This is a genomic window from Sporomusa intestinalis (genome assembly GCF_055383785.1).
In genome coordinates, this window is record NZ_AP042390.1 from 1 (window position 1) to 56,301 (window position 56,301).

The 56,301-nt window shown below is 46.8% G+C and carries 62 protein-coding genes, 2 tRNA genes and 1 riboswitch (1 of these 65 only partly in view); of the genes, 25 read left to right on the forward strand and 39 right to left on the reverse strand.

Annotated features, from left to right (window positions below; all coding sequences use genetic code 11):
* Window positions 1-30: 30 nt before the first annotated feature.
* From ACZ481_RS00005 to ACZ481_RS00020, 4 genes are all read right to left on the reverse strand, one after another.
* Window positions 31-435 carry an ACT domain-containing protein gene (locus ACZ481_RS00005; RefSeq protein ID WP_464768173.1) on the reverse strand — a complete coding sequence of 135 codons (405 nt, stop codon included), beginning with the start codon at window positions 433-435 and terminating at the stop codon, window positions 31-33.
* Window positions 436-530: 95 nt separating this feature from the next.
* Window positions 531-2,273 carry an ABC transporter ATP-binding protein/permease gene (locus ACZ481_RS00010; RefSeq protein WP_464768174.1) on the reverse strand — a complete coding sequence of 581 codons (1,743 nt, stop codon included), beginning with the start codon at window positions 2,271-2,273 and terminating at the stop codon, window positions 531-533.
* A 426-nt stretch (window positions 2,274-2,699) separates the two neighbouring features.
* Complete coding sequence (locus tag ACZ481_RS00015; protein ID WP_464768175.1) at window positions 2,700-3,998, reverse strand: PepSY-associated TM helix domain-containing protein; 1,299 nt, start codon at window positions 3,996-3,998, stop codon at window positions 2,700-2,702.
* 582 nt (window positions 3,999-4,580) lie between these two features.
* Window positions 4,581-5,552 (reverse strand): helix-turn-helix domain-containing protein, encoded by a 972-nt coding sequence (locus ACZ481_RS00020; protein ID WP_464768176.1) that lies wholly within the window; start codon window positions 5,550-5,552, stop codon window positions 4,581-4,583.
* A 421-nt stretch (window positions 5,553-5,973) separates the two neighbouring features.
* Here ACZ481_RS00020 and ACZ481_RS00025 point away from each other — a divergent pair, with 421 nt between their 5' ends.
* Entirely contained in the window at window positions 5,974-8,175 is a 2,202-nt protein-coding gene (locus tag ACZ481_RS00025) for a TonB-dependent siderophore receptor (RefSeq protein WP_464768177.1), read from the forward strand.
* Between the two features lie 216 nt (window positions 8,176-8,391).
* On the opposite strand, the gene ACZ481_RS00030 is transcribed toward ACZ481_RS00025, so the two are convergent.
* Window positions 8,392-8,835, reverse strand: coding sequence for a TonB family protein (locus ACZ481_RS00030; RefSeq protein ID WP_464768178.1), 444 nt, complete (start codon window positions 8,833-8,835; stop codon window positions 8,392-8,394).
* 374 nt (window positions 8,836-9,209) lie between these two features.
* Between ACZ481_RS00030 and ACZ481_RS00035 the strand changes: the two genes are divergently transcribed.
* From ACZ481_RS00035 to ACZ481_RS00050, 4 genes are all read left to right on the forward strand, one after another.
* A complete protein-coding gene (locus tag ACZ481_RS00035) occupies window positions 9,210-10,532 on the forward strand; it encodes a TolC family protein (RefSeq protein WP_464768179.1) in 1,323 nt (440 codons plus the stop codon).
* Window positions 10,533-10,785: 253 nt separating this feature from the next.
* Window positions 10,786-11,436: a MotA/TolQ/ExbB proton channel family protein gene (locus ACZ481_RS00040; RefSeq protein ID WP_464768180.1), complete on the forward strand. Its 651-nt coding sequence runs from the start codon at window positions 10,786-10,788 to the stop codon at window positions 11,434-11,436.
* Complete coding sequence (locus ACZ481_RS00045; protein WP_464768181.1) at window positions 11,423-11,830, forward strand: ExbD/TolR family protein; 408 nt, start codon at window positions 11,423-11,425, stop codon at window positions 11,828-11,830. Before ACZ481_RS00040 ends, ACZ481_RS00045 begins: the two co-directional genes overlap by 14 nt.
* Window positions 11,831-11,834: 4 nt before the next feature.
* Window positions 11,835-12,536: an energy transducer TonB gene (locus tag ACZ481_RS00050; RefSeq protein ID WP_464768182.1), complete on the forward strand. Its 702-nt coding sequence runs from the start codon at window positions 11,835-11,837 to the stop codon at window positions 12,534-12,536.
* A gap of 124 nt (window positions 12,537-12,660) precedes the next feature.
* Here ACZ481_RS00050 and ACZ481_RS00055 read toward each other — a convergent pair whose 3' ends face one another.
* Entirely contained in the window at window positions 12,661-13,338 is a 678-nt protein-coding gene (locus tag ACZ481_RS00055) for an ABC transporter ATP-binding protein (RefSeq protein ID WP_464768183.1), read from the reverse strand.
* An 11-nt stretch (window positions 13,339-13,349) separates the two neighbouring features.
* Here ACZ481_RS00055 and ACZ481_RS00060 point away from each other — a divergent pair, with 11 nt between their 5' ends.
* Window positions 13,350-13,541 (forward strand): hypothetical protein, encoded by a 192-nt coding sequence (locus ACZ481_RS00060; RefSeq protein WP_464768184.1) that lies wholly within the window; start codon window positions 13,350-13,352, stop codon window positions 13,539-13,541.
* A gap of 105 nt (window positions 13,542-13,646) precedes the next feature.
* On the opposite strand, the gene ACZ481_RS00065 is transcribed toward ACZ481_RS00060, so the two are convergent.
* Together ACZ481_RS00065 and ACZ481_RS00070 are read right to left on the reverse strand one after the other, a co-directional pair.
* Window positions 13,647-14,474 (reverse strand): helix-turn-helix domain-containing protein, encoded by an 828-nt coding sequence (locus ACZ481_RS00065; RefSeq protein ID WP_464768185.1) that lies wholly within the window; start codon window positions 14,472-14,474, stop codon window positions 13,647-13,649.
* Between the two features lie 300 nt (window positions 14,475-14,774).
* Complete coding sequence (locus ACZ481_RS00070) at window positions 14,775-15,512, reverse strand: cadmium resistance transporter (protein WP_464768186.1); 738 nt, start codon at window positions 15,510-15,512, stop codon at window positions 14,775-14,777.
* Between the two features lie 412 nt (window positions 15,513-15,924).
* Between ACZ481_RS00070 and ACZ481_RS00075 the strand changes: the two genes are divergently transcribed.
* Window positions 15,925-16,095, forward strand: a complete 171-nt coding sequence (locus tag ACZ481_RS00075; protein WP_464768187.1) for a hypothetical protein — start codon at window positions 15,925-15,927, stop codon at window positions 16,093-16,095.
* On the opposite strand, the gene ACZ481_RS00080 is transcribed toward ACZ481_RS00075, so the two are convergent.
* From ACZ481_RS00080 to ACZ481_RS00090, 3 genes are all read right to left on the reverse strand, one after another.
* Entirely contained in the window at window positions 16,092-16,259 is a 168-nt protein-coding gene (locus ACZ481_RS00080) for a hypothetical protein (protein ID WP_464768188.1), read from the reverse strand. The two genes, ACZ481_RS00075 and ACZ481_RS00080, sit on opposite strands and share 4 nt — an antisense overlap.
* Before the next feature lie 219 nt (window positions 16,260-16,478).
* Window positions 16,479-16,760 (reverse strand): hypothetical protein, encoded by a 282-nt coding sequence (locus tag ACZ481_RS00085; protein ID WP_464768189.1) that lies wholly within the window; start codon window positions 16,758-16,760, stop codon window positions 16,479-16,481.
* 751 nt (window positions 16,761-17,511) lie between these two features.
* Complete coding sequence (locus tag ACZ481_RS00090) at window positions 17,512-18,108, reverse strand: TetR/AcrR family transcriptional regulator (RefSeq protein ID WP_464768190.1); 597 nt, start codon at window positions 18,106-18,108, stop codon at window positions 17,512-17,514.
* A 246-nt stretch (window positions 18,109-18,354) separates the two neighbouring features.
* Here ACZ481_RS00090 and ACZ481_RS00095 point away from each other — a divergent pair, with 246 nt between their 5' ends.
* The gene (locus tag ACZ481_RS00095) at window positions 18,355-19,017 is read left to right on the forward strand and encodes an SDR family NAD(P)-dependent oxidoreductase (protein WP_464768191.1); all 663 of its coding nucleotides are present in this window, start codon (window positions 18,355-18,357) and stop codon (window positions 19,015-19,017) included.
* Between the two features lie 166 nt (window positions 19,018-19,183).
* Here ACZ481_RS00095 and ACZ481_RS00100 read toward each other — a convergent pair whose 3' ends face one another.
* The 5 genes from ACZ481_RS00100 to ACZ481_RS00120 form a co-directional block, all read right to left on the reverse strand.
* Complete coding sequence (locus ACZ481_RS00100) at window positions 19,184-19,399, reverse strand: hypothetical protein (RefSeq protein WP_464768192.1); 216 nt, start codon at window positions 19,397-19,399, stop codon at window positions 19,184-19,186.
* Window positions 19,400-19,522: 123 nt separating this feature from the next.
* Window positions 19,523-19,599: transfer RNA gene (locus ACZ481_RS00105), tRNA-Arg, on the reverse strand.
* Window positions 19,600-19,860: 261 nt separating this feature from the next.
* Window positions 19,861-20,151 carry a hypothetical protein gene (locus ACZ481_RS00110; protein WP_464768193.1) on the reverse strand — a complete coding sequence of 97 codons (291 nt, stop codon included), beginning with the start codon at window positions 20,149-20,151 and terminating at the stop codon, window positions 19,861-19,863.
* An 89-nt stretch (window positions 20,152-20,240) separates the two neighbouring features.
* Complete coding sequence (locus ACZ481_RS00115; RefSeq protein ID WP_464768194.1) at window positions 20,241-22,367, reverse strand: RNA degradosome polyphosphate kinase; 2,127 nt, start codon at window positions 22,365-22,367, stop codon at window positions 20,241-20,243.
* Window positions 22,367-23,914, reverse strand: a complete 1,548-nt coding sequence (locus ACZ481_RS00120) for a Ppx/GppA phosphatase family protein (RefSeq protein ID WP_464768195.1) — start codon at window positions 23,912-23,914, stop codon at window positions 22,367-22,369. Before ACZ481_RS00120 ends, ACZ481_RS00115 begins: the two co-directional genes overlap by 1 nt.
* 244 nt (window positions 23,915-24,158) lie before the next feature.
* Here ACZ481_RS00120 and ACZ481_RS00125 point away from each other — a divergent pair, with 244 nt between their 5' ends.
* Entirely contained in the window at window positions 24,159-25,673 is a 1,515-nt protein-coding gene (locus ACZ481_RS00125; RefSeq protein ID WP_464768196.1) for a Ppx/GppA phosphatase family protein, read from the forward strand.
* A 109-nt stretch (window positions 25,674-25,782) separates the two neighbouring features.
* Complete coding sequence (locus tag ACZ481_RS00130) at window positions 25,783-26,853, forward strand: tetraprenyl-beta-curcumene synthase family protein (RefSeq protein ID WP_464768197.1); 1,071 nt, start codon at window positions 25,783-25,785, stop codon at window positions 26,851-26,853.
* A 130-nt stretch (window positions 26,854-26,983) separates the two neighbouring features.
* On the opposite strand, the gene ACZ481_RS00135 is transcribed toward ACZ481_RS00130, so the two are convergent.
* Window positions 26,984-28,111, reverse strand: a complete 1,128-nt coding sequence (locus tag ACZ481_RS00135; protein ID WP_464768198.1) for a M20/M25/M40 family metallo-hydrolase — start codon at window positions 28,109-28,111, stop codon at window positions 26,984-26,986.
* Window positions 28,112-28,185: 74 nt separating this feature from the next.
* Between ACZ481_RS00135 and ACZ481_RS00140 the strand changes: the two genes are divergently transcribed.
* Window positions 28,186-28,500, forward strand: a complete 315-nt coding sequence (locus ACZ481_RS00140; protein WP_464768199.1) for a hypothetical protein — start codon at window positions 28,186-28,188, stop codon at window positions 28,498-28,500.
* Between the two features lie 38 nt (window positions 28,501-28,538).
* On the opposite strand, the gene dinB is transcribed toward ACZ481_RS00140, so the two are convergent.
* Complete coding sequence (dinB, locus tag ACZ481_RS00145; RefSeq protein WP_464768200.1) at window positions 28,539-29,699, reverse strand: DNA polymerase IV; 1,161 nt, start codon at window positions 29,697-29,699, stop codon at window positions 28,539-28,541.
* A 148-nt stretch (window positions 29,700-29,847) separates the two neighbouring features.
* On the opposite strand from dinB, the gene ACZ481_RS00150 reads away from it, so the two are divergent.
* Window positions 29,848-30,183, forward strand: coding sequence for a hypothetical protein (locus ACZ481_RS00150; RefSeq protein ID WP_464768201.1), 336 nt, complete (start codon window positions 29,848-29,850; stop codon window positions 30,181-30,183).
* A 129-nt stretch (window positions 30,184-30,312) separates the two neighbouring features.
* Here the strand turns inward: ACZ481_RS00150 and ACZ481_RS00155 are convergent, their stop codons facing one another.
* Both ACZ481_RS00155 and ACZ481_RS00160 read right to left on the reverse strand, forming a co-directional pair.
* The gene (locus ACZ481_RS00155; RefSeq protein WP_464768202.1) at window positions 30,313-31,071 is read right to left on the reverse strand and encodes a hypothetical protein; all 759 of its coding nucleotides are present in this window, start codon (window positions 31,069-31,071) and stop codon (window positions 30,313-30,315) included.
* Window positions 31,072-31,145: 74 nt separating this feature from the next.
* Window positions 31,146-32,117, reverse strand: a complete 972-nt coding sequence (locus ACZ481_RS00160) for a 3'-5' exoribonuclease YhaM family protein (RefSeq protein WP_464768203.1) — start codon at window positions 32,115-32,117, stop codon at window positions 31,146-31,148.
* A gap of 1,100 nt (window positions 32,118-33,217) precedes the next feature.
* Here ACZ481_RS00160 and ACZ481_RS00165 point away from each other — a divergent pair.
* Together ACZ481_RS00165 and ACZ481_RS00170 are read left to right on the forward strand one after the other, a co-directional pair.
* Complete coding sequence (locus ACZ481_RS00165; protein ID WP_464768204.1) at window positions 33,218-33,445, forward strand: hypothetical protein; 228 nt, start codon at window positions 33,218-33,220, stop codon at window positions 33,443-33,445.
* Between the two features lie 667 nt (window positions 33,446-34,112).
* Window positions 34,113-34,307 (forward strand): hypothetical protein, encoded by a 195-nt coding sequence (locus tag ACZ481_RS00170; protein ID WP_464768205.1) that lies wholly within the window; start codon window positions 34,113-34,115, stop codon window positions 34,305-34,307.
* Between the two features lie 389 nt (window positions 34,308-34,696).
* On the opposite strand, the gene ACZ481_RS00175 is transcribed toward ACZ481_RS00170, so the two are convergent.
* The 7 genes from ACZ481_RS00175 to ACZ481_RS00205 form a co-directional block, all read right to left on the reverse strand.
* Complete coding sequence (locus ACZ481_RS00175) at window positions 34,697-35,362, reverse strand: YkgJ family cysteine cluster protein (RefSeq protein ID WP_464768206.1); 666 nt, start codon at window positions 35,360-35,362, stop codon at window positions 34,697-34,699.
* Window positions 35,363-35,968: 606 nt separating this feature from the next.
* Entirely contained in the window at window positions 35,969-36,121 is a 153-nt protein-coding gene (locus ACZ481_RS00180) for a hypothetical protein (protein WP_464768207.1), read from the reverse strand.
* Window positions 36,122-36,153: 32 nt separating this feature from the next.
* Window positions 36,154-36,241: riboswitch (cyclic di-GMP riboswitch) on the reverse strand.
* Window positions 36,242-36,494: 253 nt separating this feature from the next.
* Window positions 36,495-37,094, reverse strand: coding sequence for a manganese catalase family protein (locus ACZ481_RS00185; RefSeq protein ID WP_464768208.1), 600 nt, complete (start codon window positions 37,092-37,094; stop codon window positions 36,495-36,497).
* Window positions 37,095-37,118: 24 nt separating this feature from the next.
* On the reverse strand, window positions 37,119-37,376 hold the full coding sequence (locus ACZ481_RS00190; RefSeq protein ID WP_464768209.1) for a spore coat protein CotJB: 258 nt from the start codon (window positions 37,374-37,376) through the stop codon (window positions 37,119-37,121).
* A gap of 24 nt (window positions 37,377-37,400) precedes the next feature.
* Window positions 37,401-37,721 (reverse strand): spore coat associated protein CotJA, encoded by a 321-nt coding sequence (locus ACZ481_RS00195; RefSeq protein WP_464768210.1) that lies wholly within the window; start codon window positions 37,719-37,721, stop codon window positions 37,401-37,403.
* A 454-nt stretch (window positions 37,722-38,175) separates the two neighbouring features.
* Complete coding sequence (locus ACZ481_RS00200; RefSeq protein WP_464768211.1) at window positions 38,176-38,451, reverse strand: PspC domain-containing protein; 276 nt, start codon at window positions 38,449-38,451, stop codon at window positions 38,176-38,178.
* A 156-nt stretch (window positions 38,452-38,607) separates the two neighbouring features.
* Window positions 38,608-39,813: an FtsW/RodA/SpoVE family cell cycle protein gene (locus tag ACZ481_RS00205; RefSeq protein ID WP_464768212.1), complete on the reverse strand. Its 1,206-nt coding sequence runs from the start codon at window positions 39,811-39,813 to the stop codon at window positions 38,608-38,610.
* Window positions 39,814-40,029: 216 nt separating this feature from the next.
* On the opposite strand from ACZ481_RS00205, the gene ACZ481_RS00210 reads away from it, so the two are divergent.
* Window positions 40,030-40,920 (forward strand): YncE family protein, encoded by an 891-nt coding sequence (locus tag ACZ481_RS00210; RefSeq protein WP_464768213.1) that lies wholly within the window; start codon window positions 40,030-40,032, stop codon window positions 40,918-40,920.
* A 60-nt stretch (window positions 40,921-40,980) separates the two neighbouring features.
* Here the strand turns inward: ACZ481_RS00210 and ACZ481_RS00215 are convergent, their stop codons facing one another.
* The 4 genes from ACZ481_RS00215 to ACZ481_RS00230 all read right to left on the reverse strand — a co-directional run bounded on the left by ACZ481_RS00215 (window position 40,981) and on the right by ACZ481_RS00230 (window position 46,890).
* Window positions 40,981-42,213 (reverse strand): DUF2935 domain-containing protein, encoded by a 1,233-nt coding sequence (locus tag ACZ481_RS00215; protein ID WP_464768214.1) that lies wholly within the window; start codon window positions 42,211-42,213, stop codon window positions 40,981-40,983.
* 79 nt (window positions 42,214-42,292) lie between these two features.
* Window positions 42,293-42,940, reverse strand: a complete 648-nt coding sequence (gene trmB, locus ACZ481_RS00220; RefSeq protein WP_464768215.1) for a tRNA (guanosine(46)-N7)-methyltransferase TrmB — start codon at window positions 42,938-42,940, stop codon at window positions 42,293-42,295.
* Between the two features lie 12 nt (window positions 42,941-42,952).
* Complete coding sequence (locus ACZ481_RS00225) at window positions 42,953-44,866, reverse strand: sigma-54-dependent Fis family transcriptional regulator (protein ID WP_464768216.1); 1,914 nt, start codon at window positions 44,864-44,866, stop codon at window positions 42,953-42,955.
* A gap of 227 nt (window positions 44,867-45,093) precedes the next feature.
* Window positions 45,094-46,890, reverse strand: coding sequence for a heme NO-binding domain-containing protein (locus tag ACZ481_RS00230; RefSeq protein ID WP_464768217.1), 1,797 nt, complete (start codon window positions 46,888-46,890; stop codon window positions 45,094-45,096).
* Between the two features lie 387 nt (window positions 46,891-47,277).
* On the opposite strand from ACZ481_RS00230, the gene ACZ481_RS00235 reads away from it, so the two are divergent.
* A complete protein-coding gene (locus ACZ481_RS00235; protein ID WP_464768218.1) occupies window positions 47,278-47,433 on the forward strand; it encodes a hypothetical protein in 156 nt (51 codons plus the stop codon).
* A 48-nt stretch (window positions 47,434-47,481) separates the two neighbouring features.
* On the opposite strand, the gene ACZ481_RS00240 is transcribed toward ACZ481_RS00235, so the two are convergent.
* Both ACZ481_RS00240 and ACZ481_RS00245 read right to left on the reverse strand, forming a co-directional pair.
* A complete protein-coding gene (locus ACZ481_RS00240; RefSeq protein WP_464768219.1) occupies window positions 47,482-47,709 on the reverse strand; it encodes a hypothetical protein in 228 nt (75 codons plus the stop codon).
* Window positions 47,710-47,902: 193 nt separating this feature from the next.
* The gene (locus ACZ481_RS00245) at window positions 47,903-48,100 is read right to left on the reverse strand and encodes a hypothetical protein (protein ID WP_464768220.1); all 198 of its coding nucleotides are present in this window, start codon (window positions 48,098-48,100) and stop codon (window positions 47,903-47,905) included.
* Between the two features lie 160 nt (window positions 48,101-48,260).
* Between ACZ481_RS00245 and ACZ481_RS00250 the strand changes: the two genes are divergently transcribed.
* The 4 genes from ACZ481_RS00250 (at window position 48,261) to ACZ481_RS00265 (ending at window position 49,213) form a co-directional block, all read left to right on the forward strand.
* Window positions 48,261-48,407, forward strand: coding sequence for a hypothetical protein (locus ACZ481_RS00250; RefSeq protein ID WP_464768221.1), 147 nt, complete (start codon window positions 48,261-48,263; stop codon window positions 48,405-48,407).
* Between the two features lie 39 nt (window positions 48,408-48,446).
* Window positions 48,447-48,569 carry a hypothetical protein gene (locus tag ACZ481_RS00255; RefSeq protein ID WP_464768222.1) on the forward strand — a complete coding sequence of 41 codons (123 nt, stop codon included), beginning with the start codon at window positions 48,447-48,449 and terminating at the stop codon, window positions 48,567-48,569.
* Between the two features lie 108 nt (window positions 48,570-48,677).
* Window positions 48,678-48,821: a hypothetical protein gene (locus ACZ481_RS00260; protein WP_464768223.1), complete on the forward strand. Its 144-nt coding sequence runs from the start codon at window positions 48,678-48,680 to the stop codon at window positions 48,819-48,821.
* Between the two features lie 155 nt (window positions 48,822-48,976).
* Entirely contained in the window at window positions 48,977-49,213 is a 237-nt protein-coding gene (locus tag ACZ481_RS00265; RefSeq protein WP_464768224.1) for a hypothetical protein, read from the forward strand.
* A 31-nt stretch (window positions 49,214-49,244) separates the two neighbouring features.
* On the opposite strand, the gene ACZ481_RS00270 is transcribed toward ACZ481_RS00265, so the two are convergent.
* Window positions 49,245-49,451: a hypothetical protein gene (locus tag ACZ481_RS00270; protein ID WP_464768225.1), complete on the reverse strand. Its 207-nt coding sequence runs from the start codon at window positions 49,449-49,451 to the stop codon at window positions 49,245-49,247.
* A gap of 45 nt (window positions 49,452-49,496) precedes the next feature.
* Window positions 49,497-51,233, reverse strand: coding sequence for a SulP family inorganic anion transporter (locus ACZ481_RS00275; RefSeq protein ID WP_464768226.1), 1,737 nt, complete (start codon window positions 51,231-51,233; stop codon window positions 49,497-49,499).
* Between the two features lie 294 nt (window positions 51,234-51,527).
* Here ACZ481_RS00275 and ACZ481_RS00280 point away from each other — a divergent pair, with 294 nt between their 5' ends.
* The 4 genes from ACZ481_RS00280 (at window position 51,528) to ACZ481_RS00295 (ending at window position 52,825) form a co-directional block, all read left to right on the forward strand.
* Window positions 51,528-51,878 carry an ASCH domain-containing protein gene (locus ACZ481_RS00280; RefSeq protein WP_464768227.1) on the forward strand — a complete coding sequence of 117 codons (351 nt, stop codon included), beginning with the start codon at window positions 51,528-51,530 and terminating at the stop codon, window positions 51,876-51,878.
* Between the two features lie 60 nt (window positions 51,879-51,938).
* Entirely contained in the window at window positions 51,939-52,073 is a 135-nt protein-coding gene (locus ACZ481_RS00285) for a hypothetical protein (protein ID WP_464768228.1), read from the forward strand.
* 154 nt (window positions 52,074-52,227) lie between these two features.
* On the forward strand, window positions 52,228-52,554 hold the full coding sequence (locus ACZ481_RS00290) for a hypothetical protein (RefSeq protein ID WP_464768229.1): 327 nt from the start codon (window positions 52,228-52,230) through the stop codon (window positions 52,552-52,554).
* A complete protein-coding gene (locus tag ACZ481_RS00295; RefSeq protein WP_144352351.1) occupies window positions 52,547-52,825 on the forward strand; it encodes a hypothetical protein in 279 nt (92 codons plus the stop codon). Before ACZ481_RS00290 ends, ACZ481_RS00295 begins: the two co-directional genes overlap by 8 nt.
* A gap of 888 nt (window positions 52,826-53,713) precedes the next feature.
* On the opposite strand, the gene ACZ481_RS00300 is transcribed toward ACZ481_RS00295, so the two are convergent.
* Window positions 53,714-53,917 (reverse strand): hypothetical protein, encoded by a 204-nt coding sequence (locus ACZ481_RS00300; protein ID WP_464768230.1) that lies wholly within the window; start codon window positions 53,915-53,917, stop codon window positions 53,714-53,716.
* Window positions 53,918-54,157: 240 nt separating this feature from the next.
* Here ACZ481_RS00300 and ACZ481_RS00305 point away from each other — a divergent pair, with 240 nt between their 5' ends.
* Window positions 54,158-54,493, forward strand: a complete 336-nt coding sequence (locus tag ACZ481_RS00305) for a YddF family protein (protein ID WP_464768231.1) — start codon at window positions 54,158-54,160, stop codon at window positions 54,491-54,493.
* Between the two features lie 46 nt (window positions 54,494-54,539).
* Here the strand turns inward: ACZ481_RS00305 and ACZ481_RS00310 are convergent, their stop codons facing one another.
* The 3 genes from ACZ481_RS00310 to ACZ481_RS00320 all read right to left on the reverse strand — a co-directional run.
* On the reverse strand, window positions 54,540-55,106 hold the full coding sequence (locus tag ACZ481_RS00310) for a GH25 family lysozyme (protein WP_464768232.1): 567 nt from the start codon (window positions 55,104-55,106) through the stop codon (window positions 54,540-54,542).
* Window positions 55,107-55,427: 321 nt separating this feature from the next.
* Window positions 55,428-55,503 (reverse strand) — tRNA-Thr (locus ACZ481_RS00315).
* Between the two features lie 64 nt (window positions 55,504-55,567).
* A protein-coding gene (locus ACZ481_RS00320; RefSeq protein WP_464768233.1) for an HD domain-containing phosphohydrolase crosses the window boundary here: on the reverse strand, window positions 55,568-56,301 show its 3' portion. The gene runs 520 nt beyond the window's last position; the window shows 734 of its 1,254 coding nt (coding positions 521-1,254); its start codon lies beyond the right edge, outside the window; the stop codon is at window positions 55,568-55,570.

Sequence of the window (56,301 nt, forward strand, 5' to 3'; positions counted from 1 at the left end):
CAATCCGCCTGCAGGCGAGCAGCAGGTACATTAAGCCTCGCGTTCAAATTCTACTTCATGCCCGTCATTGCCAAGTGTTTGTAATGCCGCCTCAAGCTCTCTCGCTTTTATCAGAATATAATCTGTGTTGTAGGTGGAAACAGCAAAAATGCTGATACCTGCCTGGGCAAGGGCGGTGGAGATTGCCGACAGTATGCCAACTAAGCTGAAGTCCAGTATCCCGGTTATTTTCAGCGCCCGCCAGCCGCGCTCACACAAAACGTCTTCTGCAGGTATTGCCTTCTCCGGACAAATAATTGATATTTCCTCAGATGTCTTGGTAATTGAAAAGAACTCTCCCTGTTGAGCCCACGGGGGAATAGGCTGGCCGGGCTTTAACCGGCATATCCCCAGTAAAACCGGCACAACTGCAAATGTAAGCTTTTTTCCGTTCATTGTTCCTCCAACGCTAAATTGGTATAGCTAAGTTGATTGATAACCGTAAAAATATGTACTGAATATATTTTACAAGATATCCGGCAGTCATGCTACTAACGCCCAGCGGCCTTTCTCTTTAATGGCCAGTATCTTATCATGATAGGGAAAAAGGCTGCTGCGATGGCGACACTGACAATCCCGGTTGTCTTAAGCTCATTGCGGAGCATTTTATACAATCTTTTTTCGGTTGCCTCATCCAGTCCGGAAGTGGCCTCATCCAAAAACAGCCACTGCGGTTGCTGCAAAATAGCGCGGGCAAAAGCAATCCGCTGCTGTTCGCCCGTAGAAAGGATATGGGACCAATTTTCCCGGTCGTCCAGGCGTCCCACCAGTCCATTTAAACTACATTTCTTCAGAACGGCTACGATTTCTTCGTCCGGACGCAGGCCTGCCTGCGGATAAAGCAGGACCTCCCGTAAAGTTCCTTCCGGCAGATATGGCTTTTGCGGCAAAAACAAGCACTGCTGGTTATGTGGTATCCGGGTACAACCCTCACCAAAAGGCCAGATACCGGCTATCGCTTTGATCAGCATACTTTTACCGCAGCCTGATGGTCCGGTAATCAGCAAAGAATCCCCGGCTTGCAGCTGCATGGCAAAATCGTGTATCAACAACTGGCCATTTGGCAGCCGGACATTTAGACTCTCGACCGATAAAGCCATCTCCGGCGAAGCAATAACCCGGATTGCCGAATTTTCCCCAACCAGCCGCATCTGTTCCATCATATCCATAAAATTTGCCAGCCTTTTGACGATTGCTTCCAACTTTGCCAGCTCTTTATACCAACCGACAAAAAATGTCAGCGACTTTTGCACCCTGTCAAAGGCCGCAGCGATCTGCATCAGTCCGCCGAGTTGAATCTGCCCGCTGAAAAACCGCGGCACTGTTATGACATAAGGCAGCGGTTCAGCTCCCCGGTATAAACAAAAAATTAAACAATCCAGCACTTTTTGCCTGTTTATATATTTATATAGATTATCATAGACCTTTTTAAAAGAGCCTTTCAGCAAATATCGCTCCTGCTGCTCGCCTGTATATAAGGCAATGGCCTCCGCATATTCCCGCAAACGTATTAATCCAAAGCGAAAATTAGCCTCAAAACACTGCTGTTGAAAATTAAGGTGCACCAAGGGCTGTCCAATTTTGGCCACAATTACATTGACCATAATCGCATAGCCAAGCGCAATCCAAACCATATCACCGGGGATAATAATAGTCCATTCTTGCCAGGACAAAGAAAAAGACCCGGACAATTGCCAAAGAATGATCATAAAACTGCATAAAATACCCAATGTGTATAAAAACCATATAAAAATTTTTAAAAGCGATTCAATGAACAGTTTTACATCTTCACTCATGCGCTGGTCAGGATTATCGATACTGTTGTCCCTTATATGCATATAATAGTATCTGTTAGAATACAGATATTCCTGTATAAACCGGTCTGTCAGCCAGGTGCGCCATTTAAGCTCCAGGATTTGATGCAAATAACGCTGATAAACAGTCACCGCTAAAGCGGATACAGTTAGAATAAGCCAAAGAATAATAGAATCAAAAAATGCCGCTAAATCCCGGTCCTGCAGGGTATTGAAAAAAATATTGCGCCACTTGTTGAGCCATACCTGCAAATAAACATCAACAGCGGTCAGACTAATAATTGCCAGCAATAATAACCCGGCATACTTTTTTTCTTTTGATCGCCAGTAGCCATTGCCAACTTTCCAAAGCCCCCGCAGCAAAGAGAATTTTTTTACTTCCGCCAACTGATTTTCTGTCAGCTTATTTTCTACCAACATAAAATTGTCAACCCACGCTCCCTTATTAATGCCAGATTGTGAGAAATACTGTCATTTTTCTATTCGAAATCGGATACTTTTATAAAATGGAAATTAACCGACATATAGTAGATCATAGCTACCCGGTTTATTAATTTTTTTATAGTTGAATTAAAAATAATTATATATGATAATGAAAATCAATGTCAATTAAGCAAATAATTTACCGGTTTCTGTCTCGGACAGTTAGGATACGTCTGATGCCAGGCGGTTCCTGGTAGTTAAAAATAAAAGAACCATTACCGTCTTAATTGTAAGACGGTAATGATTCTTTTATTTTTATTCAATGTTATGTTCACCAGCATCCGGGATGGGGGCGCAATCAATACAGGATTAAGGCTCCCGGCCAAGTGATCTCACGGGAAACTGCAGTAGACTATATACGGACTACCTGCGCCACCAGTAATATACTGTCAGTATAAGCGGGATCGCCAGGGCCAGCGCGGATACATTATTCCATTCCGAGCCTGCCAGTGGTGCGATCAGGCCAAATAAGGTAAGCAGGATGATAGCGGCCGGTAACCGCCAGATTTGCCATAATGACTGCCGTACCGGCCGGATTGGCCTAATAACCGGCTGTCGATTGGCCGCTGCCTTGCTTGTATTGGGGCTGAATTTAACAACCCAGGCATAAATGCCGGTAATAATCATAATGCAGGTCAAGAAATCGGTAACAAACCATAACATTTTCAGCGGCAAGGTGTCATGATTACTGAAATGAACCGGACTGGCCATTGAAAATGCCTGCAGGTACCAGGGCTGCTCAGGAATGGCGGTAATCTCACCGGTCGCTGCATCGACCCAGACAGACTGATTCAAATAGGCGCCAAAACCATCTCCCTGGGTCCGGACTGTATAATGCCAGGGCATCTTTCCGCCTGCCTGCGGCAGTTCCAGGCCTGTTATCCGCCGGTCAGGCAAGGCTGTTTTGGCAACTGCCAGCGCAGAATCAAGGGAAATGCGCTGTGCAGGAGAAGGTTTACCCTCATATGCCTGCAGAAACTCCCTGCGGCTATGTTCATTCCAGGCATTGTGAGCCGGACCGGCAAAAACAAATATAAAACCGCTTATACTTAATAATACCGTCCAGGAAAGCGTGACAATGCCCAGCAGTTTATGCCAGTCCACCCAGTAACCCCGCCGGCTGGTGGCCCGCAGGGAGCCAAATGATACTGTTTTCATAAACGGGGCATACAGCCACAGGCCCGAAATCAGGGCAACCACACTTAACCCGCACATAAAGCCGAGCAACTGCCTGCCGAACGATCCAAGATACATATCCACATGCATCCTGTACATAAAATTAATAAATTGTTGAATAAACTCATACTTAACTTGTTGATTGGCGCGCTCAACAAATTGGCCTGTATTCAGGTCCAGGCGAGTATACTGATAGCCTTTGCCGGCCCCCTGCAGGGAAAAGCCGATGGTCTGGTTAACATGATCCAGGTAAATGGCCCGCAGATCGTAACCGGGATAACGGGCCACAGCCGTTTCCGCCAGCCTGCTTACAGACAGGTCGGCTGCGGCCGCCGTGGCCACAACTGAATTTGCCGGATTACTGACCTGGTTAAAGGCGGCGATCTCCCGGCCAAAAATCAACGGCAAAGCGCTGAAGCACATAATGAAAAGAAAAATAGCGCAGATCAGACTTGTCCATTTGTGAATTTTATACCAGTATTTCATAGTTGTAAAAGCTCCCCCCTGCCCGGTAGTAACGGGCAGCTATCCGGTAGTCCCGGGTATTAAGCTGACAATACTGCCTGACTTTGCCGCTTGTTTAAATAAAAATAATAATCATTATCACATAGATGCTTAAAAATTTTTCCTGCCGCTTAATTTCCAGTCCTGGGGGCGTTCAGAGCCCAATTGACTTTTACTAGTATAACAATCCCGAATTTTATCCGTCAAGAACCTGAGCTACCGTAAACGATTTGTTGCCTGCACCGGCACATCGCTGAGAATGTCAGGCCTGTCAGCAGGTAAACGGTGCTAAAATAGGCCTGTCGCGTGATAGAAAGGAGCAGAAATATATCATTTGGGATTATACGGCCGTCTTTCATCCTTTAGGGGCAGCCTGTGCAAAAACAACATCGCAGCCGGCGGCTGGGGCTACCGGCATGGGAAGAAAAGATCAATGCCAGGGAAAAAAAAGCGTCTGCCATGCTTTGGCCTGCAGACGCTTTTTTCAACGAGTGAAGTCCTGTCAATTTGCATTTACCCGTCCAGGCAAGGAATGGAAATCTTTTTGCTAAGTCGGTATTAGAATTAAAAGCCAAAGGACCTGCGGATATGCTGGGGGGAAAAACCATGCACCTTCTTAAATGCGGCGGCAAACTTACTGGCATTCCGGTAGCCTAGTGCATTGGCGATATTTTTGATGTTCTTGGCATCATCCCATAAGAGGCGCAGGGCATAATTCATTTTCTGCCGGCGAATATAATCGGCAATGGTCATGCCTGTCCAGGCTTTAAAGCAACGGTTGAGTTTAGAAACGCTCATGCCGGCAAACTGCGCCAGTTGGCTGGTCTTGGGCGAGCGGAGTATATCTTTGTCAATTTCGGCTTGCACTTGTTGAATGAATTTGCGGTTTTGGTAAGTGAGGTGGCTTTTGCGGCTGCTCTTCAAGTACCTTTGCCAGTGCCCCGGATACGTAACGTTGCGCTGGATGAGGGTTATTATCTCAAGCACTTTACTTTGGTAATAGACTAAATCCAGACCGCCATTTATAATAGAGTGCTTTAGCTGGTCAAAGACCAGTGCAAGCAGGGGGGTATTATACTGCTCGCTGTGCAACGCCAGGGCATTGGCTATAGTAAAAGGCCGGCTCTTTAAAGCCCCGGCGAGAAAAGCCCCGGCGACCGTAATGCTGGTATAAACAATCCGGTCAGGAGCGGAAAAAGTCATTTTGACAGGCTGCCCGTGCTGGACAAGCAGATGAATGCCGGGCTGCAACAGCCGGCCTTTTTTTCCCTTTTCAAGTATTGACAGTTTCCCGGAGTCAAAGGAGCAAAGCCAGAGGCAGCTGCAGGGGGGCGCATATATTTTGGTAAAAGATTCATGAGGCTTGAAATAGGCCCTGGTGACAAACAGCCCCGGAGCCGGGCAGACTTCCTTAAGCCAGCTGTTCTCTTTGTCAGCCGGCCGCAGGTATTTCACGCCTTCCTTATCCAGAGTGCTTTGATAGCCCAGTTGCAATGCCAGACTTGCAGCGCTTAACAGGTCAGGCTCTGTATGCATACGCGTCAACCTTTCTTATATGATGACTGCTTGTTTATATGATAACAGTTATCACCAGCAATGACAATTTCCCGGGCATAAATCAGCAAATCCAACCGGGGATAAAAAGGCTCCTGAATTTCATCCTCCCGGCCTTTACAGCAGCGCGCAAAGACCGTACAGACTCGCCGCGAGCCCGCTCAGCCCAGGGAAGGCAGGTTCAGGCAGCGTCAAGCGGACAATCATTGACAGGCAAAAAATGGCCTTGTTATAATGGGCTCCAAGGTACCTAAATTGATATAAGGAGGCGGTTGTGGCAACCAGAAACAAGGAGCCATAAATTTTTTATAATTAACATCGATAATGATTTTCAATATCATTTTGTCTTTTTAGCTTGACAAAAGAATACGGGAACATGGTGTGAGGGGTTGATTGCTGATTTATGAAACATATCATAGCGCGTATGAAATACAGCCTGTTGTATGCGATGGTAGGCGGAAGCCTGTTCTGGCCGCTGCCGGCAACAGGTTATGCCGCTGAGCAGATCGCCGGCGACCAGACGGTGGAAGAACAGGCTTCTAGCCAGGCTGAGGGGACAGCAAGCCCGGAGGTATTCAGTCTGGCAGGGGTGGAGGTAACCGCCGGCAGGCTAAGTGAGGACCGGGGCTATGTTGCCAAACGCAGCCGCGCCGGCACGAAAACGGACACGCCGCTGGCGGAAAGCGCCCGCTCCATCAGCGTCGTTACCCAGGAGCAGTTGCAGGCCCGGGGCGCCAACAGCCTGGTTGACGCGCTGGCCTACACCGCCGGCGTAGCCAACCTGGAAAACAAGTATTATTTACGGGCTCACATCCGGGGGTTCAGCGTTGGCGCGGGTCTTACCTATACCGATGGGCTGCGCGGCTATACCGGGGGCTGGTCCTTTCCCAATACCGATCTCTACAGCTTTGATCGGATTGAGGTGCTGCGGGGACCGGCGGGCATTCTTTACGGCGCCGGCAGCCCAGGCGGCCTGATCAATCAGGTGAGCAAGCGGCCGACGGCGGAACCGTTCCACGAAATCGAGCTGCAAACAGGCAGCAACCGTGAACGCAGCGCCGCACTGGATGTAGGCGGCCCGGCGACGGCTGACGGCAAGTTGCTATTCCGGCTGACCGCCCGCAATTATAACAAGGATTTATATCATGACTACAGCAGTGAATCCCGGCATTTTATTGCGCCTGCCCTTACGTGGCAGCCTGATGATCATACCAGCCTGACGATATTGACCCATTTCCAGAAAGAAAACAGTGACGGTGACGCCCACGGTCCTGTCCGTTATTTTCCGGGTCACAACTTTTATGGCTACTCTGACCGCTTATTGGCCGGCGAACCGGGCTATGACGGTTTTGACCGGGAGAATACCCAGATCGGTTATGTGCTGGAGCACCAAATTAACGCTACCTGGGCGGTCAGGCAAAGCTACCGGCATTCAGACCTCGGGGTCAATTACCGCTATATGACCTACGACGCTCCCGTCAACGGCATTATCAGCCGGCTTGCGCGCTATATCCTCAGTGACCTGACCGGAGATGCCCTTGACACGCATCTCCAGGCGATCTGGTCCGGGGGGGCGGTTGCGCATACCGTGCTGCTGGGGGTTGACTATCAGCGAAGCACCTTGAAATATTCCGAAAAATACGGCGGTCAGGCCTCGCCGCTGGATCTGAATAACCCGAACTACGGGCAAACTGTTGACGTTGCCGGTCTGCCTTATACTTATATTGCCGACACCACAACCAGACAGACCGGCTTTTATGCGCAGGACCAGATGAAATTCGGCCAGCGGTGGACGGCGATTGTTGGCGGACGGTATGACCGTTATGACAGTGATACCCTGAACCGTCTGTCCGAAGCCCGTACCGTCATTGACCAGAATGCATTTACCGGGCGGCTGGGTGTGATCTATGACGCGGGGCGCGGCCTGATGCCTTATTTCAGCTATGATGAGTCCTTTGAAGGCCAGTCCGGTGTCGACCGTTACGGCAACCGCTTCGACCCGACGACCGGCCGCCAGGTTGAGCTGGGCGTCCAGTACCGGCCTAAGGATGCCAATGCCCGTTTTAGCGCCGCCGTGTTTGATTTGCGCAAACAAAATGTATTGACAAGCGATCCCCTAAATCAGACTTTGGGCGGGAATTACAGCGTGCAGACCGGCGAAGAACAGGCCCGGGGCCTGGAACTGGAAGCGAATATGCAGATGGCCCAAGGCCTTAATCTGACCGCTGCCTATACCTTGCTGGACAAAAAAGTCACTAAGGACAATAATCCGGTCCGGATCGGGCTGCGTGAGGCCGGCGTTCCCCGCCACAGCGCCTCGCTGTGGCTGGATAACACCAGGCCGGATAAGCAGGCGGGCGGCTGGAGTTTCGGCGGCGGCGTACGCTATATCGGCTCCCGTTATGACAGCTCCAACGCATATAAGCAGCCGGATGTGCTTGTGGCCGACGCCATGGTGCGCTATGATGCGGACAAATGGCGTTATCAACTCAATGTACAGAATCTGTTTGACAAGCAGTATGTCGTAAGCTCCTATCGGAGCTACTACTACGATAATCTTCATCCCGGCCGGACAGTGCGGCTTACCGCCTCCTGCCGCTGGTAGGCGCGGCCAAAGACCACAACCGGCAACCGGTTGACGCCGTAATTGCGCTAGGCTGCCGCTGTTATATAAGTTGTATTATCAATCCGGAGCTTCAGTATGCGGTAGCTATAAAATACTTAAATTAAAATAAGCTGCCAAAAAACACAGGATATATAATCTGTGCTTTTTGGCAGCTATTAATCATCGGCCTGAAATTCCCTGCCTGGCTAGGATTTTTTATTGATTGGGGGCCTGTTCATTGCCGGGCTGGTTGACAGCCTCTTCTTCCGGCAGATATTTCTCCACTTTGACATTGAGCGGCAGCACAATGGAGCTGGCTATCGCCTGCTGATCGCTCGTGTAAGCCGGTGTAAACACCGATTGCTGAATGGAATCAATAACTGCCTGATCGAAGGCCGCATCGCCGGAGCTTGTTATGACCTGGATATTATTGTCCAGCGTTCCGGTCTCGGTGATTGTTGCCTTAATTCTTACCAGAATGGTTTGCTCCGAGTATTTCTCCCGCAATTCCGGCGTGAGGCCAACAGGCGCTAATGTGATAATTTTGGGAGGTGTCACAGGCTCTTTCGCCTGAGCCATAGCCGGACCGGCCACCCCCAGACCCATGATCGCAAACAACAGGACTGCAATAAACCATTGTACTTTTTGAATATATTTCATGCAACCACCCTCTCTTGACTTTTATTTATTGGTTTCGGCAAAAGGATGCAAATTCCTGCACATGAGAACTATTCTTATTTATATAAAGCAAATTATGGCAGTTCTGCCGCCGGCCAACAGCAGCACACCTTCAAGACAGCGAGTTAATTTGTTTTGGCTACTATCAAGTTTAGCGAGCTTATTGCCATGGCTAATACTCCAAAGCAACATAAGTTTGCTCCTGTTTAACAGGCACTATTGCCATTTGCCTTTTGACAAGTCAACCATATTGCCCGCTGGGGCATAGGCTACCCGCTTTGCCACCTGCGTCAGGCCGGCGCGGTGAGAGTTGACCGCCCTAGCGCCAATTGTTATAATAATCAGGTGTATTGATAATGATTACATTTATCAGCAGAATTTCTGTAAAATTCCACCACCGGTCCTATTATCAGGCTAATGGACCAGCACAGGGGGCGAGGACGATTAATATAAGGCAGACAATCCTCCGGACCGGCTTTGTTCTGCTTTGCTGCAGCCTACCGCTTCAGAGCTATGCCACGCCGGTTATACTCACACTGCCGGACAGCATCCGGTTGGCGATAACAAGCAGCCACGACATCAGGATTGCCGAGTTGGAGACAAGCAAAGCGGATTTGGAGCTAAAAAAGAATAAGGCCCGTTACCTGCCTACCATAAGTATGACACATACCCAAACCCAGGTAGCCGAAAAACCTAAACCGGAATACGGCAATTACATAACCCTCAGGCTTCCCTTATACGACGGCGGCCAGACCAGGGACCGCGTGACCCAGTCCCAAACCGCACTTTTCAGTTCAACCGACTACCTGGATTACGCCAAGCAGCAAGTGGCAATAAACGTATTTCTCGATTATTATGATGCCCTGGCAGCGCAAGAACGCAAAATTCTGACTGAGCAGGCGGTCCACCAGCTTACATATTATCTTGACGAGGCCCGGCGTCGGTCTGGCGCCGGCGCAACAGTCCAAACCGAAACTGACCTGGCCCATTTCCGGCAATATGACACACTGCTGCGCCAACAAGAAGAGCGACAGGCTTTTGACAAGCTCAGCCAATTACTGCACCTGCCGCCTGATCAGAAGCTGATCCTGACCGAAACACCGGCGCAACCGGTGCCGGCTACGCTGCATGAGGCAATCGACCAGGCCCTGAAGCATCGCCAGGACCTGGCCCAGGCCCGACGCAGTCTTCAGGTTGCCACCTTAGGGACGAAGATAGCCGCCAAAGAAGCCCGGCCTACTGTTTATCTCTATTTCGTCATGTACGACCTGGGGCTGCCGGAGCAATACTGGTACTCCAGTCTGTATGTAACCGGTGATTTGTTTGACGGTGGCCAAACAAGATTGAAAGCCCGCCAGTCTGATCTAAATGCCGCTATTGCGGCCGAACGAATTCAGCAAAAAATGGAAGTTATAAAGCTGGAAACAGCAAAAGCTTTTGAAAGCTGGCAACAGTCAGGCCAGTTACTGGCGGCCGCAGAACAGCCGGTAAACAGAGCGGAGGCAGCCTATGCCGCAGCTGCTGAGGGCTACCGGACCGGACAAGCCGATATGGCAACAGTCCTGGGCGCGCATGCGGACTTAATAACAGCCAAAACCAATCACCTCAACGCCCGTTATGACTATTATAAAAACCAAGTCCGCTTACTGCACGCCACCGGTACACTGCCGCTATTCTGACAATGGTCCAGCCCATCCAGTTGCTAATAAACAGCCGGCATAGGCTGAAGTTATTTGCCGGCTTTGTTGGCAATGTAGGACTGCTGTCTATTTTTGAAAAATAATTGCGTTCTTATATTGAAAATGATTATCAATTTCTGCTATTATAAAAAGGGGGCAACTCTTTAACTCAGATATGCTGACTGGTGCCATCCAGTATATCCAGGCAAGAGTAAAGATGGTTATTAAATGATTACATATAAAGGAGAGAATTATGGAACTTATAACACAAACTATTGATTTATTTCACAAAGGCGGGCCAGTCATGTATGTATTGCTTGTCTGCTCGTTGTTTACCGTTACCATTTTTGTCGAACGTTTTCTCTATTACCGCAGCCGGTCCGCCCAGTCGCAGGATTTCCAGCAGCAGCTGCTGCCATTGCTGGAAAAGCAAAAATTTAACGAGGCTGTCCAGGTCTGTGAACAATCAAGCCCCAATTTTCTGGCCGCTGTCGCCTTGGCCGGTCTCCAGGCCTGCCAGCGGGGCAGTCAGATTGAAAATGCCCTGGAAAGCGCGGCTGCGCTGGGTGCAGCCCGCCTCCGCGAGCGCCTTGATGACCTGAGCATGATCGTTACGATCGCGCCTTTACTCGGGTTATTAGGCACTGTTATCGGCATGATCAATTCGTTTAGTATATTCAATGTGCAGTCTGGTCAACCAATGGCCATTACCGGCGGTGTTGGCGAGGCGCTCATTGCCACAGCGACCGGCCTTAGCGTCGCCATACTGGCATTACTCCTGCACACCTACCTCTCCCGCCGGGTCAACCTTATGATAACCGACATTGAGCAAATGGCAGCCTTGATTGTCAGTTATGTACTGATCAAAAAAACAAGCAGGAGAGAATCCCATGAAATTGCGTAGTCTCCGGGTAGAAAACCAGCCGCAGCTTATGATCATCCCGCTAATTGACATTATTTTTTTCCTGCTGGTCTTCTTCATGATGAGTACGCTATACATGGTCGAGCAGCATACCATCCCGATTAACCTGCCGCAGGCAGCGGCCGTTCAGCAGGATAAGCCCAGCAGTATCAATGTCACAGTAATGGAAAATGGCAGCATTATGTTTAACCAAGAAGAAATTCCCCTGGAATTGCTGAGCAAACGTGTAAACCTGGAGATTGGCAAAAAATCTGATACTGTGTTTATTTTGCGTGGCGATAAGCAGGTAGCCTACGGACAGATTGTAACCGTTCTCGATGCACTGAAACAAGCGGGAGCCCACCGGGTATCGGTAGCGGTTGAGAAAGCGAGGTAACTATATGACCTATGCTTTTTATTGGCGTAAAGCCATCACGATATCCGTCTGCTTACATATTTTTCTGATAGTCGCAGCCGGTTACATGGTAGCCAGCCTGACAACCTTGGCAGCTATACCTGAAGAAATTGTCATGGAAATGGATCTGGTAACTGATCCCGGTGACCGGGCAAATATCGACCCGGGACCGCCGGCCCCGACAGAAACACCGCCTCCCCCCCAGCCGGTGCCACCTGAACCAGTGCCGGCCGAGCCAGTGCCAGTTAAAGCGGAAGCAAAACCGGTTGTTACTACCAACGAATTATCCGTGCCTGAGGTAGAGCGCCCGGCAGTGCCAGCCGCAGGACAGCCGCAAGCCGCTGCGAATACCGGCTCAAGTCCAGGCACGGGATCCGGCAGCGCGGGTACACAGGGATCACCTGGCGGCATTGCCGCCCCGGGTATCCTGAGCAAAGTCGACCCTTATTATCCGCCAGCCGCCAGGAAGGCCGGGCAAGAAGGCACGGTGCTCTTACGAATTCATATTCTGGCTAATGGCCGGCCCGGCGAAATTAGCATTGCCCGTTCTACCGGTTATACAACATTAGACGAAGCAGCGGCCGAGGCCGTGCGGAAATGGCGGTTTATCCCGGCCAAAGACCGCAGCAGCGGCCGGACAGTAGCCTGCACTACAACGCTGCCCGTATCCTTTCGCCTCCATAACTAAAAACGCGGGGACAAACAAAGAGCCAGGGGAAATAAAGTTCCCCTGGCTCTTTGTTTGTCCCCGCGCGAGGTGAGTATAAACGGAAAAGCGGCGCGTAGCATCAAACCTCCTTTGCAGCGGCTATCTACGACAACGGCTTGATTAAATCATAAGCAATGCAGACAGGACGGCCGGTCCGGGCCTCATTGATAACCTGGGCGTCAATCTGGAAAACATCCCGCAATACCGCGGGCACCATGACTTCTGCCGGTGCCCCGTGACAAAGCACGGCTCCGTCCCTTATAGCAATCATATAATCAGCAAAACGGGCCGCAAGATTAAGATCATGCAAAACCATCACAATTGTGCAGCCCTGGCTTTTGTTCAGTTCGGCCAGCAGCTCCAGTATTTCCAGTTGATGGGACAAGTCAAGGTATGTCGTAGGTTCATCCAGCAGGATAAGCGCCGTTTGTTGCGCCAGCGCCATGGCGATCCAAACCCGCTGACGCTGCCCGCCGGAAAGAGTATCCACAAATCGCTCCGCTAAAGCCTCCAAGCCTGTCACAGCCAGCGACCAGGCAATGGTCCGGCGATCCTCACTGGACTGGGTGCCAAAACCCCGTTGGTGAGGAAAACGCCCATAAGCCACCAGCTCTCTTACAGTCAGCCCGCCGGGCGCCAGCGGGCACTGGGGCAAAATTGCCATTTTACGGGCCACTGCCTTGGTTGAAAGGAATCTAATATCCTGACCGTTCAAGTAAACCGAACCGCTCTGCGGACGCAGAATGCGGCCTAAAGCTTTGAGGACAGTAGACAAAAACATCGATCTACCAGATGAAAAAACATAATAGCAATCCGCTCCGGCTGTTTTTCAATAAAAACCTCGTGCCCTTTGGCATCTATATAGATACGTGGGAAAGACGCCTCGTTCCCCAGTTGCTCCATATTGCCGGCCGGCTTAGCGCCAAACTCCTTATTCGTCTGCTTGCCACCCCCTGCCAATATTCCCGCAATAATTACAGGTAACAAAATAAGAAGCCATACTCGACTCACAACTTCACCTCAAGCTTCGCCACATTCCCTTTCATTGCTTGCAAAAAAAAAATCAGGAATAACTAATCTATTCCCAATTCATCCAGTATTTTTTTGCAGACACCTTTGTAATGTACTAGGGCAAACACCGGTGCGCTTTTTAAAAATCTTACTGAAGTAATAGGGATCAGCGTAACCTACATAAGCAGAAACTTTTGCCACTGAACAGCCTGTGCTGGACAGTAATTGCCGCGCGCGGCTGATCCGCTGTTCAATCAGATACTCATTCGGGCTTATGCCGGCATGTTTCTGAAACAGATAGGCGAGCTGTTTACTGTTCAAGCCATACTGCGCAGCCAGGCCGGGCATTGTCAGCGGCTCCATAAAATGGGCGTCCATATACTCCATCGCCTGCTCCACCAGCTCCCGGTTGCTTTCATTCCGCCGGTTGCCGTAACAAGTCAGCACCTCATCAATAATCGTAAAAAATAATGTTTTTGCCCGCAGGGCCTGTAAACTTCCCGGCACCATACTGCTGCGGTGAAATTTTTGCAATAAATCGCTCACGCGGGGATTATACCCCGGTTCCAGTTCATAGTGAGCGGATGAGTAAGGAAACAGGTCCCTGTCGCTGTCAGCAATTCTATAGTGCACTAGAATGAATTCCCATTCCCCGTCCCCCACGACCTCTTTATCCAGTGCCATACTGGGACCTGCATGAAAAACCTTGCCAGGCTCCATCTCATAGGTTACACCATCAAAAGCCATCCTCGCCCTGCCGCGCAGAGGAAAAACAAGCCCACAGGCCTGTGCGGTATATGTACCCATCAGCTTTCTCCCTGGTTCGATTACACTTCTATGGGCATCATGGATTTCAAGCGGTATCTGGGAAAAATATTCGGCTATTTCATCTATATCAGCTTTCAATCTGCATTCCTCCTTTTAACAGCAGCAGCAGCCGGCCTAATCATACTCAGGCTGACCTAATAATAACCACAAAAATCGGGTCACATTTACACTAACGGAGCAATGCGTTAAGCATTTCAATTTTATCTCACAGATGAAATTGATTATCATTTACATTATAATGTTTTTAGTTTATGCTTGTCAATAATAGGACCCGCAGATTGCTTTATTAGTTCGCCCGCGATTTATAATCTGGAGTGATGCGAAGCCAGCAGCAACGCCAGACTTATCGCCCTGTTCTCCGGTTTGCTACCAGGGCAGCTATTCCCATGGAGTCGCCGTTAAAAACATAAATACATCACTTTCAATTAGAATAAATATACCTATCCCAATAAAGACAACAGGCACAATTATATTTTTGTATTTTTGAATGGCGCCTTTTATTCCAGGAAAACTTGTTATTTGCTCCCCGATAAAACACCATACAGCAATTAACACTAAGAAGACAATAATGGTTACCATAAGTTCAAGTATATTTAGTCTTGTAAATAGTGGAACATAAATACCTATATTATCGGCGCCATTGGCAATCGTAACTAAAGCAACATGTAGGATCGCCGGATTAATTACCCGGCTTAATACAGCCTTTATTTTGGATTGTTCGGGCGCTGGCGCTTCAGGTCCGGTATTGGCGCCATGTACATGTAGGAGGCTATCCTTATAGGTTTCTCTTGTTTCTGCTTCTGTTTCCGCCATAATCGCCCTTGCTGACCCAGCATCAGCTTTTTTCTCTTGCCTAAATTCCAGCCATACTTTAATTCCCAGCATTATGGGCACTATTCCCAGCAATCCTGTATACTGCTGAGGGACTAAGTTCAAGCCCATTGAACCTAAAACGCTTATAAGCAGAAGTATGATTATGCCAAGATATTGACCGATAATAATATGATGTTTTTTCATTTGAGCGCCTACTTGTGAGAAAAACACCATCAGCACAAAAATATCATCAATGTTCGTACTTACAAAGGAAATAAAAGCCGTCACGATTGCGCTTATCATTTTCTTCCTCCCGGCTATTGCTAAATCTATTATAAATAGAAAAAGCCTATGCACACTGATAGTGTGTATAGGCTTACTAATCCAGTTTTAACCATGTTATCTATGGCTGACTTCAATACTTAATAAAAAGTATAAACTGCCCCCGCCCTATACGGTGATTATAATTATACCACACTGCGCACTAACGGGATCAAGCCTTTTAGCAAAATTTATTTTATTACATTCGTAAAGTATAACCCCTTCCAAATCCTTATAATTGAACAAGCTTACACCGCCGCTCTACAGCGTCTTCTGATTGAGGAAGGGCAAGCCGGAGGACAGCCCCCGGCTGCGCCGGGCCGCGTCAGTCAGTTGTATCCTGCAAATCTGTCCTCCTGCAGCAAACATCAACCTGGTCTGTCACACCCTCACAATGCTGTGGGGGCTTTTTTATTGTCGCCAGGCTGCGGCCGCAAAAAAGCTGCCGGCATCACCGGCAGCCTCCCTGCAAAAACTGGATGACCGTTCCACAACCAGCGGCGGGGCGGGTTTAACGCCGGCTGCCTGCAGGCAAAACCCTGCCGCGCCAACGGCGAAACCCTAATCCCGAATGAAGCCGTAACAGGTCACCCGTGCCTGGTAGTATTTCAAGGCAGCCCGCGTCAGCTCTACCCGTATCCATTCCGAACCGTCCCGGCTGGTCACCAGCCGGCCGCATAGCACCCTGCTGCTTTGCAGCTTCTTCCAGACCTGCTCAACCGTCAGCATCGTTACCGCCTACCGTTCCCCGGCGGGCATGGCTCCGGCAAGGGGCGGGCCTTGCTGAACAGGCTGCCCTCGTTTTCTTGCACTTCGATTGTAGCGCCGGGTAAAAAGCCAAGCTCCTACAACCATCTGCCCTGCAAGCGGATTAAGGGCCAGGTTGCGCCGTTTTGCCGGGTATAGTAGACGGTAAGAATGCGGGTACTCTTTTGCACTGTAGACATGCTATATTCCCCCTGTGCCAGCCAGCGCCGGACCGGGCCCCCGGCCAACAGGGGCCCGAGTGCCGGCAACATGGCGGTGATGGGGGAAATTAAAAAGCGCATGCAAGGGTTTTTTATCCCTACACATGCGCTTGGCTTCGTCGTGTGCTCCATTCCCGTACTCGGCAGCCGTCGCCAACCGGCTGCACCAGAGAGGCGTTCCCATCGTATGTAAGACGCCTGCCTCTCCGTTGACAGTAAGAGTAGAGGAATAGGCTCCATCGTCTGCTGCGTCAAGTCGCACACAAGCAGCACCCGCCCTGCCGGCAGCTCCTGTCATACGCTGGGCCGCGCTTGTATTCAAGCGGCGGGCATTGTATAATAGAACTGTCGCCGTGGACAGCTTGCTGTTACGTGTAGGTGTCTTCGGCACCTTGCGCGTGCCTGAAAGTGTTCCTGCACTTTCGGGCCGCGGCGGCTTTTTAATTTCCACCTAGTTCCATTATAGCGCATCTGCACCGAATTGCAAGTAAACTGGACCGGCCAACGGGGATTTTTTCCCGAATGCTTGCATATTTTTGTACCGCTGGGTATAATATAAGAAAAGGACTGACGTGCTCGACACACGCCAGCCCCCACAGGCTGTCTAACCGGAAAACGGTTAGCCCTAGTTGACGTTATTTAAGAAATAGTCGCCATCTGAGCAGGGGCGGCTATTTCTTTTTGGTTGTGACTAATACCACAAGCGTGGCAAATGCAATCGCAAATGTCAATGCTTCGTAAGTCGTCATCATACCACCCCCTTCCTGAAAAGGAAGGGGCTAACCGTCCCCCGAGCAGCCTGTACCGTCAGTATAGCATATTTTGCCAAAACTGAGAAAGAAAATTTTCCCGGCTATGCGTGCCGCCGTCACTGGATGAGGGCGGCTTTTTTTGTTTTCCCTGCCGCGGCCAGCCGCCGTCCCTGCCAGTCCGGGCGCGGGTGTTAAGGCGATATTGAAGTTATTTCGTATTAACCGTATCGTCCATGCCGACTAATCAACGCGCTCGCTACGCTAAAATCCTTCTTCTCCCATCGTTGTTCGCATACCAGCCATAATAAATGGCAAAATAGCTTCCGCCAGCTTATCGGCTGTAGTCGGCCGCCCTTCCGTAATCCAGCGATACACGGCACCGTAAATCGCCCAACTGGTCATAGTAACCGCTAATCCTTCCTGCCTGGACCTGTCAGGCAATACGCCCTGTCTGGCCAAACAGTCCGTAATGATTTGCTGCAATTGCAGTTTTATCTTGTCTTCGACTACCGGAACATTGAACTGGTAGCCGCGCTTACATTGCGCGCAGAGGCTTTCATGCAAATCACAGACAGACAAAATCAACTGCCGCAGTGTTTCCCGTGTCAACTCCGCCGGAAAGGAAAGCCGCTGGGAAACTAAAGTCCTAAAAGTGTCTGTGAGCACGGCCTCCACCAAAGCGTATTTGTCATCAAAATGGGCATAAAGTGTGGCCCGGTTCACCGTGGCTCTTGCCGCAATGTCGTGAACCGTAATCGCCGTAAAATCTTTTTCCCTCAGTAAGGAAGCCAAAGCGTCCTGTAAAAGTTTCCGCGTACGAATGACCCGTGGGTCGTTATCGTTGGGCCGTAATGCCATAAATTGCGCTCCCCTCTTTTTCACCGGCTTTGGCTTAACGAAAAACTTTCGCAACAGATTTACCGCCTGTGTTGCTTAACCAACAGACAGGACTTATTGTTGGTTGCATAAATGCCTAGGTATTGCTTATTATAATAGACAACTGTTGCTTTAACAATACCCGTTGCCTTGCAGTGTCCGAAATTTTACCCGCCTTACCAACGAAATGCAGTGCGTTGGGATTAAACACTTAAGGAGGAACGACTTATGAAAACATTGGCACTGATTGGAGCTGGTCCGGGCTTGGGCTTTTCCATTGCTAAAAAATTTGGCCAAAACGGATTTCGCATCGCCCTGATCGCCCGCAACCAACAAAGGCTTGATACCATGGCCACTCAATTGAAAACGGAATTTCACATTGAGGCCAAAGGATTTGCCGCCGATGTGATGGACCGGGACAGTTTGGTAAGCGCGTTCACCGCCATTAAGAAAGCCTATGGTTTTATTGACATTTTGGAATTCAGCCCCGCCATTCCCATGGACCGGTATCAAACTACGCTGGAAGTGACGCCGGCAAGCGCCCTGCACGAATTCGAATTTGAGGTCCTTGCCGGACTGACCGCTATTCAGCAGGTGTTACCCGCTATGCTGGAAAAGAAAACGGGCGCTTTGCTGTTTACAACGGGAATTTCATCGGTTCAGCCCTTACCCAGGCTGGCCAACGTAGGAATTGCCATATCAGGATTAAGAAATTACTTGACCAACCTTCATCATGAAGTAGCACCTAAAGGTATTTATGTGGGGCATCTCGCCATTGGCGTAATGATCCAGCCAGGCCAGGAAGGCGACCCGGATACCATTGCCGATGTCTGGTATAACATGTACGACAAGCAAGACCAGTTCGAAACTATTTTCCCCAGAAAACTATAATTCTAAGGCCAATTACAACCTGGCAATCAGTTTTCGTAACGAAAGACAGCGTGCCGCTTGACACGCTGTCTTTGCTAATATTACCTCTTAAAATCCGCACACTAAGGCCAATTTCGGGCGGCCTAGTCTCTCCGGCTGCTCCTTATTCATAGCATCGGGCAAAACTTCAAGCACGATATTCAGTATGGTGAGTAATGCCGCCCAATGCAACGCCCTTCCGCCGCTTTTTCTCCGGTAATGCCGTTGTCTCTTCCGTCTGTTCTTCCCGAATGCAGCTCTCCCAGTCCAGATTAAAAGCCTCAATCCGTTCCGCATCCGCCGGCGGCGGGCCGTACACAATTTTCAGCATCATTTTTTCGTGACCGCCATCCTTTCGACGCAACTGCACATCTTTGACCGTTTAGAAAATGCAGTTGCCGCCGCGTTGTTATACGGTTGTTGTAAAACTGCTCTGAAAACGAAAAAAAGGCTTTACGAAAATGCCCGTAAACCCCTGAAATATCTATGGCGACCCCGGCAGGATTCGAACCTGCGACCTTTTGATTCGTAGTCAAACGCTCTATCCAGCTGAGCTACGGAGTCATGTTATATTGACCAAAAGCATTTTACCATACTCGCTTAGTTAAAGTCAAGCTTGTACAAAAAAGTCCCCTGTGTATTATCCACATACCTATTATCCTACTTATCCACAATCCCAATCCTTATAGCGTCACTATTTATCTCCTGCTCCACAGATTTTTCCCACAGTCAATCACATGGTTATCCACATTTCCACGTGTTTTGGGGATAAATTTGTGGATAAGTTCGTTATTTGCCGGATAAAACGAAATAGCGTGATTTTCATCACGCTACCGGCCGGCTCCAATCAACATGAACACCGGTTTTTTCCCAGATTCGGGTAAGGGCTGTTTTAAGGTGCTCGGCACTCTCGGCAGGACGAATCGTGACATCCTTAAAATCCATAAGGCCTTCGCCAGCTACCCGGATTATATGTTCTGCCGCCAGATAGGTTTCAATGATCTGTCTGGTGGCAGCATCGTCAAATACCACTTTGACAGACTTACTCCCCTCGTCATATTCAATATATCCGCACTTATTATTATGCTGGACAGCCACTTTAAAATTCTTTTGCATAACTATCGCCTCTTTTCCAGTAAACACATACTTTGATAATATTATATTACACTGGCAGGAGATAAACTCCTGCCTTGACTTATTATTGATTACTCAGCCCGCTTATATAATGGTTTAAGGCGCTGCTCGATTGTAATGTTTTGCACCTGTACAGCCGCTTGGGCCTCAGCATAAAACTCCAGCTGGCTATTTACCATTTTTCCTCGCTTGTCAACCCGTCGGTAGGTACCATCTTTTTTCATAATGTACGCCTTTTGGTTATCGGCGAGGGAAATTTCCAGAATAGCTTTGATTCTTTCAATGTGGTTCAGGTCCTCGATCGGGAAAAACAGCTCTACCCGCTCGTTAAGATTCCGTGGCATCCAGTCGGCGCTCGATAAAAACATTCGCTCATCCCCGCCATTGCCAAAATAAAAGATGCGATGATGCTCCAGATAACGCCCGACAATACTACGAACCGTTATATGCTCACTTACGCCAGGCACACCAGGCCTAAGAACACAAATTCCCCGTATAATCAGGTCAATCTTGACTCCCTGGCAAGAGGCCTCGTACAGTTTGAGGACAATATCTTTATCCACAAGCGAGTTCATTTTGGCAATAATCCGCCCACCCCTGCCACTTTTAGCAAATTCAATCTCCCGGTCGACCAGTTCCTTAATTTTTTCCCGCAGGCCCAGGGGGGCCACAACTATCTTATTCCATACCGGCGGGTCAGAGTAGCCTGACAATACGTTAAAAAACGCAGAAGCATCAGCCCCAAATTGATCATTAGCGGTAAACAAACCCATGTCAGTGTAGAGTTTGGCAGTAGCGTCATTATAGTTGCCTGTCCCCATATGAACATAACGTTTAATTCCGTCTTGCTCCTGCCTGACCACCAATATCATTTTGGCATGGGTTTTCAGCCCTACCAGGCCATAAATGACATGACAGCCCGCTTCCTCCAGACGTTTAGCCCAGAGAATATTGTTTTCTTCATCAAACCGGGCCTTTAACTCGACAAGCACGGTAACCTGCTTGCCATTTTCCGCCGCCTGAGCCAATGATTTTACGATGGGCGAGTTGCCGCCTACCCGATATAAGGTCTGTTTAATCGCCAAAACCTTAGGGTCCCAGGCCGACTGGCGGACAAATTCCACTACCGGTTCAAAAGATTCATAGGGATGGTGCAACAGAATATCCCGTTCGCGGAGAGCTTCAAATAAATTATTGCAGCCAATCAAATCCTGCGCCAGCTGGGGAACCATCGGGCTGTAGCGAAGGTGCTCAAGTCCCGGGGTCTCACAAAACCTGAAAAAACAGGTAACATCAAGTGGCCCTGAAATTTCATAGACATCCTGCTCTTCAATATTGAGTGTATGCACTAGTAATTCTTTTAGTTGTTTATTATTGGTCTTGCCCACCTCCAGCCTCACTGCCTGGCCCCGTTTGCGCTGCCGCAGCGATTTTTCAACCTCGGCCAGAAGATCTTCCGCGTCTTCCTCATCAATGGAGAGGTCGGCATTCCTGGTTATCCGGAATGGGACGATATCTCTAATAGTGTAACCATGGAAGAGGTGTGCACAATTATGCTTAATAATCTCTTCCAAAAATACAAACTGCCGTCTACTGCCTTCGGAAGGGACTTCAATGATACGGGGCAGCACGCCGGGAACCTGAATGACGGCAGCATGGGTCTCGCCCCGTTCACGGCCCAAAAATACAGCCAGGTTAAGGCTGCGGTTGGCCAAAAAAGGAAAGGGATGGCCAGCGTCCACGGCCATAGGGGTTATGACTGGGAAAATAGTATTGTCAAAGTAATTTTCAACCCATTCAAGTCCCCGGTCATCAAGGCTGTTGATATCGGCAAAATGAATGTCAGCGGCTTCCAGTTCCTGTAGGATATTTTTTAAATACCTGTATTTTAACTTAACTAATTCATGGGTATCTTCAGCGATGCCTGCCAGTTGCTGCCTGACCGTCAGGCCGGCGGCATCGGTCTTATTGACACCACCCTCAAATTGATGTTTAAGTCCCGCCACCCGAATCATAAAGAACTCATCTAAATTTGAACTGGTAATGGCAATAAACTTAAGGCGCTCCAGCAGTGGCTTATGTTTGACATCGGCCTCGCCCAGCACACGCCGGTTAAACTTAATCCAACTTAATTCCCGGTTAAAGAAGAATTCGGGATTGTCATGGCTATCACAGTCTTTGGCATTTGACATAATCATTACCCCGCCCTTCTAATTAGTATTGCTTTTATGCCAAAAACATCTTCAAAAAAATCAGCCTTCTCGGCAAAAGTCCACCTTTCCAGCGACATATCCTCACTGCTGACTACGGTTATAGTCATTTCATCGCCACGCAGCACAACCTCAGCTTTGCTGACTTTTTGCCGATGGCTGCGATCAATGGCATCAGCAAGCCGTATAATGGCTGAAAGCTTGGAAACAGTAACTTTTTGTCCTGGTGTTAAACTGGCAAAGTTAGTATCAGAATCTGAGGGAGTGCCTTTGGAATGATAAAATGCTATATTGGCCATTATATGTCTCTCAGCCTCTGAAAAACCCATAATATCTGAAGAAATAATCAAACGGTACGAATAGAAGTAATGACGTCTTAAATTAACGTGTTTCCCAATATCGTGAAGAATAGCGGCTACTTTTAAGAGACGCCTGTGGCGTTCGCCTAGGCCATGCACACGGGCCAGTTTATCAAACAGGAGTAACGACCACTTTTCGACAGCGGCGGCATGATTAGGATCATAATAATATTTTTTGCCGATTTCCCAGCATAAACTGATCAGTTGGTCTTCAATCAGCTGCTTATGTTTATGGTCGGTCTTTTCAGCAATATGTTTAATAATAACGCCATCAATAAACTGATCGCTCGGAATTGCGATTTCTTCCGGGTTAGTGAGTGAGATAATCTTTCGGTAAAGGACAATTGTTGGCAACACAATCTCGGCTTTATTTTCGGAAAGGCCAAAATTCTTAATAATTTGCGGCAGGTTAAGTGAGCTAACCTGCTTATAGAGATCGTTAAATTCGGACAGACTGACAAAGGTAACCCGCCCTTGCTCTTTTCCCAGCATTTTTAACAACAGCCTGGTCTCAGGGCCTGATAATATCAGCCGTTTAATATTATGCTGGCTCATTTCCTTCTCTACCGGCTCAATCGTACTGCTTATATACTGGGACAAGGCTGCGTGGAAATGCACTGAATCACGCTGGCTTTTATCAAAGCTTTCTTTAATCCTCAGCGCGCCGATATGAATATTCTGCTGATAGGTAAGGCGGCCTTCTTTATATAGTGTAAAACCAAGCCCACCAGAAGAAATGTCGACAAACAGCATACCATCCTCTTGATTCAGCAAGCCTCTTTCGTTTACAGTCTTAACAAGGGAAACATATTTATAAAAAATTTCCTGCGGCATGTCAACAACTTCCACAGTAAAGCCACTCTTAACCTTTATCTGGTCAATAATGTAGGGTTGGTTTTGCGCTTCACGAATAGCAGTGGTAGCCACCAAACGATAATCACGCACCCCATATTCATTAAGTAATCGACGATAGCCCTTTAACAGTTCACAAATCTCACTGACGGAGCCAAAGCTCACACGCCCGGTTTTAAAGGTTTCCTCGCTTAACATTACCTGGCGATAGCTCTGTTCAACGATGCGAACATCATCAAGTGTGGTATATTCGACTATCTGAACACCGATCTGCTCTGAGCCAACATGAATGGCAGCGAATCGATCCGGAGCATGTCTGGCCATTGCCTGCCCCCCTATATAGTTCTTGATTTTATATAATATGCTCTAATTCGACATTAACAACCAAAAATCCTATCATTTTTGGTACTTAATACTAAATTAACAGTAAATTAATAATATTATCCTCTGCAAACAATTTTTGAAATCAGCCGGTTTTGCAGTCTAAATTAGCAGGATTTTATCAATAATAGCAATAACTATGTTATAACTAAACGGTTAGTCCAAACGTGTTAGGAGCTGAACTATTTTGACAGAACGGGTAGCAATCATCGACCTGGGTTCGAATTCAGCCCGCCTGATTGTTATGCACATCTACCACAATGGCGCTTACAATCTCGTATACAATCAAAAAGAAACCGTACGTCTGAGTGAAGGCCTGGCCGAAACCGGATTATTAGCCCGTGATTCCATGTGGCGGGCTATTGGTACGCTTAAGATTTTTGCCCACATGTGCGAATTAGTAAAAGTCGATAAAATCCTCGCTGTAGCAACAGCTGCTGTTCGAATAGCAAAAAACGGCGGCGAGTTCATTGATCTGGTACAGCAGCATACCGGCATCCCGCTGCAGGTTATCAGCGGGGAAGAGGAAGCCCATTTAGGCTTCACAGGTATCATTAATACTATTGATGTTGACAGTGCGCTGCTTTTTGATTTAGGCGGCGGCAGCACCGAGATAACACTGGTAAGAAACCGGCAACCGGTCGAGGTTTTTAGCCTGCCCTTTGGTGCTGTTAATCTTACTGAAAAGTTTGGCTGCCAGGATAAGATAAGCGATTTGCAGTTAAACGCAATGCGCGGGCATATCGTCGCCAGGATGGAACGCTTGCCCTGGCTTCGGCAGCTGGGGCTTCCGGTTGTTGGTGTCGGCGGCACGGCCCGCAACATTGCCAAGATGGACCAGAAGCGCAAGAACTACCCGTTTCCCAAAGTCCACAACTACAGGCTGGGAGCGATGGCGTTCGATGAGTTGTGGCGGACGCTTACGAAGACCACTCTGACTCAGCGCCGTAAATTCCCTGGCCTTAGTACGGAACGGGCTGATATTATTATCGCCGGAACAACCATCGTCAAATCACTGATTGACCTGTCCCAGGCGACTAATATTATTATTAGTGGCTGCGGTGTACGGGAAGGAATGTTTCTTAATTACTACTTATCCAAACAACAACAGTCTGAGATTATTCCGGACATCCTGATGCACTCAACCCATAACATGCTATTATTCTACAAAGGCAATGAAGCCCATGCATATCATGTGGCCAAGCTGGCGGAAACGATGTTTGACAGTTGGCAGCCTATTTTGCGATTAGGCAGCCGGGATAGAAAGTTATTGCGGGTTGCGGCCTTATTGCATGATATCGGCATTACCATCAACTACTATGATCATGCGCGCCACAGTGCTTACCTTGCCGAAAACGCCCGCCTCTTTGGCCTGACCCATCGCGAACAAATGCTGGTGGCAGTGGTGGCTGGCTGGCATAATGGCCCTTCAGCCAAATATGTCCGCAATAAACTATATAGTGAATTCCTTGACCAGCATGACTGGCAGACAGCCCGCAAGCTGGCACTCATAGTGGGTTTAGCGGAAAGTTTGGAAACAACCCAGTTGGGACTGGTGCATGATATTATTCCCTCGTATTCCTATAGCCAGGCTCACCTGCGCCTATTAACTGCTGAACCGGTAACAATCGAGCGGCAAGCCGTAGATCAACACCGGAAATGGTTTAAAAAAGAAATGGGACTAGAGTTAACCATCAGCTAAGCACCACCATTCCTAGTCTCATGTGGTGTATACTTCTTTCTATTTGCCAAAAGAGCAAGATAAAGATAAAATAAAAGTATCGATGCGATTTTTCTAGGAGGAAAACGCGATGCCTGCAGACTTCTTTTACCCAGCCTCAGGCCTTACACTTCTACCCAGGTTTATACACAAGGTATTCCCGCTGGTTGAACAGGAACTTTCCGTCTGGCAGCGGTATGCCGAGGAAAACGGCATGCGGGAATTAGCCGACCAAGCCTTGGCCAGTATTCGATCAAAAAAATTTCACTGTCAGGGCGGCAGTGTTTACAGCCTGTATAAAGGCGTGCCTACCCGCGATTTTGTGCGCCTGATCGTAGCGCTGCAGACCATCAGCGATTATCTTGACAATTTATGTGACCGTGCCGGTTTTGCCGATGAAGCCGCCTTTCGCCAGCTCCATCTGGCAATAACTGACGCGCTTGATCCCGCCGCACCGCTTAATGACTATTATAGCAACTACCCGTTTAAAGATGACGGCGGCTATTTAACAAAGCTGGTCAACACCTGCCGTGATGAAATTTTGAAACTTCCGGCCTATCATCTAGTCAAAACCGAACTGCTCCGGCAGGCGGTACTTTATAGTGAGCTTCAAACCTACAAACACCTTGACCTGGCCATAAGGGAAAAAAAAATGCTGGACTGGATCCATTGCCATCTGCCAAAATACCAGGGAATCAACACCTGGGAATTTGCTGCCGCTACCGGCTCAACCTTAGGTATGTTTATGTTATGTGCCGCCGCTTATAATCCAGAGCTCACAAAAAAACAGGCCGATCAGATTGCCTCCGCTTACTTTCCCTGGATTAACGGCTTACATATCCTCCTGGATTATTTTATTGACGGAGACGAAGACCGTTTGAGTGGCGATCTTAACTTCGTTGCTTATTATTCCGGTCATCAGGAAACGCTGGAACGGCTGATTTATTTTAGCAAACAAGCCCGCCGTCAGGTAGAGCTGCTGCCGGAACCGGCCTTTGGCCTCACGGTAGTTAACGGCCTGCTGGCAATGTACCTGTCCGACCCCAAAACCGACGCGCCGGCAGAACGCACGATCCGGGACAGCCTGCTGGCTGCGGCCGGGTTGTATCCCCGCTTCATGTACGGGTTATGCCGGTTGCTCAGAAGAAAAAGGATTCTTTAGAACGGCGGCCGCAACCGCCGTGCCTTAAGGTTCCTAACTAAGAGCATCGATTATTTTCAAATTCTGCTGGATAATAAAGAGGGACTGCTGCTGCTTGAGTAGCAATCCCTCTTTGCTTTTTTTATATCACTCAGACCTTGCTTTGGCCAGCGGCTTTTATGATCGCTAAAGCATAATTTCCTATATTGTAAAGATCGTCTTCTTTAATAAATTCATCAGTGGTGTGTACTTTGGACATGCCTGTACCAAGTACTGCCGTTGGCACGCCATAACTGTTGAAATAATTGGCGTCACTGCCGCCGCCGGTAGCTTTGATGACTGGTTTCAGACCGAGGTCTTCGGCCGCCCGGCGGGCTAGCAGCACAACCGGCGCCGACTCAGGCAACACATACGCATCATACTCTTTGCTAATTTTAACCTCGCAGCGCCCGCCTGAGGCTTGTACGGTTTCTTCAAAGACCCGGCGTATATGCTCGGTCTGGGCTGCCAGCTTTTCAGCGCTGCGGCTGCGGGCCTCGGCTTTGATTTGCACTATATCCGGCACAATATTAGTCGCTGTGCCGCCTTGGATACAGCCAATATTGGCTGTGGTCTCAAAATCAATACGGCCGTCTTTGGCAGTCGCCACTGCTTTGCCGGCCAGGACGATGGCATTAAGCCCCTCCTCCGGGGCAACACCGGCATGAGCCTTTTTACCATATACAGTAATATCGATTTTATTCTGTCCTGGAGCCATATTAATAATTTCACCAGGTGATCCGCTGGAATCCAGCGCATAGCCAAAATCAGCTTTTAATAAAGCCGGATCGATATTTTTGGAACCGTTAAGCCCGCCTTCCTCGGCAACGGTAAAGATCACCTGAATGCCGCCATGGGCAAGGTTCTGTTCTTTTACCATTCGCAGAGCTTCCAATATGGCCACTACGCCGGACTTGTCATCGGCCCCCAGAATCGTATCCCCGGCTGAGGTAACAATCCCGTCAGTCAATCTTGGTTTAATATTGTCGCAGGGCTCAACACAGTCCATGTGGGCGGTAAACAACAGACAGGGAGCACCGGCCACAGTACCTGGCAGATACCCCAATACATTGCCGCAGTTACCGCCGATCTTGCTGCCGGTATCATCTTCCGCCACTTCCAGATGCAGGTCAGCCAGTTTCTGTTTAATTATATCTGCCACCTGACGTTCTGCCCGGGTTGAACATCTAATTTGCACTAACTCAAAAAATTCGGTTAACATCCGCTTCCGGTTAATCACTATAGATCCCTCCTACATATTTATCAAAGCACCCAACCATATTAAAGCTATCATGTGTAGAAAGGGTGCTTATCATGACAAAAACAATCATTATGGCCAGCCATAATCCCAAATTGGTCAAAGCGCTTGCCACCTACGGCTTTCGGATTGTGGACAGCACCAAGCTGACTGCCGGCCAGAGTGCCGACGCCTATCTGTATACCGGCTACCGGCCGGATACAGACGGCTTTTTTACCGCCGGGCCCGACCCTGCGGATATCAGCATTGGTAATTACCATTATACCACATCTGATCACCCAGCCACTGTCATGTTGAATATTACCGGCTTAAACGCCAACCAGATTGCTGATATTCTGATTCACAAGCTGGCCCACCGTCCCCACCGCTAAAACACTAATAGCTTCACTGGATTAAGGCGGACAAGCTACTAGGGCTGACGCCCAAGGAATGACCCGCCCCTTGTCACTGCCCCTTCGCCAAACCGTGCTTTTAAACCATCAACCGCTTGGGCAACAGCCAGTATTTTTTCATTCCCCTGATCAAATAATGACATTTGCCCACTCGCCGTGACCAGCCCGCTTACGGTTACACCCAGCAGCCGCACGCCTTCATTCAGCGTAATATTGGCAAGTGCCTCTTGGGCAATATGAAAAATAGTTTCGTCAAGATTAGCTGCCACTACCAAAGTCTTGCTGCGGGTAATTGTCCGGAACGAGGCAAATCGCACTTTAACAGTAACAGTACGCCCGCTTAGCCCCTGCCGCCTAAGCCGCCAGCCGACCATCTCGACCAGCATCCACAACTGCGCTTTAAGCTCTTCCCTGTCCTGGATGTCTATGGCGAAGGTATTTTCTTTACCGATTGATTTAGGTTGCCGGTCCACAACTACCGGCCGCTCATCCTGGCCGTTAGCAAGCTGATGAATAATATATCCCACCTGGCCGCAATGCTTAGCTAACTTTTCCGGATCAAACCGGGCAACCTGACCAATAGTTTTAAGTCCCAGTTGGTCAAGCAGCTGAGCGGTAGACTGGCCCACACCCCATAATCGCGTCACCGGAATACCGGCTAATACCTGCAGCACCTGTTCAGGGCGGATAACCATCAAGCCGTCCGGTTTCCTCATATCTGATGCCAGCTTGGCCAGAAATTTATTAGGAGCTACGCCGGCAGAAGCCGTAAGGCCAAGCTCAGATTTGATACGTTCTTTAATTTTTATGGCGATATCGACCGGACTGCCAAACAAACCGTCCATACCAGTAACATCAAGGAATGCTTCATCTAGTGATAGCGGCTCAACCAGCGGGGAGAAAGCAGTAAATATTTTTATGATTTGCTGCGAAACCTGATTATATTTTTTATGATCAGGTGCTAAAAAAGCACCGTGAGGACAGCGCCGTTTTGCCTCAGTGGCCGGCATAGCTGACCGAATACCAAACTTACGGGCCTCATAGGAAGCGGTGGCTACTACCCCCCGCGTCCCGGTACCACCGATAATAACAGGGCGGTTACGCAGTTCGGGATTATCCCGCTGCTCAACAGCCGCATAAAAAGCATCCATATCGACATGAATAATCCAGCGTTGCATTGCGCACCTCGCACTAGCCTTTTTAGAACGCATGTTCTATTTAAAAATTATACATCAAGACTGCCGGCGAATCAACCAGGGGTAACTGCTCTTTGAATTTATTCCTCACTTATGCTAAACTTATGATTAACGAGAGGAGGAAATACATATGAAAACCGGCCTGCTATGTTTTGGCATTATCCTTTTACTGACACAGAGCGCAGCAGCGGAAATAGCGCCGATTATCTGGTCAGAATCCATTCGCACCCCACCGCCAAAACCAATCAGAGAATTGATTAACCTTGATAATTATATGATTTTAAAATCTGACCGGACCCTTGCCATCAATCTGAGTGAGCATTCACCACTAAAATCAATTGAATTACGGCCTGATGATAATGATAATCTGCACTTACAAAAGCAAGATTTTCTTTTTACTATTCAGCTTTCTGACAAAATCACCCGGATTATTGATATCCCGTTTGGTAAACATAAATTTAATTAGAAAAATCGGCTTATGCCGGTCCTTTATAGGGCGCCGGCAAAGCCTTAATTTTTTGCCTGTCAATTATAGCGGTTCGACAGGATTAGAAAAAGAAGTCCGGGCGATACTATCGTCAGGACTTCTTTGGGTTTAATGGCCAAAATACTTCAATGTCTTTTCCAAAACCTGTCGCAGCATTTCTTCACCCGGCATTTGGTTGGCATTAAAAAATTGTAAATCAAAAGTAATATTATCCAATTTGATAAAAGGCACCAGTTCATGATTAGTTTGCAAAAAAACCGGCCCGGCAAAAGAATGAACAATTGTTTCCTGCCTGTCAGCGGCACTATTTCTGTTTTTGCCATAATAATCAAACACACCCTGCACGGAATCCACACAGTTGCCGTTCTCATCATATAAAAAGGCATATTTGGGATTTGCATTCATTTGAATCATTTCGTCACCTAAGCCGGCCTGTTCTTTTGCGGCTTTAACCCAGACCGTATCCACGTTAATCCGGACATTACTGGTAACAGGCTCCCAAACATCGGCAGTCAGCGGCGCCAAAAGCTCATACAGAATAATACCGGCGTTTGCTGCCATATCTTTAACATCCTTCTTGTATACCGGCTGAGTCACAATAACACCCATAACCTGTCCCGGTATATCTCTGATAACCCGCAAGAAGGAGAACAACTCGCCCAGATTTACCTGCTCTTTAGCCTGAATAAGTATTTTATAGGTAATATCACCATCGGTAAACTCCCAATAAACATCGGCTGCATGGGTTTCTGTCCGGCCTTCAATCACAGCATTGTACTGCGCTTTTATAGTTTTTATGTCAGTTGCACCGGCAATTGCCGTATACATATCATGAACAGCCTGCTGATAAATATTTTGGGTTGTCAATATAACACCACCATACTGATTAATTGCCTATTATATATTTTACCGCCATTTACGTATAAATACAACTTTTCTGCTTATTCTCCCGCCCTTTCCTGGCTTAATCGATATATCTCCCGCCTTAAGGTAGTGCTCCGGTTAAAACCGCCTGGTAGTGCCTTATCCTCCTCCCGGATAAATTGTTCAGTTTTCGCACTTAAATTATCCAGATAATGCAGGATTTCCGCTTCCAGGATCATCGGTTCCACCGGGCTTCCCCACTCGGCCTGCCCATGATGGGAATAGATACAATGTTTAAGGATTAAACAAAGCTCTGCCTCCAGATTAAATCGCCGGCACACCTGGTCGACTATTTCCATTCCCAGATAGATATGACGCAGGAGTTTGCCCTCTTTTGTGAAACCGACCGGCAGCCCTAAAGCATCCACCTCAATCTCTCGTACCTTGCCAATATCGTGAATTAGAGCTGCAGCCAATAAAATATCCTTATTAACCCTGGGGTAACGAGCACAATAATCCAGGGCAGTGGTTGCAATCTCCACCGTATGCTGAAGCAGCCCGCCAATACAGGCATGGTGGTTCTTGACTGCACCGGGATGACGCTTAAACTTCTCGGCAAACTCTGTATCAGCAATAAATATATATTCAAGCACTTGCCTTAAAGCGGGACACTCCACACCGGCAATAGCAGCCTTCAGGGTTTCATATAACTGGCCAATATCCTGAGAAGCCATGATCCCCAGTGCGTTTAGCGCCGCATCAATTTCCTGGCGCGAGGGTATGGCAACACTGTCAATAATCAGCTGCGGAGCATCTTTGAAGTGATCAAGGGTAGCTTCAATATGCAATACAAGGTTCTGCTGTAAAATTTGTGAATACTCGCCCGATATGTCCCAAAACTTAGCCGGCACATCAAAGCTATGGTCGCTAATGAAACAATCACCATAGGTCTTGCCATTTTTTGCTGTTTTAAGCTCAAACCGCGAAACACGGTATATTCCCGTCAAACGCGCCCCTTTCGGATTCCTGACCAATTCACCAAGCTTCATCGTAATTCTCCTTCACCGTAGTCTGCTTCCTGCTTAAAAAAACAGGGAAACACTTTAAGATTCTGCTGCAGACAGACAAACTCCTGTCAGACAACAGGGTTACACCTGCAGCTAGAAGAAAATTCCGTATCATCCGGTCCCTAGTACCTTGGCAAAGTTAGATATTAGGTTAGACAGCGTAGATTTTTTCGCAATGCAAGGCGGAGGAGCCGCGCAGATCGGCAATCTGTAAGGTGACGACAACGAAGCAGTGCGGGAAAAGATGCGCTGTCTAACCTAATATTTGACTTTGTCAAGGTACTAGTACATTGACCATGTTATATTTAGTTTTAGGGCGAAACAAAATGGCAAAGGGCAAGGAAGCACCGACGAGGCATACGGGAAGGGGTTACTAGGAGGGGTTGACGCCGCCATTTGTCATTTTGGCCGTCAGCAAACTAACAAGATAGTGTGGTCAAGACACTAGTAGCGTGACAACCTTAAAACTGTAGGATAATGGCGCGGAGATTTTTTGTAAGACAAGGCGGAGGAATGAGGCATACCGGACGTATGCCGATTGACGACAACGCAGGCTTACGGAAAATATCCCGTCAGTATCCACAGGATTAGGGGTTGTCACGCTACTAGGTTGGCAGTTATGCGCATAGACAGCAAATTAAAATATGGCCGGCCACCGTATCAGCACAAATTTTTGAATAATCCACAGCTAAATTACACATTTATATATCAGGGTATTTAAAATTTTGATAATGTGATTAAGGGGGTTATGCAATGGGCGGGAGAACTCTCGATCAGTTTCGCAGCCGTCAGCGGGCTAAATCCAAAGGAGCGCAATCAACTCAACAAACGCCTAAAACTGCTGACGATTACCAACATAAGCATACTAAGCCTACCCAAAATTCGGAAGAAGACTAGCAACAACCTTATTGACAGCGTTCCGTTCTCTGTACAGGAAAATGGACCTACGCCCAGGCGTAGGTCCATTTTTCCTGCATTTCCCTTAATTGTTTATATTGCTACGGTGTCCCCCGCCCCTCCGGGGTACTCACCTTTCACCATGTAAGCTAATATAATATATCAATAAATATAAGGGGGGTATTATGTTGGCTTCCTACGATAAAATTATTAAATATATTGTAGAAAAAATCCAGCAGGCACTATATCCGTTACAGGAGATTACAAAAAATCAAGAAATTATTATTGCCCAGAATAAGCAAATAATTGATTTACTGGCCATTTTAAGCAATAATCGGGACCATGGCACTGTACAGGAAGAGGTTGTGGTCAGTGAAACAACCCTTGAACCGGATACGACCACAGAAGCTTAAAACGCAGCTTATAACTTCCTGCTAACCAGCATGTGTGGTCATTGCACCTATGTCCGGGGGATAGCCAGGATCCAGGATATACATTCCCGTTTTTTATACAATCGAGTTGTTTCTTGCTCTTTGCAAACCTGATTTGACAACAAAAATGGCTCCTGGCAGTTAATGAAAGCGCCAGAAGCCATTTTTGTTGTATTTAGGACTTCAATTAGTGCGGCAGCCCTCATTTTTTATTCCTTGCTCCAGCGAGGGACAACCAGCAGCTATTGCTAACAGTTTGTAGCCGTTCTTACTTAAAAATAGCAGAAATTGAATTACAAATCGTATAAATCGTTAGCAATGCTGTAAAAATTACGATTGGATGATTGCGGAATCGAATCAAGCTGTTAATCACCTCACATTTTTTCGTTCCTTCATACTATTCCCATATTGCCAGTATGCTAAACAAAAATTCGTGTATGACTAACAAATCATTGAGAGTTCGGCGCGCGAGGCCGTAATCACTGACCCTGTTATTTCCACGAAGCCACAAATCGGTCCCTCTGGGTAACCGTAAATCAAAAAGCCAGCGGAAATTCCGCCGGCTTTTATATTTATTTATAACGATAATTGTCATTGCCGTAAGGGTAAAAAAAATTTACCCGGGAACACTAGCTCTGAGGTGATTAATATGAAAAAAACGGTTGAAGAACAGAAACTGGACGCAAATATATCAGCCGGGTATGGCCCAAACAATCCTGAACCCCTATCCCTTAGGGAGTCTGAAACGGTAAAAGAAACACACACCCAGCAGCCAACTGCCCAATATAATACCACTCCCGATGTTAACCCCATTGCCAAGTTGGTAAATAGAACGGAACCATAACCGGGCTATCAAATGCCGGATAAGTTGCCAGCCTTTGTGCCGGACAGTTCAATATCTTTCTCTGTAAGCGCCGTTCACTCCGGACGGCGTTATTTCAGTAGTTATTGATCCTATTTTAAATCCCCTACTGTCCACCGCTCATAAAGCAGCTGTTCCCACACATACTATACCAGGGATAGTACAACTTCAGTCCAAGAACAGGAGGCGGACACTATGACAACAATAGCTATTGCCGTATTAATTGTAATCGGTATTTGTTTCTTAGCTGTCACGTACTTCGAAAAAGTATCCTATCCCTGGCAGTAGGTTTTTGCCGTTTGGAGGGCTTTTAAGCCCTCCAAAACTAATTTTTCACTATTTAAAACGCTTTATAACGCATGGCTGGGTGTTTAAACTTCGGCACTAGCGATCATTTTATGGAAATAATGAACCTCTTCCGGTGATGTATTGGAATGGGCATAATCGGATCTTACACAGTCTTTAATCAGGATCTCATTATAGCTGCTACAGTTGTACACCACACTGGCACTAATGACTTCCTGGAGTAAGGCTTTTGCCGGTTCAATAGCTGCCGGCGGTGTCGCCGGATCTTTTATAACTGTAATCAGATATTCAGCCCGCATGGCATGATGCATTTCTGCAACAATTGCCGAATCAAGAATTTTATAACCTAAACTGCGGGGATGACAGATATAAGTCCGACAACTTGCTGGCCGATCTTTGTAAACAAGGCATCTTGCCAGGCCGTCTAAATGCCGGCATTTCTTATGGCCTGCAACCAGGAATACTTCCAGTTTATTGTTCCCGATATCAACAAACAATTTGGGAACTATGCGTTCAACCTTCCCTTTGGCCAGTTTCTTAGCGCTGATACTATCCATATTGATTTTAAATCTGCCTTTACAACAATGCTGTTTGCAGGTATTGCAAGGCAATGGATTTTCTGTCAAGAACTCATCAATTGCATCAAAAAAGTCCTGCACAGTAGAGGCGGGGGTTAACCCAACAATATCCACCTCATTTTCTTTGTTAAAAATCAGCTTCAGGTTGACCATTCCTTTCTAAAACTGTATGATAATAAATTTCCCTGCACCGGATATTAATAATACTTCGGATTTATCTTCTCTTTTAAGTCGCTAATTCCTTTAAATCAAAAAACCGTCTACCCGGTTGGGAAGACGGAGAGCAAAGAGAACAGCTCTATGGTAACAGAACGATCACCGTTCTGGGTTTATATATATGATAACCGCCAAATTTTAGAATTAACTTAGAATGAATTATAGAGCATCTTACGAATTAAAGTTAGCAAATGATAGACAAAAATAAATAGCAAGAATATAATGAAAATAGAAATAATATAAAGGGGGATACGATTATGTTAAAAGATTATCCTGCCACTCAATTATTTCTTATATCGTTGGTAATCTTATTAATTCTAATTTTTATTACTCCTTTTATAAAAGAATGGCACGCTTGGTACCTACTGTTAGACAGTCTGAAATTTATACTCAAGGTGATCTGTGGATTTTTCTTACTCTGTACGATTGTGATTGACGGTGGGGCTATATTCGCAAAGATGAAATCACCCCGCTAAATAAAATTAGGGCTGCGGTAGCGCAGCCTTATTTATTATAATTATGGTAATGGAAATAACCGAAAAACTATGAGTTCTCTGCTTTAAACGCTTCTAACTCTTTAATAATTTGGGGTAATTCCTCCAATAATTCCTGTAATTCTTCTTCACTCATGTCTATGCTATTCAAGTTACTTTCGGTACCAGCTATCACCAACACCCCCAGTAAAGTTAGTTTCATCTATAAATTAAAAAATTGCCGGATTACACGTTAGGTGCAACCTGGCAATCATAGATATTATCAATCTTTAGACCCATGGCTTTGCGTCCCTTCCTTTTAGAAGGTTTGCCTGATAATATTCATTTTCCCTTTATATTTTGCATCATATCAGTAAAATCCTGCAAAAGTACTATAAAAATATTTTTTGAGTAAAATTCTGTATCTCAAATCCGGTTCCAGCAGTACTTGGGCGAAAACAGTACTGCCCAGATCATAAATAGCATCGGCAGGTAATAAAAACCACCATCCGGCTCCCCTACCAGACACTCATAACATAACCCTCTGCAAATTGCAGAGGGTTACTATTTATTTTATGTTACATAGGTTGTATCATTCATTCACAACCACATTTATGTCCGCTCCACAAATGTTTGCTCTTGCACATCCATTCCTGCACATCATTTAAGGTCTCGCCAAACCGCTGGAAATGAACGACTTCCCGCTGCCACAAAAACCGCAGAGTATCTTTGACACAGGGGTCATCCGTACAGGCAATCAGATGCTCATAGGTAGTGCGAGCTTTTTGTTCTGCTGCCATGTCCTCTGTAAGGTCTGTTATTGGGTCTCCCAAACAAGCAATATATTTTGCGGTCCAAGGCACACCATTGGCATCTGTCCAAAATAAACCATGATCATGCTGAACATATTGACCTTCCCAGCCAGCTGCCTTAAAGTCTTCGCAGGTTGCGCCATCGACAAGTTTGTATACTAATGCAGCAATCATTTCCATATGCGCTAATTCTTCGGTGCCAATATCGGTTAATAAGGCTTTAGCCTTATCAGTCGGCATGCTATAACGCTGGTTTAAATAACGCAGTGAGGCACTCAGCTCACCGTCAGGTCCCCCATACTGAGTAATAACCATTTTGGCAAATTTTACATCCGGGCAGGTGACGCGTACAGGATGTTCGAGTTTCTTTTCATATATCCACATATCCACTGCTCCCCTATCACATAATTATAGTTCCCAGGGCCATGGTCCCTGGACCCATTGCCAGGGCTCCTCCGATAAGCCGCCAAAACCAAAATTAAGGAGCGGCCCAAATTCAGCCTCATATCTTTCCTTGTATTTTTGCAGCATTTCCACTGCACAGTTAAAATCATTAATTGCATCACTGTCACAGGGATGGGTGTCAAGATAAAGATTAAGTTCAACAGCTACAAACTCCATCTCCTGAACTTTTCTGAGCATTGCCCGCTGTTTATCACAGTTCACTTGTTTTACACCTCCAGGTTTAATCTATTTGGGTATAGGGTAGGCACCCCAAAGCTCGGGAAACAGCGTGCCCTTGACAAGCGCTTCAGAGGGGCTAAACGCTCTTTCATAATACTGCCAGGGAACATACGAGTGAGCCAGCATAATACAGTCAGGCAGATCAACATCCATGTCTGATGCGCATTCACGGTCTTCCACATCACACATATCCATGTCATGATCTATATCGTCATCCAGATCATCGATCTCACACATATCGTCCATGTCCTGAAGTTCATCCTGCATTTTCATACCTTTGCTCTGTGTACGTTCTTCATCGACTTCATTCCGGGTCTTTTTTCTCACAAGGAAAGCCTCCTCTCAAATAACCTATTGTATTTTATGTGAAGCTAACAAAAAACGTCACCTTATTGCCACAAAAAAATCCGGCAGGCCCAAACCTGCCGGATTTTTACGATTATGATGTGGTCAAGTCACTAGTGACTTGACCATGTTATAATTTAGTTTTAGGGCGAGACAAAATGGCCAAGGGCAAGGAAGCACCGACGACGCATACTGGAAGGGGTCTGCTAGGAGGGGCTAACGCCGCCATTGGCCATTTTGGCCGTCATCAAACTAAAAAGATAATGTGGTCAAGTCACTCGTGGCCCGCCTACATTGAAAGCATAAAATAATTCACGGGAATTTTTTCGCAAGCCGAGGCGGAGGCGGCGCGCATAGCGGACATATCTAAGCCGACGACACCGAAGTATTGCGGAAAAAGGCCCGTGAAGTAATTATGATTAGTGTAAACGGACCACTAGGAAACAGGCATTATTAGAAATGCCAGAATGTACAAAACAATACCGGCCCCACGGTACAGAACAGACAATGCCCAGGCCAGACGGATAAGCGTAACATCTAAGCCGGTATACGCGCTAAAACCGGCGCACACTCCCAATACCATGCCGTGCTGCTGATCAAGGGTCAATTGTTGATGAATGCCGGCCGTCTCCGGTCCACCAGCCCCCTGAATAAACTGCCACACGGTCAAACCGCTGAAAAGATATGCACCTGCCCGGATTAGCCAAATCATAAGAAAAGGCCCCCTTTGCTGAAACGCCTGTTGCAAGCAGCAGCTCATTCCTGCAAGCCGCTAGATCTCATCAGACAATTTCAATTACTAAATTAATGAATAGAAAAATCATTTCATTAGTAATTATTACCGTAAAGGTAGGCCTTTAAACAATATTTAGGCACCGTTCGGATGTCTATCTTTTTTTACCAGTTTTAGTTTGGAACGGACAGGAGCAGCCGGGGTCTGCCCCGGACTAATGGCTTTGGCATTTGACTGCCGGCCGATACTAATTAATAGACCAACTGCCGCACAGTTGATAATCAGGGAAGTTCCGCCGAAGCTGATAAAGGGAAGCGGTACGCCAGTGACCGGGAAAATACCGGATACCATGGCAATATTGCCTACTGCCTGTCCTACCAGCAGGGTTGTCACACCGGCTGCCAGCATAAAACCATAGCCGTCAGGAGCACGCCGGGCAATCTGTAATCCATACCAGGCAATAGCGCCGAACAGCATTAAAACCAGGCCCGCCCCGATAAAGCCCATTTCCTGGCACAATACGGCAAAAGCAAAGTCGGTATGAGCTTCCGGCAAGTAGTGAAATTTGCTTGCACCCATTCCCAGCCCCGAACCAAACAAACCGCCGGAGCCAATCGCCAGGAGTGATTGTACGGTCTGATAGCCAGATGTCTGCTGATAGGCCCAGGGGTCAATCCAGGCCAAAATCCGCTCGGCCCGGTAAGCTGCCGCATATACTAGATAAATAGTCATGGTAGCAGCTGCAAGGCCTAAGAAAGTAAGTTCCTGCCGGGAGATACCTGCCAAGACATACAATACCAGGCCCAAGCCGACAATCACGGCAGCAGTACCCATATCAGGCTGTTTAAGCACCAGCACGCCCATAACCAATGTAACACCTAGCGGCCAGGAGTACAGGGATACCGGTAATCCCCGGTCAAGCCGAGCCCCCAGATAAGCGGCAGTAATGACGATGGTTGTAAGCTTGGCTATCTCGGAAGGCTGAAACTGAAAACTGCCAAGCTTAAGCCAGCGTCTGGCACCGTTGGCATACTCCCCGCCAAAATGAACAGCCAGCAGTAAGCCAATGGCCGCAAGTATCGCTACAATCAGCCAGCCACGGTTTAGTTTGCGGTAGTCAATTACGGCGACTATAATCATAGCCACAAAACCGATGCCAAAAGACAGCAAATGCCGGGTAACAAAAAAGTAGCCGTCCTGAAATAACTGTCCCCCCAGCACAAAGCTGGCGCTAAACACATTCACCGTGCCAACCAGGAATAATATCCCGGCAATAAAGAATATCGCTTCAGCCGGACTAACCCATAGTTTGGGAAACCTTCGAATCTTTTTTTCTCGCACCTACAGGCACTCCCTTCAAAAACACGTTAACCAAACAGCCATTACTCCATATTATATAGTAAGACTCCGCTGAATGAGGTTGCATCCGCTTAAGTCTCCTGCTAACAAGACGGGAACTGTAAGAATTCATAAAACACGGATAAAATGAGGTGATCGCATGGGGTAACACCATATAAGCTGCTGGCTGTTGATGCTAGTACCCACTCCGTAATTTTCGTGGATGGCCCCAGCGGGGAAATCCTGGCTGAACTGGCCTTTTCCCCTGAATTAAGTCCCACTGAACTTACTGTAACTGCCGATTATACAAAAGCTTACCTGCCCTGTGCCAATACCAGCGGAAAAAACGAAATATTGGCAGTTAACTTGATCAGCCGGACACTCTATAGCCTGCCAATGACAATCCCTTACCCGGCCCAGTTTATCTTAGCTGAACCCAGACAAACCTCTGCCTACCTTGCCGAAGCCTGCGGTACACTGCACCGCTTTGATCTGACAGCTATGTCCAGTCAGGCCCTCGGAGCACCGGCGGTTAAGGCAAGCTGCGTGGGCTTGGCAGCTGATGCTGAGAAAATCTATGCTGCCTGGGAACATCATGCCGGCGGCACGATTATGGAACTGGACACCGCGGGCAATATCACCTGGCAACATGACATTGCCGGCATTCCAACAAATGTTATTTTAGCCGGCAGCTACCTGATTGTACCATTTACCAACACAGCTTTTACCGGTGAAGGTGTGGCTTTGTTTAACTTAAGTAAAAAACGCCGCACACCGTTGGTAGTGACTATTCAGTGCCCCGGCTGCCCCAGCAGTCTCGCAGCCTATCCCTGCCATGCCGCCGTGGCAGCCGATAATCAGACTGCATATATTGTCAACGAAGACGGAGCGTCAATTTTTGTTATTGACCTGAGCACCGCCCGGATTATTGACCGTCTAGCTATCGGGAGATCTTTGTCCCGTTTGTACCTGCTCCCTGACACTGACCAGGCAATTGGTACCAGCAACTTATTTGCTGATCTAAGCCTGATCGATTTAGCCAGCGGACAGCTGTTGGCAGTGACAAATACGCAGCGGCAACTTATGTCAAGTATTGCTGTCCTCCCCTAATATTTCGCTACATATAGGCTAAACCCCTCCCATAGACCGGGAGGGGTTATTTTCAGTGTGTTATATCTTTAGTTTTCCTAACTGGCGCGGCCAGTTCTCTCCCCATTTATACTTGCCTTTTTTACTGCTTTTGTCCGTTTTCGGCAAATCATTGGCTTTACTCTGCTTCTCTAGCTCTAAATCCGGCAAAAATTCGGTTTTAATCTGGTGTTTAGCTTTCGTTTCACTACTGACATCTGCGGCCAGACTCACCTTTTCCTCGATCGATTTTCCAGCGGCGGCAATATGCTCACGCTCATTTTCAGGTGAATAATCCAGTTCAATATCATCGATAGTACCTTCTTCTTCAGCAGCATGATCCCGTTCTACAAACTCATTAACTTTTGGACAACCGGCTCCTTCGTTGCTTGCGCCAGTATCACTTGCCTCTTCTTCAACAAGGCTGCCAAATTTGGTATGATTCTTATATTTCACATCAGGACACTCTTTTTCTATTTTGATTACGCCTTTATCCATCATAGCCAGTATCAGGAGGAAATGATCGGTTTCGCGGCGGACATGGTCGGCTAAAACTGCCGGAATGGTACTAAGCAGCCTATTAGTAACAATCATGTCATAAGTTGCCTGCTCAAAGTCCCGTAGGCGAATAGTTGCCGAACGGCTATCTTGCAGGAAGCGATTGAACGCAGGCAATTCAGCAGACTTATGCTCAAAAAAGCTCACATAGTTCCAGCCCTGCATTGTCAAGTCGTCAAATTCGGTTTGATAGCCCCGGACAACCTCAAGCAGGCTAATCTCCGACGGGTCCAGCCTGCTGCCGATAAATTTTGTATGTTCAGCCATAATTCTCAGCCAGAAATCAGCTTCAAGCGCTCTGACAACAGCTAATTTCTTACCAGCCCGAATCTTCTCTAACAGAGCCATAAAATATTCGGCTTCGCGAATTATATGGTCAAAAAAGAGTGGCGGTAACGCGCTGCCCAGCTTATTGGTCAGTGATAAGCCAAGCAAAAGGGTTTTATACTTAATAAATTCTTTAAGCGACGCCATAGTGTCGGTAATAAGCTCAGCAAATTTTTTCTCGATCTGCGGTTTTTCAGCCCGCCCACGCAAAGCCTTAAACTCCCGTTCAAAACTACTGGCTTCTTCAATCAAATCGGGCTTATCAAAGGGCAGACCGGTCTTTATGAACAGAGCATGATCTTCCATGATATGCAGCCAAAACTTGACTTCTTCAATATCAAGTGGCGGCACTGGCTGAACATTGCCTGTACCAGACGAGCGACGCGGCATAGCAACACACTCCCAACAAAACGGATTTTAGTGTATTGTATGCCGCGTATGGCTGTAATGTGTTCAGTTAGTGTCTGTATCAGTCCTTAAAAGTAGCGATACAGCGGCAAATAGGCAGCCCGAGCAAGCTGAACCGGGCTTCGTACTCGGTCATAATATTTTCGGCAAAACCACTATTATGAAGATCATAGGTTATTTGATCAAGTGCAACCCCAAACTGGCTAAACTGCTCCAAGGAAAAATCGAACAGCGGCCTGTTATCGGTTTTAAACCATACCTGTCCGCCGGGCTTTAAGACAATACGGTATTTTTCCAAAAAACCGGCATGGGTGAGGCGGCGTTTGGCGTGACGGTTTTTGGGCCAGGGGTCGCAGAAATTAATATACAGCCGGTCAATTTCTCCTGGTGCAAAAACAGTCAGCAGATCATTCACATTAAACACCAGGAGACGTACATTCTCTAATTCTTTTTCCCGGGTCTTGCGGGCAGCATCATATAAGACATCCCTTTGCGCCTCAATACCAATAAAATTAATTATATTCTGATACCGCTCGGCCATGCCGGTAATAAAATTGCCTCTGCCGGTCCCCAGTTCGGCATGGAGCGGCAAAGAATTGCCAAACAAGGCCGCCCAGTTACCCTTAAGTCTTTCACCGGGAGTTTGCAAAACGATATCCGGGAATGCGGTTAACGCCTCGGCAACCCAGGGTTTCTTTCTCAGTCGCAAACGTGCTCCTCCTTATTCCTTATCCAAGCCGTACTTTTTTAAATAGCGATACAGTGTAACCCGGCTGACATCAAGCATATTAGCCAGCCGGCTAATATTGCCCCCGGCAGCTTTCCAGGCTTCAACAAAGGCTTCTTTATCTTCCTTCCAGGCTTTGCTTAAGCGCTGCTCGCCAGGCATGGTAATCTCATTAGCGGAAATGGTATCCCCTGTTGTCCGGAAAAAAGCCTGCTCGATTACTCCCTGCAGTTGTTTTATATTGCCAGGCCAGTCATAACCCATAATCACCTCGGCAACCTCAGGCGCCAACTGCTTGACAGGCAATCCATGCAGAGCCGCCAGCTCCTCGATAATGTGTGCGGCCAAGCCAGGTACATCATCCCGCCGCATCCTTAATGGCGGAACCCGTACGACAGACCGGGAAATAAGTTCGTATAACCCCGCAAAAAACACGCCTTTTTCGACCAAGCGTTTAAGATCAGTATCACAAGCGGCGATAACCCTGACATCAATAGGCCGCTGCACACTTTCCCCGGACCGTGATAATCTTCCTTCTTTGAGGGTCTCTGCCAGCTTGTCCTGCAAAACTGCAGAAAGCTTCTCAATCTCATCGAGAAACAGAGTGCCCCCGCTGGCCAATTCTAATTTGCCCGGACGGCCCTCAGCCTCGTTCCCGCCCCGTCCGAATAATTCCACTTCCAGGATTTCCGGCGGCATATCACCGCATTTTACAGCAATCAAAGGGCCGGCGGCCCGGGAACTGGCCTGGTGAATCCCGTGCGCTAACCGCTGCTTACCGGTCCCGGATTCACCTTGCAGTAAAAAGTGATAGTCATTTCTAGCCGTACGGCTGGCCTTATCCTTCATCGTAGTAAATACCTGGCTGTCGCCGACCATGCTGGACAAACTGTAGCGGGCCGTGTAACCGGCCGTATGGGCAACCAGGGTACGCAAATCTTCAATAGGCAAGGAAACTGCCACAATGCTCTCTACCTCACCGTCATCGCCGGCAAGTGGCACCACAGTAGTGATATCCTCATAAGTTTTGCGGGGGGTTATCCAAGTGACCTCCCGATTATAGGAAGGAACCCCCAAAAACCCTTTATAAATGGGGGTGTGCCGGTAGTTTAAAAGAACATCGCTCAGGTTTGGTCCTTCATTTTTATCTTCTGTCCCGGGTGGCACAATGCCCAGCAGCCGGCTGTTACCAAGCTTATTGGCATATGCTACCTCACCACCGGGCCAAATGTGATATACAGCAAGCGGTACCGCATCTAAAATAGTATTCTTGGCATTTAAACTGGCTACCATGGCCAAATGCTGTTCCATCGCATACTTAATGCTGAGCACCATGGCCACCATTGCGCTATACGGCAGTTCCTCCTGCTGGATAGAAACCACTGTAATAACAAATTTCACTTGATTATCTACAATGATGGGGGCAGAGCAGGCGTCGCCATTCTGGCAGTCTTTAATCCACATTTCAGGGCCAAACATGAGAAACGGAACCTTGCTGCGGAAGGCAATACCAATACTCGATGTGCCAATATCCTCTTCCTGCATGCGGGCCCCCTCAAGCTCACCGGCAGTTTTCTGATAAAATGGCATGGCATAATTTTTCAGGACGTACAGGTCCTGATCCATTAGTAACATACTTAGGTTATAGCTGGTAAAATGCTCTTTAATCTCATCATATAAGCCATCCAGGAAGTTAATGGCCGTAGTATACCGTTCACGGCGTTTGCTCAGTTCCTCTCTTGACAGCTTAATAGTAAGATGGAATACATCGCGTCCCACCCCCAGGTCTTGGCTGCGCTGCCAGGACTCCCCGATCCAGGGATGGACGTTAGGGTCGACAATACCGTCGTTAATAAATTTATTGTAATATAGTTCAAGTTTTGCTTTATTGCGACGTTCACGAATCATTATATACCTCCAATATATGGCTTATTAATGTCCAATAAAAAACTGACAATGACAAAAGTACCTTTATTATTGGACTTCATCTAAAATAATATCACATAAATGTGACATTTCCATTCTATTCTTTCCATCTTAAACCACTTAAACACATTTTTATAACAACAATCTGGGCGTAATAAACAAAACAAACGTAAGGCGGGGTTTTATCCCCGCCTGATGCCAGCTGTGGTTTACGTACGGTAAGTGTTGAGGTCTTCGCTGAAGTGCTGAATAACAGTCTTAAACTCGGTAATTTTCCCCATCATATCCTGCAGCTTTTCGTTATACACATGCACCGAGGCACTGACCTCCTCACTGGCAGCTGAGTTTTCTTCAGAAATAGCCGCCAGCGATTCAATCTTACTATATACCTGATTAAGCCCTGTCATCTCCCGTTCCAGTTTCGTGATCATATCAACAATATTAACCGCTACAGTATCAATATAGCCGACGTTTTCAGCACTGCCTGTCACAACAGCATTCAACTGCCTGCTTTCAGAAGCAAGGATATCGAATTCCGCCTCAATCATTTGCACAACGTGGTCAATAATATTCATTAACACCTTTAAATCGTTAGAGATGCTTTCAGAGTGATGGTGCGACTGTTCAGCCAACTTCCGGACTTCTTCAGCTACAACCGCAAAACCGCGCCCCTGCTCGCCAGCCCGGGCCGCCTCAATGGCGGCATTAAGCGCCAGCAGGTTTGTTTGTCCGGCAATGGCCGCCACCATGCCGGTAATTTCATTAATTTTTGTTGCTTGTGCCTGCAGGTGCTCGGCGGAGCGTTTTACTTCGGAGAACTTATCAAGGCTATGCTCTAACTTGGCTGTTGAAGCCTGCACTTCTGCAAAACCTTTATTTATTTCCTCTACCGCTGCCTCTAACTGCTCTTTATTCCGGCTTTGTTCAGTTACCACCGTACTCAGTGTTTCCAGATTGCCATTCAGAATACCTACAGCACTTGCGGTTTCCATAGCCTGATTAGTAGCAGCAGTAGCGACATCATGTACTACCCCTGATATTTCGTCTGAGGTTTCCTTCATCCGCCCGGCCAAAGAGTTAAAGTCATCGCCATACTTGTTCATTTCATCCGTAATCCCTTTAAAGCCAATAAACTCACTCTTAACCCGTTGCTTATAGCGGGCCAGCATTTGCATGATTTCTTCAAACTCATCACTGGATTCCAGTGTAAGCTCCGTAAAGTACTTTCGATCGTGAATGCCGGCTATCGCCTCCCGTACTGCTGCGAACGGTTTAAGCAGCAGCGCGGCTGCCGCACCGGCCACCGCACCGTGTACAAGGGCTGTCCATAATGGTACAGGTACATTTACTGCCGCCAATAATCCATCTGCCAGTAGTGAAAACACAGTAACAACGATCCCGATTTTAGCTGGAATACTCTTAATCATGCCAAAAGCCAGCAATTTATTAAACCGGTAAACAATAGTATGGGTGATCGGCTTGGGGAAGGTAATAACCAGTTTGAGCTGCTCGGAAGCAGACTCCATTACCTCAGTCTGGATCTCTTCTTTAAAATAATCAGCAGCTCCAGCCAGTAGGCCTTTCATATAGCCAAACATACCCCGGTGGGAACGATAACTCAAAACCGCCTCATATTCTGACACCGGAGTAATCAAAAGCTCTGGCGGCTTGGCACCGGGTATCCGTTTTACCATAACTACATGAACATCATACATGGATCGCAGGAAGGAATACAGGCTCTCCTGCCGGAAAAAAGCCGGGTAAGACTCAGCAAATGTCAGCACATTATCCTTGCCGATAGCAAGCCAGACTTCATCCTGGCTTTTACCTGTCCGCTCAGCTAGATAGGCAACAAATGCTTTCGGTTTAGCATCATCAACCTCTTCTGTCGGCATAAACATTTTATCAGGCGGCCAGCCAACATGCCTCATTGCGTCAGTGGTTAAGGCATCACCCCAGATTTTCCGGGCCGTATTGACCCAGGTGCCAACTACCGTTCCCTTCATAAATCACCACTCCGTATTATAAAAATTGCTTTTTTTGCTGATGAGAAGCATTCCATAATATTACTACTCTGTATTCTCGCTTCAGCCAAAAATCCCTCTATTATTTATCTTCTTTGCCCTTTTTTCCCTGTTGAAGCAAAAGCCAGCCACGCAGCCCATCAATGTATCAAAAACCAGGCACAGCACCCAGAGCGAAGCTGAGATCAATTCCTGGTCAATTCACCTAAATTACCAACTCTGAAATATTGCAATTATACGGAGCCTTATTACTTAAATTTAGATGCCAGCAAAAGGTAAGCCCTACCTCGATTTTTTGCAGAACTTTTATTATGCTGCCGCCTGCTTCGGGTTAAACTAACAGCACAACCTAAATAGGAGGTGATATTGTTGGCCAATAATGAAAATACCAGCATTTACAGTTTTTGGAATGGGAAAAATCTAAAAGGCACCAATGAATACTTTGACCACATCAGCAGCGGTGAAAATTGTACTGAATTCAAATGCGTGGAGGGAACGGAAACAGTCTGCGCCGATGAGCTGTAACTAAAACAAAAAATCCACGCCAACACTGGGTGGATTTTTTATTTCCAACTAACGGCCGCCAAGCAATGAGGTTGTGATAATCACCGGTTCCAGTGCCTGAAAACGTGTACTTTCCAACGCCTGCAACTCACCTGTTAATTTAATGAGCTCTTCCTTCAATACTATTTTCGTATAGCCAAACTCCTCAAGCCGATGCACTGCCGCATCCAGCTCATTAATTTTATCGACATATTCTTGATGGGCTCTAACAATTTCCAGGCCTGTTTTAATTTTCATACTGCGCATCACCATTATAATTGAATTGTAGTTATTCAGTATCCAACAAAGGTTGCCGGGCAGAATGATCACGCGAGTCAGCCCCATAGCAGGAGAATCGCTAAGCTTCTGTCTAAACATTATTGGGATACACTTATATCATGTCCCAAATAAATCCAGTTCACTCATAAACAGTAAAAACTACCAATATTTATCAGGTGCGGTTATGAGGGAGGAAAATAAAATTAGGGGCTTTGGCTTCACCTGCGTTACCTGCGCCTGCTATTTCCTGGGAAAACACTTCCTTAAAGCCAGCATCATATTGTGCTTGCTTGAGGCCACTGTCGTGGGTATCACGCTGGCTGCGGTTATTTAATTCAGAACGCTGCCCAGCTATAATTTTGGGTATCATATAACCGCCCCCTTATCTAAGTAATGCCTCTTGTCCTTGTTATCGTACCATTCATTTATATTCTTAAATTTCCGGCTTTTTTATTGGTTTTTCATCCAATTCTTACTGTGAGTTGCGCGTTTATCCCTTGGTTAAACTATCGAATGAGGAGGTGGTAAATATGTTTCACAAAAAGAAACGCAGGTCGATGCTCGGCATGGATATGGACATGGATATGGATGTAGCCTCGGTGCTTAAAGCGGTGGCTGTCGGCGCAGTTATTTACCAGGCTGCCAAATTCATGATTCACGAAATGACTGAAGACTAAAAACCCCTCCCCCCATTTTTCACAGGAGGAGGTGATATTATGTCTAAAAAACAAGAGCTGTGTAATAAAAACTGCCAAAGCAGCAAAGCTAACGTAGAGTTCGGCAAAGAAATTTGCCCGGATGCCAAAGAAAACAAAAAGCAGGAAAAAAATTGCAAATAATATAGATCAGGGTGGACCTTGCTCCACCCTGTTTTATTTTTTAAAAATTTATTTTAATGGTGGTATATTTATCCAAAATTGGGAATACTGAAATTGGAGGTGAGTGGAATGGGCTTTAAGGATCTACCAGGCGGTACAAGTGCCAAGCAGGGCCAATCCGCCGCTGATAAGACCACAGCTCAGCAAGCTCCGGCTGCTAGCGATACCCTTCAAAAACAAGAATCTCTTACCAACACCAAATCTTCCCAATAACCCCCTTTTGTAATAATAGAGCGGCTGGAGCCGCTCTATTATTATTTTACAAATCATTGTACCCGGCCAATCCTTATATATCCTGCTGCCAGTATTTCATTGAAACTGAAACTTTGGAGAAACTATAAATAAGCTTTAACCAAAGGAGGGATTGGATGAAAAAACTTATTCCGGGCATGTTTTCCAGTGTAACCGATGCCGAATTAATTTTGGCCACCACCGGCTATAGCGACGATGCACCTGAAAACGAAACAGATAAGTTTAGTGACAATGCCGGTGACAACAGTCTGTCCCGCGCCGAAATCAATTCCTCGATAAGCTCTACAGCAACTGCCAATGAAGCATCTTACCGCAAGGCCATGGAAGAAGGATTTGAGGATTCTTTACAATAATACTAGTAAAAAATCCCTGCAGGCATCAGCCCTACAGGGATTTTTTCAGCAGCAAACTTTTCCGGGAAATAATTTCTTGATAAACACTAATAATTTCCGGATTGACTTTTTCTAACTCAGCGGGAGATAATTGGGACAATTTATACCGATCCTCCATCATCGCCAGCAACTGGCTCAGCCGTTTTACATCGTCCTCAGCCAACGCCATTTGTTCCCGGTACCAATTCATTCCGCACATACCTTAGCCCCCTTTCTTTTTATTCGGGAAAACAAGCCGCGGCCGCTAAGCCGAAGCCTCAGTTTCCCGAGCCTCAGTTTTAACATCGCAACCTTCAAAAATCCGTTCACGGCACCGCAGGCAGCAATTGGTGTCGGCATGCCGCAAAGCATAAGTAATTGCGTGTTCCGTATGCACAAAAAACCGCTCTTTGCCAATTCTTTCAGCAAGTCCGGTCATCTGCAAAATTTTTTCCGGTTGCTCATTAAGACCGGAAATCAGCACCATGATCCCGCGTTTTTGCAAGCTCTCCACAATAGTACGCAGATGGTCCTCACCCGTCAGATCGATAAAAGGTACCTTACTAAGACGAAGAATAACAATGCTGGGACTATACTGAATAGTATCCATAATGCTCTGGGAGAACATCTGGGCTGCACCGAAGAAAAGCGGGCCTTCAATACTGAAAATGCTGATCTGAGGGCAATCATGGGTATCCATCCGTGACTGGGCCGCTACCTTAGTTAAATGGTTTTCCGGATTAGGCAGCACTTTAGTCACAACCAGAATATCGCTCATTCTTTTCACAAAGATCACCATAGCGAGCAATAGTCCCACCTCGACGGCTACTGTCAGATTTGCCAGCACCGTAAGCAGAAAAGTAACTACAAGCACACTGGTACTATTAGACCTGGTTTTTAAAATAGCCCAAAAAGCATGATGTTCACTCATATTATAAGCGACCAGCATCAGTACCGGCGCCATGCTGGCCAGGGGAATATTCCCGGCGTAAGGGGCCAGGACAAGGAGGATCGCCAATACGAACAAGGCCGATATTACAACCGAATAGCGGGTGACTGCCCCGCTCTTAATATTGGTGGCAGTCCGGGCAATAGCGCCGGTAGCCGGGATACCGCCAAACAGTGGTGTTACTATGTTGGCAATCCCCTGCCCAATCAACTCCCTGTTGCTATTATGACGTGTTCCGGTCATGCCGTCGGCCACAACAGCCGAAAGCAAGGATTCAATCGCCCCCAGCATTGCGATAGTAAAGGCCGGCCGGGCAAGCTGTTCCAGCCTATCAACAGTAATAGCAGGCAGCGCAAAATGCGGCAGCCCGCCCGGAATCCCCCCGAAGGCGGTCGCAATCGTAGTTACCTGCCCCGGATACATAAGCGTTGCCAGGGCCGTTGAGGCTAATAAGCCAACAAGCGAACCAGGAACTCTGGGCAGAAAGCGCGGGGTTAGTAAGATAAAAGCCAGGCAGACAATCGCCGTTACGATACTATACGGATTAAGTGTGTCAAGATGAAGCAGAATCTCCCGTATGCTGTCAATAAAGCCTTCATGGCCTTGTATCCCTGTCAAACCAAGGAAATTTGCGATTTGGCCTGTAAAAATATTAATCGCAATCCCGGCCGTAAACCCGACAGTAACCGGCCGGGGGATAAACTTTATGAGCGTACCCATTTTTAGCAGGCCCATAATAATTAAAATTATGCCTGCCAGCAGGCCGGCAAGCAATAGATTTTCGTACCCATGGACCAGTACAATAGAAAGCAATATAGGTATAAATGCGCCTGTTGGCCCTGTAACCTGATAGCGGCTCCCGCCAAACAGGGAAGCCAGTACGGCAGCAATAATTGTTGTGTAGATCCCATATTCGGGCTTTACCCCGGCAGCAATCGCAAAAGCCATTGCCAGCGGCAGCGAGATGACACCGACCGTAAGCCCCGCCATTAAATCTTTTTGAAAATGCCTGGAACAGTAGCGTTTTAGTGGTACTTTTAGAGGACGTAGCATGTAATATTCCCTTCTACAAAAGTGTAACAAATTAATTATAAACCTTTGTTTATATTATGTAAATTTCACCAGCTGTCATATTAGTAGATTGAGGTGGAATAAACCTCGTTTTCCGGTGTTAGCAGGCAATAGCCAACTCAGGCAACGAAATAAATACGCAAGGGCTATTTTTGAATGAAACTTCAAAATTACTAGCAGAATTGTTTTTAATCCCGGTTGGCAGGACTCTGGGCACTGATAAAGAATGGGTAAGTATTGGTATCGTTTAAAACCGGAAAAATGAGGAGGGGTTTTATGTTTGCACTTAATTTTATATCGCCTCATAATGAAAAATTGTTAATAGCCCGGCAAAAAAGCGCTACTATTCGTTTAGGGGATATAAGGGATATGTATTCTCAAAATTCTATTGTCTGGATTACATTTGGCAACAAATACGGCCCCAAAAGGAAATTATATGAAGCAATGATCGACAAGGCTCATACGAAAAAATTATGCGATTTAACGACCCAGGAACTGATTCATCAAAACCCGGCTATCTCGACTGTGGAGGAACTAATCCGCACCTTTGAAGAAATATACGAAAAACAGATTCATATCGACGATACTGTTACTGTAATTCACTTTACCGAAATAGTGAGAGAATAGGACGCGCATAGATTATTAGCAACCAGGTGCGGGGAATACTATACACACGGAGGTGAATACATGGGTAAAATTTCTGCTAAGACCAGCTATAAAAATATGAAGACAGCAGCAAAAAGTTCCCAGTTTTTTATTGATAAACAGGCAGTCAAGAATCTAAGAATAAAGCAACAAAACAAACGCATTAGCGACACTTAACTGCATAAAGTATCCAGACCTGCCTACGGTTCACTTAGGCAGGTTTTTCTTTGCTGGCATGAGGATAATTTAATAGTACGTTCTTATGTACACACATCCAGCGCCTTAATCATAGAATGTATCATAACCCCAAAAATATTTAAGGAGGACTATTATGGATGGATTTGGGTTTACGTCTATAAGCGGCACTCGCAGCATGGTTCATGAATTATGCAATGAAATCGGGCTCAATATGGTTATATTCTTATCTGATGGCACCACTTATTATGGCCTGCTTCAGCGTGTTGAGGACGGACGTTTTGCTAGGTTAGCCCCCGCTGGAGGACAACAGAATGTTGTTGTTATTCCCCCTAATGGTTTAGCCTATTTGGAGGACTTTACCCTAATTGACCTGTGTACTATTGTCGCTAAATCTGTGAATGCAAATACGTTTCCCTTTGGCGATATCGACATTGCGGGAGGAGGAGAAATAAATGACTGAAGAAGACCGCAGCAAAGGTTCATTTATCAGCCAGTTATGTTTCTACCAGGGGCAAGCCGGTGTAAATATTAGAACATGGGGTGGCTTTCAATTCACCTGTGGCCGACTGATGGATATTGACGACTGTTTGGCAACCCTAACAGATGTTGCTGTTGTCCTCCCTGGTTCGGAAGAATGTTTCCAATTAAACTTTGTTACAGTTAACCTTTCACTATTAACTTCCTTTGGTATTTCAGACCGCGAAAATTGCCCTGATTGCGATTACTGCTAGCTATATTTATCCTATCCATTAGCCCATTGCAAAACGACATGCGAACAAGCAGGAATCCCGCTTAAAACAACAGTTTTTAGGCGGGGTTTCCTGCTTTCCGCGCTGGAAAAACTACAGTCTGAACTCACAGCTTTACTAACCGGCAGAAAGACAGTCCTTACAAAAAAATTACCCAGAAGCATTCCGGCCCCGGGCATCAAGTTGTTTATAATAGGGATATTTTATATAAATAGAAAAGCGGTGCCTTTCTATAATTTTAATATATTTATATCTGAATTATAACTGCCTATTTTTATAATTTTATTAGAAAAGTATGGCACAGTAAAAAGACGGGAGTATGGAAGTCAGCCATGTTAAAAATTGTCACCGCCTTCCGCATAAAGCTAATTATTTCACAATATTGAAAATATTTTGGCTTAATCATAGCTGACTTTATCGGTGCCACATTTTGCAGGTGTACTCACTGAACCATTATTTTTGAATATATATATAATATAAATAATAAATTACAACTTAATGTGCAGTATCTTGCCTGAAGGGGGATTTTAATTACATGGACAATGATGAGGAAAACGTACGCTTATTTTTGCATTCTCTAAAGACACTAATAGGTATCTATGATGAGGAAAGTGGTGAATCTGTCCCAATAGAAAAGCTTAAGTCGCTCTTAGATCACTATGGGTTATATAACTAAAAAGCGGACGGATGTTTATAAATCCCATAAACGCCCTGCTCTGGCTGCAGGTTCTATTTCAGCCTGGCCAATGTCATCATAGCTGTTGCTGATCCGAAGTTGTGGAAAAATTATTTTCTTGGTTCTCGTTAAATTAGATATGGATGATCTCCTACCCGCTTAAAGCGCCGCCCATCGCTGGACGGCGCTTATTCTTATGCCAGTATCACTGTTATAACAGAATCATCTTGTGCGTCGAAAATATCTACAGCCGTATTATTAGCTACAATAGCATACCGGCCTTCAGCCACAGGATTACCATTAATCAAGATAACATCCACAGCGTCAAAGGACAACCCTTCCGGCAATGCATATACCCCTGATTCGTCAGCGCGGATTAGTTCAATTATCTTACCCATTTCATACCTCCTTGATATTATGTTACTTTATTATATGCACTTACTATTTTGCTGGTACCATATGGCTTACCTTGAATACAGTAACTTAACTCACTTACCGAGGGTGCTGACAATACTGCAAAACAGAATTAATAACCGGGCAGGCAGGAAGTTTGGCGTGCTATATACGACTGCACCTTATTAACAGGTGTGGTATAATTAGATAAAATAATTAATTAACAAGACAAAGGGGCCATTACAATGGAAAACAGATATCCCATTGCGATCCTGAACGGTGCTATTATTACTGCAGACGGAGAATATTCCTGTTATACGATCAGTTTAGAAGCAGCCAAAAAGCTGATTCAGGGCGCACCCGGTATTATTTCCGCAGTAGGACACCAAGCAACTGCAGAAATACTTACCGACCTTTTAGGCACAAATGTAGTTATGAATCGGATTAACTTCCGCCAGCAAGCCGGCCAGCAGGCACTGGTGTTTAAGCTTAACAGCCGCCCCCCTGAGGGAATCATCCTCTCCCGTGATGAAATTGAGGCATTTGGGTACCAATTTCAGCTGCTAGCAAGGCATTCCTGACCGCTACCGCCAAGGTGGCAGTTTTTTCTGCCAACTACGGACTATTTTATATATAGCAGATATTTCCGTCAAAGTATTTGCCGCCGATCTCCAGACAGTCTGTGTACTGCCACATATAGCCTTTAATACTGTCATTCCGGCCCCATTGGGCATTCCAGACGGCGCAACCAATACTACGCCAGTCAATGTAATTCTCAAGCCACCAATAGGAGGCGTAAATGCCGCAGTCAAGGCCAATATTATCAATAAATGCTTTACATATGGCTGTTATCTCCGCCGGGTCAAAAGAAAAACCATTACGCTCTTTGTATCCGTCTGCGTCCTCCATGTCGAAAAACACCGGCATTTCCAACAGTACACCGCAACTGCCAATAACTTCCCGGCAGTTGGCTGCTTCCTCAATAGCATCTTCAACACGCAGAGCATAAGAATAGTGGTAGGCCCCTACTTTCAGGCCGGCCGCTTTTGCACCGGCGGCGTTTTGAGTAAACATCTTATCTTGTGATTGCAGGCCATATGAACTGCGAACAATCGCAAACTCAATCCCGGCAGCCGCTACCCCCTGCCAGTCGATTGCACCATTATGGTAAGATACATCGATGCCTTTTATCATTGTAACCCTCCCAGCTTTGCCCGTATAACGGGTCAAGACTTTGTATCCCTCATCGCTATGAGTCTCTATTATAGTTATACGCCGGATAGGGCCATGATGCTTATAAAAATACCAGCCACCTGAAACTTGCATAGCTGCGGCAGCCGGCTTGCAGTACAGCACTAAAGGCTGTTCGCGACCCTACGCACTAATTGCCATTGCCCTAAAACCAGGGTGCGTCGTAATCAATTCAGGTGCAACTTTTTACCCACCTCCGGGGACAATTTGGGGACAAAAAGTAAAAAGGCCTTGCGGGAGATACCCTCAAGGCCTTAATTTTACTGGAGCCGATAGCAGGATTCGAACCTGTGACCCTCTCATTACGAATGAGATGCTCTACCAGCTGAGCTATACCGGCAAATTAACATTATTATTTTATCTTACTCCTGTAATAATGTCAAGATCCGGGTAAGAATCAGTTTTTATTCTGTACTGGGTGGCGACCAGCTCATCTCCCTAATTTGGTTGATCAGACTTCCCAAGCCGCTTCCGTCGCTAAACAGGTCGGCGACAATACGGCCATCAAGCTTGCGATTATCAATCATACCGCGCATAATCTTTTCAATCTCCAATACGCTAAGCGGCCCGCGATAAGGTCGGTTTTCACTTAAGGCGACAAAAACATCGGCCACACTGACCATCCTGGCACCTAATCGCAATGACTCTGCCGGTACACGAAAAGGGTAACCCGAACCATCCAACGTCTCGTGGTGAAAAGCAGCCCATTCGGCTACTATAGAAAACCCGTCAATTTGTTCAAGTATTCGATAAGTATAATAGGGGTGCTGCTTGATTATGGCGAACTCGCGCTCAGTAAGCTTCCCCGGTTTTTCCAGATACTCATTGGGTATCGATAATTTACCTAAATCATGAAACAAACCAGCGATTTTCATCAACTTAACTTCCTCGGAACTATAGCCTTTAGCCTTTGCCAGGAATGCCGATACCATGGCTACACTCCGGGAGTGCATACCCGTAAACCGGCTGGTCCGGTCAATGATCGTTGCGAAAATCTCACCAATGTTAACAATATCGTCAATATTGAATACCATACGGCCATATGCATCTATCTGCCGGAAAAAATTTTGATAATAATGGGGGTTAGTTAAATCCAGCCAAAAACTCTCCTGCCGCGCAAATTCGTGCAATGCCTTCA

Coding starts and splice junctions, on each gene's coding strand:
- ACZ481_RS00005 (WP_464768173.1), bottom strand. CDS start 435: ATGAACGGAAAAAAGCTTACATTTGCAGTTGTGCCGGTTTTACTGGGG.
- ACZ481_RS00010 (WP_464768174.1), bottom strand. CDS start 2,273: ATGTTGGTAGAAAATAAGCTGACAGAAAATCAGTTGGCGGAAGTAAAA.
- ACZ481_RS00015 (WP_464768175.1), bottom strand. CDS start 3,998: ATGAAATACTGGTATAAAATTCACAAATGGACAAGTCTGATCTGCGCT.
- ACZ481_RS00020 (WP_464768176.1), bottom strand. CDS start 5,552: ATGCATACAGAGCCTGACCTGTTAAGCGCTGCAAGTCTGGCATTGCAA.
- ACZ481_RS00025 (WP_464768177.1), top strand. CDS start 5,974: ATGAAACATATCATAGCGCGTATGAAATACAGCCTGTTGTATGCGATG.
- ACZ481_RS00030 (WP_464768178.1), bottom strand. CDS start 8,835: ATGAAATATATTCAAAAAGTACAATGGTTTATTGCAGTCCTGTTGTTT.
- ACZ481_RS00035 (WP_464768179.1), top strand. CDS start 9,210: ATGATTACATTTATCAGCAGAATTTCTGTAAAATTCCACCACCGGTCC.
- ACZ481_RS00040 (WP_464768180.1), top strand. CDS start 10,786: ATGGAACTTATAACACAAACTATTGATTTATTTCACAAAGGCGGGCCA.
- ACZ481_RS00045 (WP_464768181.1), top strand. CDS start 11,423: ATGAAATTGCGTAGTCTCCGGGTAGAAAACCAGCCGCAGCTTATGATC.
- ACZ481_RS00050 (WP_464768182.1), top strand. CDS start 11,835: ATGACCTATGCTTTTTATTGGCGTAAAGCCATCACGATATCCGTCTGC.
- ACZ481_RS00055 (WP_464768183.1), bottom strand. CDS start 13,338: ATGTTTTTGTCTACTGTCCTCAAAGCTTTAGGCCGCATTCTGCGTCCG.
- ACZ481_RS00060 (WP_464768184.1), top strand. CDS start 13,350: ATGAAAAAACATAATAGCAATCCGCTCCGGCTGTTTTTCAATAAAAAC.
- ACZ481_RS00070 (WP_464768186.1), bottom strand. CDS start 15,512: ATGATAAGCGCAATCGTGACGGCTTTTATTTCCTTTGTAAGTACGAAC.
- ACZ481_RS00075 (WP_464768187.1), top strand. CDS start 15,925: ATGCTGTGGGGGCTTTTTTATTGTCGCCAGGCTGCGGCCGCAAAAAAG.
- ACZ481_RS00080 (WP_464768188.1), bottom strand. CDS start 16,259: ATGCTGACGGTTGAGCAGGTCTGGAAGAAGCTGCAAAGCAGCAGGGTG.
- ACZ481_RS00090 (WP_464768190.1), bottom strand. CDS start 18,108: ATGGCATTACGGCCCAACGATAACGACCCACGGGTCATTCGTACGCGG.
- ACZ481_RS00095 (WP_464768191.1), top strand. CDS start 18,355: ATGAAAACATTGGCACTGATTGGAGCTGGTCCGGGCTTGGGCTTTTCC.
- ACZ481_RS00110 (WP_464768193.1), bottom strand. CDS start 20,151: ATGCAAAAGAATTTTAAAGTGGCTGTCCAGCATAATAATAAGTGCGGA.
- ACZ481_RS00115 (WP_464768194.1), bottom strand. CDS start 22,367: ATGATTATGTCAAATGCCAAAGACTGTGATAGCCATGACAATCCCGAA.
- ACZ481_RS00120 (WP_464768195.1), bottom strand. CDS start 23,914: ATGGCCAGACATGCTCCGGATCGATTCGCTGCCATTCATGTTGGCTCA.
- ACZ481_RS00130 (WP_464768197.1), top strand. CDS start 25,783: ATGCCTGCAGACTTCTTTTACCCAGCCTCAGGCCTTACACTTCTACCC.
- ACZ481_RS00140 (WP_464768199.1), top strand. CDS start 28,186: ATGACAAAAACAATCATTATGGCCAGCCATAATCCCAAATTGGTCAAA.
- dinB (WP_464768200.1), bottom strand. CDS start 29,699: ATGCAACGCTGGATTATTCATGTCGATATGGATGCTTTTTATGCGGCT.
- ACZ481_RS00150 (WP_464768201.1), top strand. CDS start 29,848: ATGAAAACCGGCCTGCTATGTTTTGGCATTATCCTTTTACTGACACAG.
- ACZ481_RS00160 (WP_464768203.1), bottom strand. CDS start 32,117: ATGAAGCTTGGTGAATTGGTCAGGAATCCGAAAGGGGCGCGTTTGACG.
- ACZ481_RS00165 (WP_464768204.1), top strand. CDS start 33,218: ATGTTGGCTTCCTACGATAAAATTATTAAATATATTGTAGAAAAAATC.
- ACZ481_RS00170 (WP_464768205.1), top strand. CDS start 34,113: ATGAAAAAAACGGTTGAAGAACAGAAACTGGACGCAAATATATCAGCC.
- ACZ481_RS00175 (WP_464768206.1), bottom strand. CDS start 35,362: ATGGTCAACCTGAAGCTGATTTTTAACAAAGAAAATGAGGTGGATATT.
- ACZ481_RS00180 (WP_464768207.1), bottom strand. CDS start 36,121: ATGAAACTAACTTTACTGGGGGTGTTGGTGATAGCTGGTACCGAAAGT.
- ACZ481_RS00185 (WP_464768208.1), bottom strand. CDS start 37,094: ATGTGGATATATGAAAAGAAACTCGAACATCCTGTACGCGTCACCTGC.
- ACZ481_RS00200 (WP_464768211.1), bottom strand. CDS start 38,451: ATGATTTGGCTAATCCGGGCAGGTGCATATCTTTTCAGCGGTTTGACC.
- ACZ481_RS00215 (WP_464768214.1), bottom strand. CDS start 42,213: ATGCCGCGTCGCTCGTCTGGTACAGGCAATGTTCAGCCAGTGCCGCCA.
- ACZ481_RS00225 (WP_464768216.1), bottom strand. CDS start 44,866: ATGATTCGTGAACGTCGCAATAAAGCAAAACTTGAACTATATTACAAT.
- ACZ481_RS00230 (WP_464768217.1), bottom strand. CDS start 46,890: ATGAAGGGAACGGTAGTTGGCACCTGGGTCAATACGGCCCGGAAAATC.
- ACZ481_RS00240 (WP_464768219.1), bottom strand. CDS start 47,709: ATGAAAATTAAAACAGGCCTGGAAATTGTTAGAGCCCATCAAGAATAT.
- ACZ481_RS00245 (WP_464768220.1), bottom strand. CDS start 48,100: ATGATACCCAAAATTATAGCTGGGCAGCGTTCTGAATTAAATAACCGC.
- ACZ481_RS00250 (WP_464768221.1), top strand. CDS start 48,261: ATGTTTCACAAAAAGAAACGCAGGTCGATGCTCGGCATGGATATGGAC.
- ACZ481_RS00255 (WP_464768222.1), top strand. CDS start 48,447: ATGTCTAAAAAACAAGAGCTGTGTAATAAAAACTGCCAAAGCAGCAAA.
- ACZ481_RS00260 (WP_464768223.1), top strand. CDS start 48,678: ATGGGCTTTAAGGATCTACCAGGCGGTACAAGTGCCAAGCAGGGCCAA.
- ACZ481_RS00265 (WP_464768224.1), top strand. CDS start 48,977: ATGAAAAAACTTATTCCGGGCATGTTTTCCAGTGTAACCGATGCCGAA.
- ACZ481_RS00270 (WP_464768225.1), bottom strand. CDS start 49,451: ATGTGCGGAATGAATTGGTACCGGGAACAAATGGCGTTGGCTGAGGAC.
- ACZ481_RS00275 (WP_464768226.1), bottom strand. CDS start 51,233: ATGCTACGTCCTCTAAAAGTACCACTAAAACGCTACTGTTCCAGGCAT.
- ACZ481_RS00280 (WP_464768227.1), top strand. CDS start 51,528: ATGTTTGCACTTAATTTTATATCGCCTCATAATGAAAAATTGTTAATA.
- ACZ481_RS00285 (WP_464768228.1), top strand. CDS start 51,939: ATGGGTAAAATTTCTGCTAAGACCAGCTATAAAAATATGAAGACAGCA.
- ACZ481_RS00290 (WP_464768229.1), top strand. CDS start 52,228: ATGGATGGATTTGGGTTTACGTCTATAAGCGGCACTCGCAGCATGGTT.
- ACZ481_RS00295 (WP_144352351.1), top strand. CDS start 52,547: ATGACTGAAGAAGACCGCAGCAAAGGTTCATTTATCAGCCAGTTATGT.
- ACZ481_RS00300 (WP_464768230.1), bottom strand. CDS start 53,917: ATGGGTAAGATAATTGAACTAATCCGCGCTGACGAATCAGGGGTATAT.
- ACZ481_RS00305 (WP_464768231.1), top strand. CDS start 54,158: ATGGAAAACAGATATCCCATTGCGATCCTGAACGGTGCTATTATTACT.
- ACZ481_RS00310 (WP_464768232.1), bottom strand. CDS start 55,106: ATGATAAAAGGCATCGATGTATCTTACCATAATGGTGCAATCGACTGG.